Raw genomic sequence first — 57,671 nt, forward strand, 5'->3', positions numbered from 1 at the left:
TACCGGCAGCATTGCGCAATCAGGGATATAAAGAGCATGAAATTGAAACAATTGTAAATTATGCTAAAGGAGCTGCAACCTTAAAAGGTGCACCTCACATTAATTTTGATAGTCTAGCAGCCAAGGGATTCACTCAGGATGAACTGGAAAAAATTGATAAATCACTTCTTGCAGCCTTTGAAATTGGATTTGTATTTAATCAATGGTCATTAGGTGAAGATTGTTTAAAACGTTTAGGTTTTAAACCCGAGCAGTACAATTCTCCTGATTTTAACATGTTACGTGCAATGGGCTTCAACCGTCAGCAAATTGCTGAAGCAAATGAGTTTATTTGCGGAACAATGACTATTGAAGGAGCTCCTTATTTAAAAGAAGAGCATTATGCAATCTTTGATTGTGCGAACAAATGCGGATCCAAAGGTCAGCGTTATATCCATGCAACCGGGCACATTAAAATGATGGCTGCTGCTCAACCATTCTTATCAGGAGCCATATCAAAAACTATTAATCTTCCAAACGAAGCAACGGTTGAAGAAATTAAAGATTGTTACGCATTATCCTGGAAATTAGGACTGAAAGCAAACGCACTTTATCGTGATGGTTGCAAATTATCTCAGCCTCTTTCAACAAAATCTTCAGATTCAAAAGAAGACAAGCTGGATACTGTTGAAGAAGTTCTTGGTGAAGCAGCTAACGTTAAGTTAAGTGATCTTACAGCTGATCAGGTTCTCGAAGCAGCCAGAGCAATATTAGAAAAATCAACTGATACCAAATTTAAACGCCAGCTGTCATCAGTAGTTGAGCGTAAAAATTTACCTTCCAAACGTGGTGGTTTCACTCAGAAGGCAGCAGTTGGCGGTCAAACGGTATTTGTTCGTACAGGAGAATATGAAGACGGCACATTAGGAGAGATCTTTGTGGATATGCACAAAGAAGGTGCTACTTTCCGTTCGCTGATGAACTGTTTTGCTATCGCGATTTCTGTAGGCTTACAATATGGAGTTCCGCTTGAAGAGTTTGTAGATAAGTTCACCTTCACTCGTTTCGAGCCATCTGGCATGGTTTCAGGACACGATAATATCAAAAGCTCAACTTCAATTATTGATTATATCTTCAGGTTATTAGGCTATGAATATCTTAATCGCACAGATCTTGTTCATGTACTAACCGAGCAAAATGCTGTTTTAGGAAATCCCCAGATGGAGGATACAGATACAAATGCACAGGAAAATAATTATTCTGAAGTAACATCGGATAAAGTATCTGGAGATAAAGTATTAAAACCTGTCTTTGACATTTCAGGTGGAGGGCAGTCTGACGCTCCGGCATGTGGTAATTGCGGACACATTATGGTTCGTTCAGGAACCTGTTATAAGTGTCTTAATTGCGGAACGCAAGGAGGTTGTTCTTAAAAACAACCTTTAAAAATTAGCAATAAAAAACCCTTGTCATCTCTGACAAGGGTTTTTATTTTGATCAAAATTCACCACCAATAATCTTTAAGTGGACTTCTAAACTGTTTGTCTGTTACCCAATTATGATTTAGTAACGCTATCAATAGCTTCCTGCTCTTTCAATCCTTCAATATTATTATTCTTCTCAAAATTATCTTTCACTTCCGCGAAGTTCTCAAGAATCTGAGTAATATTATCAATTATTTCAGCAGCGCTGGTATGAATATCAGGAAGAGTTGCTTCTAACTTTTTATTATTCAATTCCATATTATCCACTTCTATCTTTCCAATCTTCTGCAAAACTGCTGTTTGGCTGTTTTTAAGATCTACCAGTTCCCTGGATATTTTTTCCATCAATTCGAATTTTGCAAGTGTGTTCATATTAATAATATTTTTCCAGAAGAGTTCAATTATCCTGCCACAATGATTGCAGTTCTAATAGAATACAATAATGAGGGTTTTACAGAATATTAAAATTTCTAAATCATTACAAGAACTCAATTGTTAAATGCTTCTAAGTTTACCGTAAAATCAGAAATCATGACATACAAATTTTTAGTATTATTGCTAGCCTCAGGGATAGGTTTAGCAAGTTGCTCTTCCAGCAAACAAACGACTACAGTAACAGATTCTTCTGCTATAAATGGAACCGATACAATGGGAACCACCGATACATCTGGCACACGTACAGGTGATACTACCAGGACTGATACTATTAAGCAATAATCCAGGGAAAGCAGAATTATTTTGTCTCACAGAACCTACACAATAAAAGGAGCTATGAGGATAGCCCCTTTTATTGTTTTTGACTATACAGTTTGCATTAATGTGTTGATCTAGAAATCATTACATAAAAAAAACCGGCTCAAGGGAACCGGTTTCATTTTTATTTGACAAGACTAAATATTATAATTTATCTCTTAAAGATTCCAGTAAACGTCCTCCTTTATAATAATAACGTCTCCAGTACGGCTCGTTTAAATTGCTTATCATTACACCCCTGCTGCTGGAAGCATGTGCAAACTTATTATCACCAAGATAGACCCCTACATGAGAAATGGCACTGCTATTAATTTTGAAAAACACCAGATCCCCTTCTTTCAGCTCTTCCTTATTAACAGGATTTACCATACTGAAGATATTCCTCGAATTGTTTCCAATTACTGTATTAAATACTTTATCGTATAACTGATAAGCAAATCCGGAGCAGTCAATCCCACGTTCGGAAGTACCGCCCAAGCGATAAGGAGTTCCTAACCAATCGTAAACAAATTGATAAAGCTTTACGTTAGATGTAGCAGAAACCGCAACACCCATAATTTGCGAGAAATATTCCTTAGCAAGATTGTCCGGATCGGCAGTCGTTTTTTTGGTTTGCGCCTGGGTTGACACAGACATCAACAGAACTAGAATTCCTACTATAAATTTTTTACCCATTTTAAATCGTTTATCAGTTAAACAACAAGACTTATAAACGCCCTCTTACATTAAAATACAATGCCGAGCATTACAAAACTAACCATTTAAATTTCCCGCGCAAGCGTTTTGTATTCTTTTAACAACTTTTACACGCTTTTCGTATAGAAGACTATACAAAAAAGTTTAAACAAGTAATTCTAATGACTAAATACGAACGTGCCAATATTTAGGTTACAATAAAAAAAATTAAAATTTTACATTGACAATGAGGAAGATACGGGTGGAAAACAAAATGCTCTCTTTAAAAGAACTATACTTTTTATAAATAGTTTAATCCCTTTAATTCAGAAGAATTGTAAAAGTATGGCTCGAAGCCTTCATCCAAACAGGAAGAACTTACATCAATGGCACCGAAATTAACATTGCCAAAAATACTTGCAATTGCAGTGTCAGCCGCATCACGACCTGTGGCAATTTTTACTAATCCATTTAAAGGAGCAATCCTGGTTGCGTCGAATATAATCCATTTGCCTCCCAGGAAAGCTTCAAAACATGCATGAAAATCTGGGGGATCAAGTTGGTAGGAGTAACCGGTAAAGTAACGTGCGGGGATAGTTAAGGCTCTGCAGAGTGCAATGCCAAGATGTGCAAAATCCCTGCAAACCCCAGCCTGCTCTGTAACTGTATCGTAAGCGGATGTCTGAGAGTTTGTAGAGCCGCTTAGATATTCCACATTTCTATGGATCCATTCAGTTAGAGCAAGTACCTTTTCGTAAGCATTACTGATGTCACCAAATTTGTTGTTGGCGAGACGGTACAGCTTATCCGACTGGCAGTATCTGCTTGGGTTAAGGTAAGGTAAAATATATGGTTCTAATTGAGATATTGGCACATCTGTTAAAAGTTCATAATCAATGAACTCGTATGATGTATTCACAACAGCACTATAATTAATTACCAGATCACAAGGTTGAGGTATTTCTATACGAAAAAAGCGGCTTTCTCCATGCCCGGAAACAAGCTCTACAGCTTTATTATAGGGAGCAGTTGAGAACTTCTCTTCAAGTACTGTTTGATGAGGCGAACGAAGCGCATGAATATTCAATATTAAAGTACAATCAGAAAAAACATGATACTCCATTTTACTGGCTACTTTAAATCTCATAAGGGCCTAACTGAGTCTACATTTTTAACCGGTAATTTATTAAACGCTGCATCCATCCATTCTTCAGGTATGTTCACCAAAGCATTTTTTAGCTCTTCAGCCCACTGACTCGAGATCTGCTGTAAATCTTTTTCTTCATACCGATGCTCAATCATGCCATAAGTATCCGTTTTATAAAGAACCACATCGATTGGAAAGTCTACATCATTTGCACTTGCCCGTGTAGAGTCAAATGACAAAAAACCAGTTTTCAAAGCCAGCTTCATACTGGAATTACTGTCTAAGGTTCTCTGTAGAATAGGTTTCCCATTTCCACTGTTACCAATGATAACAAATGGCGCCCCCTGATCTAACTCTACCCAATTGCCTTCCGGATATAACAAAAACAGCTTATGCTCCTCATCATCCTTGAGCTGCCCTCCAATTATTGTATTTAAATTAAACTTAAATCCAGACTTTTCAAGGTATGCACGGTCCTCCTCAGCTACTCTTCTTACTTGCTCTCCAAACGCGTTAACAGCTTTATATAGTTTGTTATGCTCAACCCCTTCTTCAACCAGTTCACGAAAATATAAAACCGCCTTATCTCTTACAGAACGCAAACCACTGGTCATAATAAAAAGCGAATAGTTATCTTTTTGCTCAATCAATATTTTCTTTTTGATTGTAGTATCAGTTCCTGAAGTTATCCGGGTATCGGCAATTGCAACCAAACCCTCCTTAACTTTTATCGCTAAACAATATGTCATAATTAAAGCCCTATTAAAGCAAGCAAGGTAACTAATAAAAAAACAGTTTTTAATTTGTATCTAAAAACGTCACAAATAATCCGACTGAAAAACAGTTCCCGTTTAAATAGATTGTTATTTCTAAAGGCTTATAGCCCTTATACCATATCATGGGATTAAATTTACTTTTTTTCTCAAAAAAATGAAACCTTAGTATCGGGAAGCCGTAAAGAGTGACATGAAAAACTTGGACATAAAAGAGAACATCAGTTCAATTAATCAATCTTCTAATTTTCTTTCAAAGAGTCTTACCATTTCAGCTTTGGTTGTTGGTAATTTATTCGTTTGTATTGTTTTTTTATTATTATATCTAGTTATAAGCTAAACCGCAAGTACACTAGTTAGTTTCTATCCTCTGCAAACCCCCTTGACAGACGTCTAAGTCTGCCATATCAAATATTCTTTATTGCCTTCAAATGGGTTCAATATTGAACAAAAACCTAAAATCTTCTAAATTTATCCCAATAAGCTCCTTAAAGCAGGATTAATTTTCAAACTTTAAGATTATATTTGCCAGCAAATTCATTTTTTATACACTAATGAGAGAAATACAGTTCAGAGAAGCCCTTCGTGAGGCATTAAACGAAGAAATGCGCAAAGATGAAAAAATCTTTTTGATGGGTGAAGAAGTTGCTGAATATAATGGCGCTTACAAAGTCAGTCAGGGGATGCTTGAAGAATTTGGTGCAAAACGTGTAATTGACACTCCTATTGCCGAGCTCGGTTTCGCTGGTATTGGTGCAGGGGCTGCCATGAATGGTTTAAAACCGATAATCGAGTTCATGACCTTCAACTTTTCTCTGGTAGCAATAGACCAGGTGATTAACGGTGCTGCTAAAGTACTTTCTATGAGTGGCGGTCAATTTGGTTGCCCTATAGTTTTTCGCGGCCCTACAGGTAATGCAGGTCAATTAGGTGCTCAACATTCACAAAATTTTGAAAACTGGTATGCTAATACTCCCGGCTTAAAAGTGGTGGTTCCTTCCACTCCATACGAAGCAAAAGGATTATTAAAACAATCTATCATAGATCCGGATCCGGTTATTTTCATGGAATCTGAGGTAATGTATGGCGATAAAGGCCCGGTGCCAGAAGAAGAATATTACATTGAGCTTGGAAAAGCACATATTGTAAAAGAAGGAACTGATGTTACCATAGTTACTTTTGGTAAAATGCTTTCACGAGTGGTTAATCCTGCAATAGAAGAATTAACCAAAGAAGGCATTAATGCAGAAGTGATCGATTTGCGTACTGTGCGTCCTATTGATTATGACACTATCATAAATTCCGTTAAAAAGACTAACAGGTTAGTCATTGTTGAGGAAGCATGGCCCCTGGGTTCTATTGCAACTGAAATAACCTTTAAAGTACAAAAAGACGCCTTTGACTATTTGGATGCACCAGTAATTCGTGTAGTATCAGCTGATGTTCCCCTCCCTTATGCTCCAACGTTAATTAAAGAGGCTTTACCAAACGCTGAACGAGTTGTAAGCGCGGTAAAGAATGTCTTATACGCAAAAAAATAGTATTCTGACAATACGCCCTGATCCGATCATATGAAATATTTTAGCTGTTTAATATTCTTCTGCACCTTTATAATTTCTTTTGATGCATTGTCTCAAGACAAGATTTATAAAAAAGGCGGAGAAATAATAGAAGCAAAAATTTCAGAGGTCGGAACTGGAGAAATTAAATACAAAATATTTAAGGATATAGAAGGGCCTGTTTATACAATTGAAAAAGACAGGATAATCAAAGTCGTTTATCAAAGCGGCCGGACAGAAGTTTATCAAACAGGTCTGAAGGATCCTGAACTTTATGCGGATCAGGATAAACGCGCTTTAAAAATTAATTTTTTGTCTCCGCTTCGGGGTTATACTCAATTTAACTACGAAAAAAATTTGCGGCCCGGAAGAAGCTATGAGGCTTCTTTAGGTATTATAGGATTAGGAAAAAGACAGCAATTGTTTGATTATACTGCAGACTTCACTACTTCCGGAAAAACTATTTACCGGGAGCAGGCCGGAGCATTTATAGGAGGTGGTTATAAATTCAGTAAAATGCCTGATTATATTTCTGGCAAAGACCGTTACAGCCATGTAATGCAGGGTTCGTATGTAAAGCCTGAATTACTTTTCGGTGTTTACGGGCAAAACTTTGAAAAGCCGCAATCAAATGGAACAGGTACAACGATTGAAAAGAGCACTGTTGTATTCACGGCCTTAATCATAAATCTTGGAAAACAATGGGTTTTAGGCGACAAACTATTGCTTGACGTTTATGGAGGGTTGGGTTATGCGCTGGATAATCTAAAACGAATCCATTATTCAAACGAAGGCACTGATTATTATGAAGATTATGCTGGTGATCACTTCGGAGTGATTACAGCGGGAAGCAATAGTGGTATAGGTTTTACTGGAGGCCTGAAAATTGGTATCCTATTGAAATAAATTCAGTTTCCAGTTTTAAAATAACAAAGGTCAATCGTAAAGATTGACCTTTGTTATTATCTTAGGTTTCCAGACTGATCTGGCGTTTGATGCTCTCTTCCAGTGAAATAAATGTTTCTGTTCGCTGAATACCATCTACAGCTTGAATGCTGTCGTTTAATACTTCTCTTAAATGATTCGTATCACGACAAATAATTTTTGCAAACATACTGTAAGCTCCGGTACAATAATGAAGTTCAACAATTTCCTTAACTTTTTTTAGCTTTTCGACAGCATCCTTATAAATAGAGCCTTTCTCGAGATAAATCCCGAGGAAAGCGCATACGTCATAACCAATCTTCTGAGCATCAATTAACAGGTTGGAACCTTTGATGATACCCAAATCTTGCATCTTCTTCATTCTGACATGAATAGTACCACCAGAAACTATCAAACGCTTTGCAATCTCGGTATAAGGAATAGTTGCGTCTTCCATAAGCAGTGCCAGAATCTGCATATCCAGATTATCAATTTCTAAATTTGGGCTTCTTTTTTCCATTGAAATTTTAAAAGATATTAATTATGCATCTAAGTAAATAAAAACTTAACAAAAATTAAAATATTTTGTTGGAATATTTGCAACAAATATGCATTTTCTTTTAAATTTGTATCAAGCAATCAAAAACTAATTGCTAAAACACTGTAGGGTGGTGAAACAGGCAGACACACCTCCTTGTCTCGGTGGCGGAGATTCTGGGAAAGCCTTAAAGGGTTCAACCACTCCTTGAAGGTTCGATTCCTTCCCCTACAGCTTCTTTTCGTTTAAATTTAGGTTTATAATTGGTTAGTTAAAGCTCCTGCCCCCTCAGGAGCTTTGTATTTTGGCCAAAAATCTGTTAGCTTTAAAATGGATCAAAATCAAAAGTTGTGGAAAAGAGAAAAACTATCCTCAGAATCCAGGGTCGGGTAAGTAAAGAATCCCTATTCCGTTTTGTTGTAATCCGGGATTGTGCCGACAGTTTTTATCAAACGGCGCTGATCTAACGGCTGACCTCGAAAGCTGTTACAATATAGACCGGAAACATGCAGGACAATGAATCCATAGATACAGCTAAAGATTGGTTCATCTGCAAAATCATAACAATCGGAAGTACTCACGTCTCTCTATTGAATCTTTCAATGCTAATATCGAAGCCTTAAGGGGGCGTAGTAGTGATTAGTAGGAAATTGTTATTTTTTGCTCGTTAGGATGCCAATTTGTAGGCTGATCCCTTAAAGGCCGCATAAGTGAACGCATTAAATGCAAAAAGCTCCTCAGATTATCTCTGAAGAGCTTTTTTGCGGTCTGGACGGGACTCGAACCCGCGACCCCATGCGTGACAGGCATGTATTCTAACCAGCTGAACTACCAAACCATCCCTTTTGGGACTGCAAATATAGTGTCTTTTGTCTATTTGTCAATGAAAAAAGTATTTTATTTATCACAAAAACAAATATTTAAACTAACCTATTGCAGATCTGTCATTTACCTATTTAAAAATTATGTATTTGAACCCTCTTTCATCTTTTCTGCATTTTCAGCGAACTGTAAAGCATCAATAATCTCCTGAATTTCCCCGTCCATAACAGCTGTAAGGTTATATAGAGTTAATCCGATGCGGTGTTCGGTAACACGTCCCTGAGGGTAATTGTATGTCCTGATCTTGGCCGACCTGTCGCCTGTCGAAACCATCGTTTTACGTTTAGCCGCAATATCACCTACATGCTTTTGCAATTCTAAGTCGTAAAGCTTACTACGAAGCATCTCCATGGCCCTGATACGGTTACCAAGTTGCGAACGCTCAATCTGACACACAACTACCATCCCTGAGGGTTTATGAGTTAACTGAACTTTCGTCTCTACCTTATTTACATTCTGCCCACCTGCACCGCCGGAACGGGAGGTTTGCAACTCAACATCAGCCGGATTTAAATAAAAATCCACTTCCTCAGCTTCGGGCAGTACCGCAACTGATGCAGCCGAGGTATGCACTCTGCCCTGTGTTTCGGTATCAGGTACTCTTTGCACACGATGAACGCCGGATTCATACTTCATATGACCGTAAACATCATCACCGCTTACATTTAAAATAACCTCCTTATAACCACCGGCCGTACCTTCGGTTACGTCAACAACCTCAACCTTCCATCCTTTCTTCTCAAAATAGCGCGAATACATCCGGTATAAATCTCCGGCAAACAAAGCGGCTTCATCGCCACCTGTACCGCCGCGAATCTCAACAACAGCATTTTTGGCATCCTGCGGATCTTTGGGAATCAGCATCAGGCGAACCTTTTCTTCCAATTCTTCTTTTTGAGGAATCAGTTCATCAAGCTCCATTTTCGCCATCTCCTTCAACTCCTCATCCTTCTCGGTAGCTAATATTTGTTTATTGCTTTCGATGTTTGAAACAACATTTTTATAGATTTTGTATTCATCCACAATTTTGCCCAAATCTTTATATTCTTTATTTAAAGTGGCAAAACGCTTCATATCGCTAAGCGTAGAAGGATTACTTAATTCCCGCTCTACTTCTTCCCAGCGAAGTTTTATGTCTTCTAATTTTTCTAACATATTTTTATTTTGAAATCAACAGTTGGCTTTCAATGCTCAGAAAGCCCTGCTTTACGCTACAACCTTCCCTCAATCCTCTTGGGGTTTCCGCTGCAATCAGGTTTAAATACAAAAGCATTTGCTGTTATAGGATACAAAAGTACAGTTTTAAGAAATATCTCTTTTACTGTCTTTCAAAAGAATTAAATAATTGCGAAACCTGAGAGACACTTAATTCATCACCAATAACCAAACGATGCTTAAAAACAACATCTTTTCCCTTGATTAAACTAAAATTGAGCTTTTCCTTTCCATTTGTGTACACCTCTGCACCCAGGGGATTAATTGCAAAAAGTCCATACCCTCTGGCCATCCAATATCCCGGATAACCAATATTATCAGGATGGTCCATTATTATCACACTTACAGGTTTAGTATCTATTTTTCCTGAAAGACTTAACCATTTTGATCGCGTCCCAAAAACTCCTTCACCAGCAACACCAGAACTGCTCACATATTTTCCGCTAAGTTTTTTATTACTTATAACAGACTTAATACCTTCCTTCGTATAAACCTTTACAGGCTTCGCTGAGGGATACTCTAATTCCCGCGCTACCCGAATGGCAAACAAGCCCTCTTTATTATCCTTAAATGAAACATCCTGCAAAGCCTTCAACTGAGTTTTGCGGTCAATAATTCTGCAGCTTCCTGCAACTGAAAATTTATAAGTCGAAATTTCTTCAAGCACGGCCTTACCTCCCGGATTATACCAGGTGGAAAGTGTAATCAATTCGCCTTTCCCATTCCCGCCTTTTACTGATTGTATTTTATTGAACTTAATGGTACCATAAGCTTTAGCATTCGTATCAATTTTTGTTGAATTATTCCAATAATCAGCACCATTTACATCTCCAAAATTAAACCATACACCTATCTGATGCGGATGATCGATCTGATCACCTTCTTTTGGGGCAATAGGCCAGCCGCGGGTAACTGCGATATTTCCAGGAGCATATACCGGATAAAGCACCGCCTTTTTTAAACTATCATCATAAAGTAAAGAGGTAAACAAGTCATTCCCTATAAAAACATCAACTTTTTTCGAAGCAGCATCTTGCACAATTTTTATAGCGGGTAAAACCTGCGAGTAACCGGAATTCGACAGTAATGCGACCGATAAAACAACTAGTAACCTTCTAAAAAAAATCATAAGACCTGGATTGGTAATTACACTGTGACCTGATAAGGCGATTTTTCAAAATATTTTAAAGACACTTCACCGGCGTCCATTACAGCATACGAATTAAAATTCAGCCATTCACCCAGGTTTATATAACGGCTATTATCTAATTGTATATCCAGTGGTAAATGCCTGTGTCCAAATATAAAATAATCGTAATGTTCTTTTTGTAACAATTGCTTGCTATAATTGACGAGCCATTCCTGCTGTTCGCCCAAAAATCGTTCAACCTTCTTTTGTGATAAACGGCTCCGGTGCGACCATGCCATGGCTATTCCGATTCCCAGATTCGGATGCAGGCGGGCAAATAGCCACTGACAAAAATCACTTCTGAAAAATTTCTTTAGAACCTTATACTTTGAATCACCAGGGCCCAGTCCATCGCCATGGTGGATATATAATTTTTTACCGTTTCGTTCTACGACCAACTCGTCCGAAATTATTTCAACGCCAATTTCTTTGGTAAGATACCCAAACATCCACATATCGTGATTGCCTTTAAACATGGTTATTTTTACCCCTAAATCAGATAATTCTGCCAATTTTCCTAAAAAGCGAATGAAACCTCTGGGAACAGCCCTTTTATATTCAAACCAGAAATCAAACACATCGCCAACTAAAAAAAGTTCTGCAGCATCGTCTTTTATTGAATCTAACCAACGAACAATGCTTGCTTCCCGTAACCGGCTTATCTCATAATTTGAAACTCCAAGGTGAAAATCAGAAGCAAAGTAAATTTTATCACGTTTGGGCATAGGCGCAAAAGTACGCAAGCTTCATGGAAATTTGTAATTTGTACCAAGCATCAGCGTTTGTAAATTTCATTCCCGGTAAAACAGTTCCTATGAAATTCCTTTATATCCTTATATTTTTACACATTCTTGCATTAAACGAAAATTGCAACCACTATAAAAAAATGAATTACCCTCCTTCTAAAAAAAATAATACCACAGATATTTATTACGGAACACAGGTTGAGGACCCTTATCGCTGGTTAGAAAATGATGTTGCCGAGGATACCAAGGCATGGGTAACTGAACAAAACAAAGTCACGCAAAATTATTTATCACACATCCCTTACAGAAATATAATTAAACGGCATTTAGAAAAGCTGTGGAACTATGAAAAGTATAGCGCACCATTTAAAGAAGGTGATTACATCTATTTTTATAAAAATGACGGGCTTCAAAATCAAGCTGTGCTCTATCGCCAGAAAGAAGCCCAGGAACCTGAAGTGTTCCTGGATCCTAATAAATTTTCCAAAGAAGGAACCACATCTCTGGCGGGAATAGAATTTTCAAAAGATGGGAGCCTGGCTGCGTATCAACTTTCTGAAGGAGGCTCTGACTGGAGAAAAGTTATAGTTCTCAAAACTGATGATAAAACTGTGGTAGGGGATACGCTTATTGACGTAAAATTCTCCGGACTTGCCTGGAAAGGGAATGAAGGCTTCTATTACAGCAGTTACGATAAGCCAAAGGCAGGAAGTCAGCTTTCGGGTCTTACCCAATTTCACAAGTTATATTTCCATAAACTAGGCACTACGCAGAGCGAAGACATACTTATTTTTGGGGGCGAGGCTAAACCACGAAGATATATCGGCGCGTCTTTGACAGAAGATGAAAGGTATTTATCCATCACCGCAGCTAACTCAACAACCGGGAATGAGTTATATATCCAAGATTTAAGCAGCAACGGACCAATTATTACGGTTGTTAATAACTTTGATTCGGAGAGCTACCTAATTGACAACGAGGGAAGCAAGCTTTTCATTTTTACAAATCTGAATGCTCCAAATAATAAAATAATAACTACCCAGGCATCTGAGGCATCACCTGAAAACTGGAAAGATTTAATTAAAGAGATCGAAAATGTATTAAGCGCAAGTACCGGAGGCGGAAAAATCTTCGCTAATTACCTGAAAGATGCCACCTCTCTGGTTATGCAGTACGACATGAACGGAAATCTGGAAAGGACAATCACTCTTCCCGGAGTAGGTACCGCATCGGGCTTCAGCAGTAAAAAAGAGGAAAAAAAATTATATTACAGCTTCACTTCTTATGTATATCCGGTTACTATTTTTAAATATACTATTGAGTCTGGCAATTCAGATGTATATAAAAAATCCGGAGTTCAATTTGATCCCGCACAATTTGAATCAAAGCAAGTGTTTTATAGCTCTAAAGATGGAACTCAAATTCCGATGATCATTACGCATAAAAAAGGCTTAAAACTTGATGGGAAAAACCCAACTCTTTTGTACGGATACGGAGGTTTCAGTGTAAGTCTTACTCCGGCTTTCAGTACTTCTAATATTATTTTACTGGAGCAGGGTGGAATTTATGCCGTACCCAACCTAAGAGGCGGGGGAGAATATGGCGAAAAATGGCACATCGCCGGAACGAAAATGCAAAAGCAGAATGTTTTTGATGATTTCATCGCAGCAGCAGAATACTTAATTACGAATAAGTACACCTCGGAAGATTTTCTGGCAATTTCCGGGGGATCAAACGGGGGGCTTTTAGTAGGTGCTGCGATGACTCAACGTCCTGAGTTATTTAAAGTGGCATTACCGGCTGTAGGGGTTCTGGATATGCTGCGCTATAATAAATTTACTGCCGGCGCGGGCTGGGCCTATGATTATGGTACTGCGGAAGATTCGAAAGAGATGTTTGAATATCTTTTTACATATTCACCGGTACATGCCTTAAAACCCGGAACAAGTTATCCCTCTACAATGATTACAACCGCAGATCATGACGACAGAGTTGTTCCTGCACATTCTTTTAAATTTGCGGCCCGGCTTCAGGAAACTCACCGGGGCAGTAATCCGGTTTTGATCAGAATTGACACCAAAGCGGGTCATGGAGCAGGTAAATCCACCTCCCAGATTATATCAGAACAAGCCGATAAATGGTCATTTTTGTTTTATAATATGGGGCTTCAATTACACGATTTGCAAATTGATTGATCTGCGCTTTGACATTGTATCTAAAAGAATTAAGAAAAAAGGGAGCATAATCAGTTGAATGCCTAAGGACAATAAAAACTATGAACCCATACGAACAGAAACGACGCTGGAAATTTCTTCTGCTTGCCTTCGCAATTATTATAGCAGGTACATCTCTCTGGTATAGTAATTATTTAGTAAAAAACATCGCGGTTGCTGAACGCACACGGGCAGAAGTATGGGCCCTGAGTCAACAGAAAATCATTGAGATATCTGATATTAATGATGACTACATCACCTTTATCTACTCCATAAGAGATAGTTTAGAAGTGCCTGCGATAGTTACCAATGCAAGAGACACCATATTATACTACAGAGGGCTAGACAGTACAAAAACATATTTTGACATCGATACAAGCCGCAAATATGATCCTGGGTACTATAATAAACAGTTACAGGAGATGAAAACTCAGCACACTCCGATTGAGCTCAAACTTGCCAATGGTGAAAAATGGCTTGTATATTATAAAGACTCGCAGCTGTTGATGCAATTAAGGGTCTTCCCCTCCATACAATTAAGCGTCATAGGAATCTTCCTTTTAATCGCTTATATGGTTTTCAGCTCTTCCCGCCGTTCCGAGCAAAACCTGGTTTGGGTAGGTATGGCCAAAGAGACCGCACACCAGCTTGGCACACCCATCTCAGCTTTAATGGCCTGGATTGAATTAATTAAAACTAAGTTCAATGCAGAAGAAGATCCACTGGTTCTTGAGATGGAAAATGATTTAAAGCGCCTTGAAATGGTAGCCGACCGTTTCTCAAAAATCGGATCTAAACCTATATTAGAAAGTCATAATGTTTATCAGGTTATTGAAGAGTATGTTAATTATTTTAAGAAAAGGGCAAGTGATAAAATAACATTCTCTGTTAGCGGTGATGATAGCGTTGACGCATTGATGAATGTCCCTCTTTTTGATTGGGTGCTGGAAAACCTTCTTAAAAACTCTGCAAATGCTATACAGGGAATTGGGACTATAGAAGTTAGTATAACCGAACATCTGGCCAAAGAACAGGTATTTATTGATATAATAGATAGTGGTAAAGGAATTCCGAGGTTAAAGTTTGAAACTATCTTTCAACCAGGATATACAACAAGAAAAAGAGGATGGGGCCTGGGACTTTCATTGAGCAAAAGAATTATTGACAATTATCATAGAGGACAGATCTTTGTAAAAGATTCTGAGCCTGGTAAAGCAACCATCATCCGGATAATTTTAAAAAGCAGCAATAACTATGAAGCGGCCACAACCTGAAGATTATAATTCCTTTTATCAAAATTACATTGATACTGTTAATGATGACGTTGTTTCTGAACTAGCTGATCAGCTTACAAGCTTCCCTGAATTTTTAGGACGAGTTCCTGTTGAGAAAACCGATTATGCTTATGCTCCAGGAAAATGGACACTAAAAGAAGTGCTTGGGCATATAATAGATACAGAGCGAATAATGGCATACCGCCTGCTTCGCTTTTCCAGAAATGATTCTATTCCATTAGCGGGTTTTGAGGAAAATAATTATGTAAAAAATGCACATTTCCGTAAAGAAGACTTCAATACCATGATTGAAGAGTTTAAGGCTGTTCGTAACGCGAATCTGTTTCTCTTCAGATCATTAACAGAAGAGGAGTTAGAACGAAAAGGAGAAGCAAATAATTCAGCACTAAGTGTTCGTGCCCTGCTCTTTATTATGTCTGGACATGTAAAGCACCATCAAAAAGTGATTGAAGAAAGGTATTTGTAAATTCGGAAGGGTTTGATCACAATGTGGGTTTCTACATAAACAGCAGAAGCAAAAAGTAAGCAAGCATAGCAACCCCGCTAACTAAAGTCATCTTACTCATATTTTTAAAGTTGGCTTGGGATTTATCCTTCTGTATCTTGAGTATCCAATTAAAGAACACAAAAAGCACAGGCATAATAAAAGGAAGGAAGGCCCAGAAATACTCTATGCGATGTTGATTTACCCAATATATATACATTAACACAGCCGCCATAAAAAACAAAAAAGCAGCGAATGCGAACGTTCCGTTAATTCCTAGCAACATGCTTAGAGTTTTATCGCCGCGCTGAGCATCCTCTTTATGCTGGTATACCTGAGTCAATGGGTAAGATGCTCCTACCAGGCAAGAACAAATTAATCCTGCAATGAAAATATCAGAATTCCATGCATCAATGAGTAATTGCTCTGAAATGGCAGAATAACTTGTCCAGAATACAAATGCTCCCTGGAAAATAAAAACAATCAGGAAACTGATTACAGGATACTTTTTTAGGCGCACAGCAGGATGACTATATAATTTTGAAAGCAAGCCATATATAAACACAGCGGCAACAAATTCAAAACTTACAAAACACGCCAGTATTATTCCTGTTAAATCCAGAAAGAGAGAAAAAACGTATAAACTTTTATCTGTAGGAGGAGGACTTTCTAAAAGTGCGATACTACCTTCATCTTTATCAAAATAACTATTATACCCGTTACTTGCCGGATAAATTAACAGATGCCAGATAACAAATACTAATAATGCTTTAAATAAATAAATTTCTGAGACCTGACCTACTGCGAATACATAAACCGGTAACAAAAAAAAGGAAAACAGAAACCTTGAATGTTGCAGTGCCGATTTTGTTGGTAGAAAGTTCATTTGAAAGCTTAGTGTTTAAAATTGATTCTTAAATTAGAAAAAATTAATTAATGGGAAGTATTCTTTCAGCTATTGGAACAGCAGTGCCTTCGAATCGTTTTTCCCAAAAGGAAATACTGAATTTTATGATTCAGGCTCATCAGCTAGAACAGATCCCTGCACTTCGCCTCGAAAAGTTATATGAGGTTTCCGGAATTGAATACAGGCATTCTGTGATTAATGATTTTGGCGAAAAGCGTGGAAATTACTCCTTTTTTGGGAATGGTGAGATGATGGAACCCTTTCCAACAACAGAAAAACGAAGCACACTATTCGAGCTATGTGCAAAAAATCTGGCATTAACAGCAATTCAAAATCTTTTAGATAGCACTTCATTCCCACAACAAAAAATAACTCATATAATTACAGTTAGCTGTACAGGCATGTATGCTCCAGGATTAGATATTGACATTATTGATTCATTGAAACTTAATAATACTATCGAAAGAACCTGTATTAATTTCATGGGATGTTATGGTGCATTTAATGCCCTCAAAACTGCCGATTATATTTGCAGGGCTGCCCCAAGCGCAAAGGTGTTAATTGTAGATATCGAACTTTGCACACTTCACTTCCAAAGAGAAAGTACCCTGGAAAACTGGGTAGCTAATTCTTTGTTTGCTGATGGCGCAGCCGCTGTACTAATAGAGGCTGAACAACACCGCTCAACAAATAAAGGATTTCGGCTAAAAACGTTTTTTAATACGCTTGTAACTGAAGCGAAAGATGAAATGGCCTGGAGAATAGGAGATACCGGGTTTCAGATGCATCTTTCTTCGCATATCGCAAAAAATATTGGTAAAAAGATTAAGGACGTTACTGCTTCCTTACTGGAAAAATCTGGTTATGACAGATCGGAGATCTCGCAGTTGGCTATCCATCCCGGAGGGCGGCGCATTCTGGAAGTTTGTGAAGATATGCTGGAACTACCGGAAGAAGCGCTTCAACATTCATATGATGTATTAAAGCAATACGGGAACATGTCTTCAGTTACCATTTTATTTGTTCTGCAGAAATTGTTGAAAGCAACAGAACCGGGGGAAAAAACGATGAGTTTCGCATTTGGCCCGGGATTAACGGTAGAAAGCATGATTTTAGAAACAGTATAATGCCAGACTTTAGTCAGAGAAGTATTGAAGCTGAAATGATGGACGACTTCACTCTTGGTCATGAAGTCATCAATCCAATTATGGATGAGCTGGAAGTAGTGAATAAGCTTCTGGGTGGCTATACTGTCTTTTTTGACTCATTAAAAACATTAAAACTGAGAGATGGCATGACCATTAGCGACTGGGGCTGCGGAGGAGGCGATTCATTACGGGTGCTGGCGGCCTGGGCACGAAGGAGAAATTTCAAACTAAAGTTCATCGGTGTAGATGCAACCGCTACCGCGATAGAATATGCCAAAAACAAAACTGTAAATTATCCAGAAATCAGTTTTATTCATGCTGATGTTTTGTCCTCCGAATTAGAGGAAGGACAATTTGATATTATCATATCAAGTCTGTTTACTCATCATTTTGAAAATGAAAGCTGGATTGAGCTAATCCAAAAAATGCTGGATTGCTCTAATTACGCCGTAATTGTTAATGACCTTCATCGCCATTGGTTTGCATACCATTCAATTGGCGTTCTCACCAGCCTATTCTCAAAATCCCCTATGGTTAAGCATGATTCTAAACTTTCCGTTTTAAGAGGTTTCAGCAAAGAGGAGCTGGTATCTTTACTTTTAAGAGCAGGTGTACAAAAATACTGCTTAAAATGGAAATGGGCCTTCAGATGGCAACTTATACTATATAAATAACATGCGTGATAAAACGGCAAATAAAACAATCCTGATAATCGGGGGCGGCTTATCCGGTTTAACCGCATCGATTTTATTAAAAAGAGCGGGTTTTGGGGTTACGCTTATAGAAAAGAAAACATATCCTTTTCATCGCGTATGCGGGGAGTATTTATCCAATGAAGTTCTGCCTTTCCTTCATTCTCTGGACATTGATTTCTCTAAGCTAAATCCTTCTAGCATAACAAAATTGGCTATAAGTTCTCCTTCAGGAAAACTCTTCAAAACCGATTTAGACTTAGGAGGATTCGGTCTGAGCAGGTATACATTTGATAACTATTTGTATCAGCAAGCTATAAAAGAAGGGGTTGAATTTAAACTTGGATGTAAAGTTACCAAGATAACCTTCATTGCGGACAAATTTGAAATCAAACTCTCAGATAATACCATTCTAAACTCTGATTTAACAATTGCATCCTATGGCAAACAGTCGAACTTGGATAAAAACCGTAAATTCCTGCACAAAAGAAGTCCGTACTTAGGCGTAAAGTATCATATCCATACAGATTTCCCTTCTGATTTAATTCAACTCGATAATTTTGAAGGAGGCTACTGTGGTACAGTTAAAATTGAAGGCGACCGCTACAATCTTTGTTATTTAAGTGAGAATCATCATTTGAAAAAACATGGATCAATTGAAGCGATGGAGGAACATGTTCTTTTTAAAAACCCGTTTTTAAAAGAACGCTTTTTAAATGCTGATTATTTGAATGTAAAACGAGAAGTAATTAACGAAATCTCCTTCGAACAAAAACCACTGGTAGAAAATCATGTACTTTATTGCGGCGATGCCGCAGGGATGATTAGTCCACTATGCGGAAATGGAATGGCTATGGCGATACATGCCGCTAAAATTCTTTCGGAAACAATAACAGAATATTACCCCAACCGTCAAACCCTCGAGCATGCTTACCAGGCCAGATGGAAAAACGCCTTCGATAACCGTCTAAGAATAGGCAGGTTAACCCAAAAATTATTCGGCAAAAATCTGATTTCGGAACTATCGGTTGAATGTCTCAAGAGTTTACCGAAACTTTCTAAATACATCTTAAAAAGGACACATGGCAATCCATTTTAATAGTATAATTGCAGTATGAAACTCCGGGAATTAGTTTTTATAAACGCGGCAGTAGTTGCGATTTCTCTGGCATTTATAAATTTTTACTTTCAGAGGGATTGGTATTATTTCGTACTAACCTTCGGCATTACCCTGCTTGTTTGTTATGCCGTTTTTTACTATGTCATAGAACGATATGTATACAGTAAAATCAAATTAATCTACAAACTTATCCATAACCTTAAGCTGGGAAAGGATTTGAAGGATGCGCTTGGAGAATATGTAAGTAACGATCCCATTAATGATGTTGAGCAGGAAGTCACTGAATGGGCCAGAGATAAAAAAATAGAAATCGAAGCTCTGAAAAATCAGGAGCAATTCAGACGCGAGTTTCTTGCCAATATCTCTCACGAATTTAAAACGCCGCTTTTTGCCATTCAGGGATATATCGAGGCAGTGCAGGAAGATGGAATGGATGATCCTGATCTGGCCAGATCCTTTTTGAACAAAGCGTCAAGAAACATAGACCGCTTAAGCTCGCTGATTAAAGACCTTGATGTAATTTCCAAATTGGAAAATGGAGAGGCACCAATAAATTTCGAAAAATTTGAAATCACTCTTTTAGTGAAAGATGTGATTGAGCAAATGGAACATAAGGCCAAAAGCCATAAAATCGAATTAATTTTTAAGGATAAGTACGATAGTTCAATCTGGGTAAATGCCGACAGAGATAAAATTTGCCAGGTTTTAATCAACCTGATAGATAATTCCATCAAATATGGGAACGAAAATGGTTTTACTGCTATTAAAATTTTCGAACTTCATGATCAGATATTGGTAGAGGTAACAGACAACGGAATTGGAATTGAAGAAAAGAATCTACCCAGACTTTTTGAACGTTTTTACAGAACCGATCAAAGCCGTTCAAGACAAATCGGAGGCTCGGGCCTTGGACTTGCAATAGTAAAACATATCCTCGAAGCTCATGAACAAACGATCACTGTTCGAAGTACAGAGGGCGTGGGTACAACTTTCGCCTTTACGCTTGAAAGGGTAATGCCCGCAATTATATCAGTATAAATGTTAACATTAAATTAACATTAACTTTATACTTTTGTAACCTTCACTAAAAGAAGGAATATGTCATTAAATAACATTTTACAATACTTCGTGCCCAAAGATCGCAAGTTCTTTCCGCTGTTTGAGCAGGGTAGTGCAAATCTTATAGAAATCGCCCAGGCGCTGGTAAATCTTCTAAACACTACCGACGACAGCCTCAAACTAGAGTTAACAAAAAAAATCGAAGATCTGGAACACCGGGGAGATGACATTACCCATCAGATTTTTTTGGAATTAGGTAAAAACTTCATAACTCCTTTCGACCGGGAGGACATTCATTTTCTGGCTGCCGTTATTGATGATATTGCGGATTATATTCACGGTTCTGCTACACGAATACAGCTATATAAGATTCATGACATAACTCCGTCTATGAAAGAATTGGGGGATTTGATTCTTCAGGGATGTCAGGATTTGGATAAAGCCATATTGGAATTAAAGAACTTAAGAAACCTGCGCCTGATTGCCGAATCCTGCGTTCGGATCAACAGTATGGAAAATCAGGCCGATGCCGTTTTTGAAAGGGCAGTGGCCGATTTATTTGAATACGAACAGGATGCAAAGGTTATCATAAAATATAAAGAAGTTTTGTCCATCCTGGAGAAGGCAACAGACAAATGCGAGGATGCCGCAAATGTTCTGGAGTCAATTCTGATTAAACACGCTTAATCAACAAAGCAATGGTTACGACCCTTCTTATTGTAGTAATTGCTCTGGCAATTATTTTCGATTTTATTAATGGTTTTCACGACGCGGCCAATTCGATAGCTACTATAGTTTCTACTAAAGTACTTTCGCCACTAACCGCAGTTATCTGGGCAGCTTTTTTCAATTTCATTGCCTATTTTATATTTCCTCTTCACGTAGCAGATACGATTGCTAAAACCGTTGATGCCACCGCCATCAGCTTAACCGTGGTTGGTGCAGGACTAACAGCCGCAATAGGCTGGAACTTGCTTACATGGTGGCTAGGTATACCATCAAGTTCATCGCATACATTAATAGGAGGCTTCGCCGGTGCAGCAGTTGCCCATGCAGGCTTTGATGTAGTAAGATATTCGAAAGTAATGCCTACAGTTTATTTTATTGTACTTGCGCCGATGATAGGTATGATTATGTCTTATACCATATCGATTATAACCATGCATTTGTGCAAGCGGGCAAATCCCTCCAAGGTCGATAAAATCTTTAGGCGCTTGCAGTTATTATCGGCTGCAGCCTATAGTTTAGGGCACGGAGGTAATGACGCTCAAAAAGTAATGGGTATAATAGGTGCTTCTTTAATTGCTGCTAATGTAATTCCCGGAATGGAGCAGTTACCCATATGGGTTCCTCTCAGCTGCCATGCTGCAATCTCATTGGGAACAATGTTCGGAGGTTGGAAGATCGTAAAAACAATGGGCCAAAAAGTAACCAAGTTATCACCATTCGAAGGATTTTCTGCAGAGAGTGCCGGAGCTTTAACTTTATTCGGAACTGCCGCTTTAGGTATTCCTGTTTCTACAACTCATACCATAACAGGTTCTATCATGGGCGCCGGTATTACTAAAAGAATATCTGCCGTTAGGTGGGGCGTTACCATAAACATTATCTGGGCATGGGTATTAACAATCCCGGTTTCAGCTGTTCTGGCCGCTTTGGTTTACTATCTTTTCAGCTCCTTCTAATATCAGGATAAAAAAAACGGGGTTGATCTTTTATAGTAAAAGCAGCCCCGTTTTTCGTTCCAAGTCCTCGCCGTTCCTTCGCAAACCTGGGCACCTTGTGGGCCTTCCTCTTCAACTTGGTTTGACTTGAGAAAGCAGTGCTATTATTAAGGTTTCCTATTAGCTCCGAAATCTCAATATTAATTCAACCTGAGTTAATTTCACCTGATCACCCGTCTTCATTTCTTTTAATGTCAGCACACCAGATTTTATTTCATCTGTGCCTATTAATAAAACATACGGAATGCGCTTACTATCGGCATAACTCATTTGCTTTTTCAACTTGGCCGAAGAAGGGTAGAGCTCTGCAGCAATTCCCTTGCTGCGTAAATCCTGAAGTATTGGCAAAGCAAAAGTCTCAGACTCCGCATCGAAATTAGTAATCAAAACTTTAGTTGTTTCTGCGGTATCTGCCGGAAAAAGATCCAGCTCTTCAAGCACATCGTAAATTCTATCTGCCCCAAAAGAAATACCTACACCCGTTAAATCTTTCAGACCAAACATACCCGTTAGATCATCGTAGCGCCCACCGCCCCCAATACTACCCATAGCGACTTCGTTGGTTTTTACCTCGAATATTGCTCCGGTATAATAGTTTAGGCCACGAGCGAGGGTGATGTCGAGTTCGAGCCTGGATTTGAGATCCAAGATTTGAGGTTTGAGAAGACCGACATAGGTAAAAATCCGTTCTATCTCCTCTATGCCTTTCAAACCGGTGGCTGAACTTTTAAGAACTTCTTTAAGACTTTGTATTTTATCTTCATTACTGCCGCCGAGAAGAATTACAGGCTCAAGTTTCTCAATATCATTTTGTGTAAAACCTCGTTCGATAAGTTCTTTTGTTACGCCCTCAAATCCAATTTTATCGAGTTTATCAATAGCGACGGTCATGTCAACAATCAATTCGGGCTTGCCGATAATTTCGGCTATGCCAGATAAGATCTTTCTGTTATTTATTTTTATGGTGAAGTCTTTCAGGCCAAGGTTGCTTAAAGCTTCATCATAGATCAAGACAAATTCGGCTTCGTTTATCAAACTGTCCGAACCAACCACATCGGCATCGCATTGGTAAAACTCCCGATATCGCCCTTTTTGAGGACGATCGGCACGCCAAACAGGTTGTATCTGAAAACGCTTAAACGGAAAAGAAATTTCGTTTTGATGCATCACCACGTAACGGGCAAAAGGCACTGTCAAATCGTATCGCAGTGCTTTCTCTGCAATAACTGGCAATAAACTTTTTGAGCTAAACTCAAAGCTATCAGATTTTTGCTTTCTACTTTCAGCATCTTTCCAGTAATCACCTGAATTCAGAATTTTAAAAATCAATTTATCCCCTTCATCACCGTATTTTCCAGTCAATGTATCCAGGTTCTCCATCGTTGGAGTTTGAATTTCCTGATACCCGAACTTTTTGAAAACTGATTTTATTGTATCAAAAATATAATTCCGTTTCACCATTTCTGATGGTGAAAAATCTCGTGTGCCTTTTGGGACTGAGGGTTTAATACTCGCCATGCCGCAAAAGTACAAAATCAAAATATAGCATAGCCTATAGTTTCGAAACCCCGAAAGAGTATGATCTTTTGCATTGCTTAAGTATACAAGCCCAAGACTGCTGTCACAAAGAAGACATGGATTAGCTGTTAAAAGCTCTATTATAATCTGCATCTCATAAAAAGTATACCGAAAACAATTTTCTTTAAATGAGATTTTAAGTGTTATATGAAAGCGATATTTTATCTCTTACTTTCACTCTTGCTGTTTAATGCATGCGATCTTATAGAATATAGCCCCAATCAGGCGTTTGATAGAAATACCCCAAGGGACCTTAACCAAAAACACATTGCCAGGTTAGTCCAAAATAGTGGAGATGATACCATTCGATTTGCTCTTGTTGGTGATAGTCAGCGTGCTTATAAAGATGCAAGCGATTTTGTAGAGACGGCAAACAACAAAAAAGGACTGGACTTTGTGTTATTGGCAGGAGACATTTCTGATTTCGGCCTCCTGAATGAAATGGAATGGATAGATAAAATCTTCTCTAAACTAAACGCACCCTACATTGGAGTTATCGGCAATCATGATATGGTAGCTAATGGAGAGAATGTATTCAAGCGTATGTATGGCAAATTGAATTTTTCTTTCATTTATAAAGGAATAAAATTCGTCTGCCATAATACCAACTCCCGCGAAGTAAATTTTGATGGCAACGTACCTGACATGCCTTGGTTGAAAAGTGAACTTGGCCCATCCGCCGGAGTAGATGCATACATAGCGGTTGCTCATGTCCCCCCTTTTTCAGTAGACTTTGATCCGAGGCTGGAAGCTTCATACGTCAATCTGATAAATTCCTCTCCAAACACCTTAGCCGCGTTGTATGCGCACAATCACAGTGAAGAAGTACGTTATCCAAATGACCAGGCAATTCCTTACTTAGTTACGTATAATATTGGACGACGTCAGTTTTTATTAATAGAGATTATAGAGGGGCGACTTAAATATGAAAGCGTTAAATATTAAATATAGTCTGATGTTTTTCTGTTTTATGCTTTTGTATAATACGGGTAAAGCACAGAAGTTCTCATACCTAAAGCCGCAATATGCTGTCACACAACATGCCGGAAGTATAGGCTATATCAGCATTGGTGCAGGTTACGAACTTTTCAAAGATAATAGCGGAAGTTTAGAACTTCTGTATGGGATGGTGCCAGAGAGTAAAGGGGGGCCGCTGCATATTCTAACCGCCAAATTCGCATATCATCCATTTGAAATCAAGGTGAAAAACAACATTAAATTCTACCCCGCAAATCCTGGCTTATTTTTTTCCTACCATTTAGGCGAACAATTCGATCTGGCATTTGATCAGGATCAGTACGGGAAAAGCTATTATGGATGGTCAACAGCGCTCAGAGGGCATTTTTCACTCAGTAATGAAATAAAAATTAATACCGGAAAAAAGCTAAAATCCCTTTCCCTTTATAGCGAATTCAATGTAAGTGATTTGTATCTGGCGAGCATTTTCTATAGAAATAACCGGGAATGGCTCTCACCATCAGATATTACAAAGTTAGGGATCGGCGTAAAAGTTGGCTTTTAAATCCCTTATAAATACATTAATCTGTTACTTTTGTATCCCTGCAATTTTCGGGGGAGCTTGTTAAATGATAAAGAACCTTTTCACTGTATTTCGCTATTTCGCGTTCTGGCTCTTGTTTTTTTTTCTTGAGCGCCTGCTCTTTATTCTGGCATTTACAGAAAAGGTTAAAGGAACGCCAATTACAGAAATAGGCAAAAGTTTCATAGTCGGTTTATGGATGGATGCGTCGATGGCAGCTTATATTTCTGTCATACCGTTATTGCTTACTTTACTCGTGTGGTTTATTCCGGCAGTAAAAATTCCATCGGGTATACTGCGCTGGTATACAGCTGTATTGATAGTGGTCTTTTCAATCATCTGTGCGTTTAACTTTAATATTTACCGCGAATGGGGTTCAAAAATAAATTATAAAGCTTTAGACTTTGCTTTTAACTCTCCGAATGAGGCTGTTGCCAGTAGTGCTTCATCACCTGTTTTTGCATCGCTTTCAACCCTCCTTCTTCTGATTTTATTAAGTTTATGGCTTTCCAAAAAAATCATCAGGTATCAGAGCCTTCAAAAGGTAAATATTCAACTAAAAATAATTGCATCTGCTTTATTGATCGGTTTTAATTTTCTGGCAATTCGTGGAGGCTGGCAGCTTTCGCCAATGAATGAAAGTATGGCCTATTATTCGAATGTTCCTGTCTTAAATCATGCAACAGTAAATACCGAATGGTCGCTTTTTAGGGACATTTTGAATAATAAATCCACCAAAAATCCTTATCCATATTATACAAAATCTGAGTCCGCTAAAATTGTATCCGAACTTCTTAAAAAGCCTGAAACCTCTGGTACAGAAGTATTAACCAGCAAAAGGCCTAATGTAGTTCTGATTATACTTGAGAGTTTTACTGCAGATGTGGTTGAAAGCCTTGGAGGTGAAAAAGGGGTGTCGCCGCAAATGAAAAAACTTGCTGAGGAAGGAATGCTTTTTGAGAATATCTATGCTTCTGGCGACAGAACCGATAAAGGCGTGGTAGCAATATTAAATGCCTTCCCTTCTCAGGCTATCCGCAGTGTTATGAAATTAAACAGCAAGCAGGAAAAGCTTCCTTCTATGTCTCAGGTTTTTATTAAAAATGGATATTCAACTTCATTTTTTTATGGGGGAGAAAGCGAATTTTTTAATATGAAATCTTACCTGCTAAGTCATAGTTATCAGGAAATAATCGATAAGTCATCCTTCAATAAAAAGGACATGAACTCTAAATGGGGAGCGTTTGACGATTTAGTTTTTAGTAAACTTCTAAGCAAAGCGCGTTCAGCCAAACAGCCTTTTTTCTCTACAGTTTTAACGCTCACCAATCATGAACCATTTGAAGTCCCCGGAACGCCGCATTTTAAAGGAGAAGAGGTGGAAAATAAATTTAGAAGTACCGCGTATTATACCGATTCATGCCTGGGCGCTCTTATAAACAAGGCGAAAAAAGAGCAATGGTACAAAAACACTTTGTTCATTGCATTAGCAGATCACGGGCATAGACTGCCAAAAAATCAATCCGAAATTTATCATCCCAACAGGTTCAGAATTCCGCTTCTATTCTTTGGCGAGGTAATTAAACCCGAATTTAGAGGTAAAAGAATTTCAAAAATTGGCAGCCAGACAGACCTCGCGGCTACCTTATTCAACCAATTGCAAATGCCTTCCGGCGATTTCAAATGGAGCCGTGATATTCTTAACCCCGGAACAAGGGATTTTGCTTTTTTTGATTGGGATAATGGGTTCGGTGTAGCAACATCGGAGCAGGTAATTTCTTTCGATAATACCGGAAAGAACATTGTTTATAAGAATATCCCCAATAACAACAAAAAAGACGCAGCACTGCTATATTATGGTAAAGCCTATATGCAAAGCGTCTTTCAGGATTATCTGGATTATTAAAAGGCCACTATTCCGCTTTTATTCCCTTTAATTGATCGAGAAGTTTCCTGCATCCTTTCTCTATCATTTGATACACAGAATCAAATTGGTCATCTTCATAATAAGGATCAGGCACCTTTTCAGTATTTAACAGAAGCTGAACCTTTTCGCGGTCCTGTTGCCTTCTTGCCAGATTTAAAACATCCTTTTCGTTGGTATGATCCATGACAAAGATTTTGTCAAATCTGTCAAAATCCTCAACTTGGAACTGCCTGCAGCATTGATTCGAAATATCCAACCCATATTTTTTTGCTATCGCTACAGAACGTTTATCAGGAGCCGAACCAATGTGCCAGTCACCCGTTCCCGCAGAGTCTACCTCCCAGTTTAATCCTTGTTCAGCCACAAATTTCTCCATTATACCATGAGCTAAAGGAGATCGGCAAATATTGCCTAAGCAAACCATTAAAATTTTCATATTAATCAGTAAAAATCGCGTTTAACACCCCGGCCAGGCGAACACCGCCTTTCAACAGTTGCCCGTTTAAAGTATTTACATGATCAAAATTATACTTATAACTATATTTAGAATTGATTTCCGCTTCCTTATAAATGATATCGCTCAACTGATAGGATTCAAAAATCCATTTGCAAAGATCATCTCTTTGCCAGGCTCTTAATTGAGCATCGGCTGGATGGTTTATGGAATTAGCGTATTCGGTATAACTTAATTTTTGAAAACCTATTAATTCAGAATCCCAAAGACTATGCAAATCCAATTGCTTATTGAACCATCTTACTTTAATATCATTCCCTCCGGAATCTTCGGCTTTGCCGCAGTGTAAAGGCTGGTGAACATCACCTACAAGATGGATAAGAATACGTAAATACAATTGCTTCTTTTCTAAAGAAATATCCTTTCTCTTCAGTTCTCTGGTAACAAAATTTATTTTAGTGTAAATATTCGTACTGGTATCTTTTTTAAGAAGGGTACTTAACTGTGAAAATGTTAATCCCTGTGCAAAATTAACATAATGCCATTTTCCAAGGTATCCGAAGGACCTGTCAGATTTTATAAAATCCATCCAATTAGCTGACATGGGTACAGATTCATTTTCAAGAATTTTTCTGATTTCCCTTTTAGTGTCACTTGTTAGATAGCTTTCGGCAATCTGTCCGATTATCCGATGTCCCAAAACACCCCATGCCTTAGTATGCGAAGGAACAAGCAAAATCACAAAGAGAAATACAACAGTTTTAAAAAGGTTGGCCATCCTGTTTTAAAGAGGTTTTGGATTACATTCTACTTTTTCGATTAACTTCATCGTAAGGGGAATATGCTGTTGTAACCCTTGCAACTCCAGTCTGTCGACGGCTCGCTTTTTAATAAGAAAAGTTGGTAGATATTGTCCAATGCGGTAGCAGCCAGAAAGCTTTTGCTTATAATTACTTTTAGTAAAAGTGCTTATAATATACAGCGTATCATTTCTAACGATATAATTTCCCTTAGCGTATTCTTTCCAGACTCCATCGTTGAAACAACTATCCGGATAGTAGTTCGCTTTAGCATGCGTTTCTAACGTCACATAAACCGAATCGCAGGTAAATCTGAATTTATGAAGAGTGTATTGCAACAAGCTGTCTTTATAAGGAACCGGAACTTCTTCCCACGCTCCCTGGATAAAATCGATTCCGCGCCCCTGATAATTCGGGTTGAACTTGCAGGCAGAGAACAGAATGCCGCCAACAAATAATAGAAAAGAAACAAGCAAGAAAGAAGATTTTTGCATAATTCAGAAAAAATCCCTCTCCAAAAGAGAGGGATCAAGGTGAGATCTATTTCAGTCCGCCAATCATATCTTCCGGGCGTACCCATTGATCAAATTGTTCGTTTGTAAGTAATCCTAATTCCAGAGCAGCTTCCCGCAAAGAGGTTCCCTCTTTATGGGCCTTCTTAGCAATTTTGGCAGCATTTTCGTACCCAATATGTGGGTTGAGTGCTGTAACCAGCATCAGGGAATTCTCAACATGCTTTTTTATACCTGCATAATTTGGCTCAATGCCAATTGCACAATGATCGTTAAACGACACACAGGCATCACCAATTAGTCGTGCAGATTGAAGAAAGTTAACAGCGATTACAGGTTTAAAAACATTTAATTCGAAATGTCCGTTTGAAGCCCCGATCGATAAAGCAACATCATTTCCCATTACTTGTGCCGCTACCATGGTGATGGCTTCATTTTGAGTAGGATTTACTTTACCAGGCATGATCGATGAGCCTGGCTCATTTTCAGGAATATTAATTTCCCCGATTCCAGAACGAGGACCTGAAGCTAAAAGGCGGATGTCATTGCCAATTTTCATCAGAGAAACCGCAATCTGCTTTAATGCCCCATGCGATTCTACTAAAGCATCGTGTGCAGCAAGGGCTTCAAATTTATTGTCTGCTGTTCTGAAAGGCAAGCCGGTAAATTTAGCAATGTAATCTGCCACTGTAACATCATATCCTTTTGGAGTATTTATACCTGTACCAACGGCTGTTCCGCCCAGTGCCAGTTCTGACAGGTGATCTAATGTATTTCTTAATGCTTTTAAACCATGATCCAACTGAGAAACATACCCTGAAAACTCCTGTCCAAGAGTTAAAGGTGTAGCATCCATTAAATGCGTACGGCCAATCTTAACGACGCTTTTAAACTCCTCAGATTTTGATTTTAAAGTATCTCTTAATTTTTCAACCCCCGGAATCGTAACTTCCATTACCATTTTATATGCTGCAATGTGCATAGCAGTTGGGTAGGTATCGTTTGACGATTGAGATTTATTTACATCATCATTTGGGTGAATAAAGGTTTTACCCTCACCCAGTTTATTACCCTGTAAAACATGAGATCTGTTGGCAATAACCTCATTTACATTCATGTTAGACTGGGTTCCTGAACCTGTTTGCCAAATTACAAGGGGAAATTCCGATTCAAGCTTCCCTTCTAATATTTCATCACACACCTTTGCGATTAAATCTCTCTTCTCTGCGTCAAGAACATTACAGTCGGTATTTGTATAGGCCGCAGCTTTTTTAAGATAGGCAAAAGCTTCAATTATTTCTTTTGGCATAGAAGCCTCTGGACCAATTTTGAAGTTATTTCTTGAGCGTTCTGTTTGTGCTCCCCAATATTTTTCTGCGGGAACTTCAACATCTCCCATAGTATCACGTTCTATTCTGAAAGTCATGATTTTTATTTTTTTTATTAATGCCGCAAATTTAGATTTTTTAAGCGAAAAATTGCCACAAAGACACGATGGCCTTAAGAAAGATTAAAACTTACCGTGTTGTGTCTTAAGCTTTCTGCCTTTCGGCGAAGAGGTTTAATAGATTGTTTAAAACTCTTTCGGCTTGCTTTTGTAATAATTTCTAATTTCCGCCTTTTTATTAGTGTACTTAAATATGTTTATGGTCAGGTATTTTTATATAGTTCAACTACTCACAATCTCAATCTTTTTAACTTCCTGTTCCTCAAGCGAAAAAACTCCGGTAAGGACTGTTGAGGAGGATAAATCTGACAGCCTGGCGATGATTTATGATCCCAAAAATGCTGACAAAAAAATAGATGCGTTTATGAAAAACCTGCATCGCACCAGAGGATTTAACGGTAATGTTTTAGTTGCAAAGAAAGGAAAGATCATTTATCAGAATGCTATTGGATGGGCAGATTATCTGCGCAGAGATAGCTTACAGATAGATTATCAGTTTGAACTGGCATCTGTATCGAAACCAATGACAGCAACCGCTGTATTGATGCTTGTTGATCGGGGTAAAATTAAACTTGAACAAACAGTTAAAGATTTCTATCCCAACTTCCCATACGAAGGAATAACTATAAAAATGTTGCTTACGCATCGTTCGGGAATAATGAACTATGTATATTTCATTGATGATATCTGGCGAAAAGAGCATAAAGATCAGCGAAAAGGACTAACCAACCAGGAGGTAATGAGGATTATTTCAGAGCGAAAACCTGCTCCTTACACCAGCCCGAACAGAAAATTCCATTATAACAATTCCAATTTTATGGTATTGGCTGCTATTGTTGAAAAAGTGTCAGGCAAAAGATTCTCTCAATTTATGAAAGAAAACATATTTGAACCAGCCGGAATGAAACATACGGCCGTTTATTCAAAGGCTGAGTACGATAAAATTCCGGTAAAGGTAGTTGGCCACGATAGAGGAACATGGAGATATTCTGTCGTTCAAAACTTTTTAGATGGCCCTGTAGGAGATAAAGGAATCTATAGTACAGTTCGTGATCTGTATTTATTCGACAGAGCGCTAAGGAAAGGTAAACTGGTGAGCAAAGCGCTTCTCGACTCAGCATATACGGGGCATAACGATTTAACCAGGGGGCATTTTAATTACGGTTATGGATGGCGCGTATTCAATGGAAATGGCCACCATGTAGCATACCATACAGGCTGGTGGCATGGTTTCCGCCATATATACCTCAGGGATTTAACTGGAGATATAACAATTGTCCTCTTAAGCAATCTTACTAACGGGAGTCTGCTGCAACTTGATGAACTATTTAAATTAACAGGTATGCCGGTAGTTAGAAAATCTGCTTACACAGGAAATGGAGACACAACTGATGATTAATAAGTCCTGCTTTTAAGTTGGATTCATTTGATAAAAGTTCCCTATTATTCTTAATTTTGCGATAGCGTAGAAAAATATTTAGTTTTAGTTAAAATTGAATGATTTGTGTAACTAATATTGTATTTTGTTTTCTGATATAATACTTTGGGCCCATATCAGTTTAGCATTTCCTTTAGTATGATAGCTGTTGAAAAAGAATGAGTAAAGTTTTTATTATCGATGATGATCCTATTCACCAGCGTATAGCTCAGATTATGATCACTAAACATCAACTATACGATGAGTTTGTGAGTTATACAGAAGCAGCTAAGGCGATAGAAGCCCTGGAAAATAATTATAAGAATCCAGAACTTTTACCCGACGTAATTTTACTCGATTTAAATATGCCGGTTATGGACGGCTGGGATTTTTTAGAGAGATTTGATAAAATAAAAGACATGTTTACTAAAGAAATAAGAATCTTTATTGTAAGCTCCTCAGTTGACGAAAAAGACATTTCAAGATCGCAATCCTATTCTACGGTAAAAGGGTTTATATCCAAACCTTTAAATCCCGAAATTATTAGAAAAACTACCTAAACCTTTTGGTAAAAGCTCTGTTTCTATCGTTGGAGATAATCACAAAATCATGTTTGATAAATTATTGCAGGTTCAGCAAAAAGCTGAAGAAGTCAAAAAAAGATTAGAGACTGTTATTGTAACAGGAGAGGCGGAAGGCGGAAAAATCAAAGTTAGCGCTAACGGAAATAAAATAATAACTTCTATAGAAATTGATCAACCCTTGCTCTCATCCGCAGATAAAGAAGAACTAGAGGAACTGCTAATAGTCGCCACTAATAAAGCGCTTGAACAGGCAGAGAATGCACACCAGGCCGAAATGCAGGCGATGAGCCAGGATATGCTCGGTGGCCTGGGAAACCTGTTCAATAAATAGACCTGAATCTTATTAAAACCCTTTATCTGAAGATAAACATTGTTATTGAACTCTATGTATCTTTACAACGCGGGTTTTATATCCTAAAACCGTTATTTAAGGCATCTTTTTTTTCATATTTCAAACAAAAGGCATCTTAATCATCAATTTGCTAAAAAACAAAAGCAAAGGATGTTCTTTTTATTAGTATTTATGGTTAGATTTGCCATCCAAAAAGCACATTATCACGAATGAGTTCAGTAGAAATTACTAAAGATACTTATCTGCATTGGTACGAATCCATGCTGCTGATGCGTAAGTTTGAAGAGAAAGCAGGTCAGCTTTACGGGCAGCAAAAAATCAGAGGATTTTGTCATTTATATATTGGTCAGGAAGCGGTCCTTGCAGGAGCAATGTCTGTATTAGGCCCTGACGATTCTATGATAACAACCTACCGGGATCATGCCCATGCATTAGCCAGAGGGATGTCGGCCAATGAAATAATGGCCGAGCTCTACGGAAAAGCAACCGGCTGTTCTAAAGGTAAAGGTGGTTCAATGCACATGTTTAGCAATGAGAAAAGATTCTTCGGCGGACATGGTATTGTAGGTGCCCAAATTCCATTAGGGGCAGGTATCGCATTTGCTGAACAGTATTTGGGAACCAAAAATGTTAATGTTTGTTACATGGGCGATGGCGCAGTCCGTCAGGGTGCTTTAAATGAAACATTTAACATGGCAATGCTTTGGAAGCTGCCAGTAGTTTTTATTTGCGAAAATAATGGATACGCCATGGGAACTTCTGTAGCCAGAACAACCAATATGGTCGACATTTATAAAATAGGTCTGGGTTTTGATATGCCTTGTGCACCGGTTGACGGAATGGATCCGGTTGCGGTTCATAACGCCATGGATGAAGCGGTACAACGCGCACGAAATGGTGAAGGACCAACTTTTCTGGAAATGCGTACCTATCGCTATAAAGGACACTCAATGTCTGATCCGGCTAAATATCGCACAAAAGACGAATTGGAAGGATATAAAGCAAAGGATCCAATCATCACTGTAAAAAAAGCTCTTGTTGATAACAAATGGGCTGATGATAAATGGTTCGATGAAATTGATGCCAAAATCAAGGCAATAGTAGAAGAATCTGTAAAATTTGCAGAAGAATCTCCATATCCTGAGGCTAATGAATTGTACAAAGATGTTTATGTACAGGAAGATTATCCTTTTATAACTAGCTAATTAATTGTTCGAAAACAATAATCTGAAAATATATAATGGCTGAAGTTGTTCGAATGCCGAAGATGAGCGATACCATGACTGAAGGGGTTATCGCCAAATGGCACAAAAAAGTTGGCGATAAGGTAAATACCGGTGATTTAGTTGCTGAAGTAGAAACCGACAAAGCCACAATGGACTTTGAATCTTTCCAGGAAGGGACTTTATTATACATAGGTGCCGAGGAAGGCTCTGCTGCACCAGTGGATTCAATCATTGCAGTTTTGGGTGCCGAAGGTGAGGATTATAAATCTTTACTTGAAGGCGGCAGTTCAGCTCGGGAAACTGCGAAAGCAGACAATGAATCAGCTCCACCAGCAGAATCTGAGGCCTCTTCGAAGGATGAAGGCCCTTCTATAGATCCGGAATCAATAGGAGCTACGGTTATCCGCATGCCTCTTTTAAGTGATACTATGACTGAAGGTGTTATTGCAGAATGGCACAAAAAAGTTGGTGATACTATAAAAAGTGATGATACGCTGGCCGATGTTGAAACCGATAAGGCAACCATGGAAGTTACAGCTTATGCTGAAGGAACTTTACTATACATTGGTGTAGAAAAAGGTCAGGCGGCAAAAGTGAATGATATCATTGCGATTGTTGGTAAGGAAGGTACAGATGTTCAACCTCTATTAAAAGGCGGGTCAAAACCATCGGCTTCATCTGGTGATAAAAAACCAGAACAAGCTTCTTCTGCAGAACCTGCAAAAACTGAAATATCTCCTGAAGCTAAGTCTTCTGATTCAGATTCACGTATTAAGGCTTCGCCTCTTGCAAAGAAAATTGCTCAGGAAAAGGGAATTGATTTATCTCAGGTTAAAGGAAGTGCGGAAGGTGGTCGTATCATAAAGAAAGACGTTGAAGAATTTACGCCTTCAGCAAAATCAGCTCCACAAGCGGCTGCTCCTCAAGCTGCTGCACCTGCATCCAAAACAGAATCAAAGATTACTATTCCCCAGTACATTGGCGAAGAGAAGTATACAGAAAGACCTGTTACCCAAATGCGTAAGGCTATTGCCCGCTCATTGTCCGACAGTTTGTTCACAGCTCCTCATATCTTTGTAACCATGAGTATTGACATGGACAGCGCTATTGCTGCCCGTGCAAAAATCAATGAGTATGCTCCTGTTAAGATTTCATTCAACGATTTAGTAGTAAAAGCTACAGCAATCGCACTGAAACAACACCCTGCAATTAACTCATCTTGGTTAGGCGATAAAATCCGCACTAATGAGCATGTTAATATCGGAGTTGCTGTAGCGGTTGATGAAGGCCTGGTTGTACCTGTTATCAAGTTTGCTGACGGTAAATCGCTATCACACATCTCTTTAGAAGTTAAAGACTTTGCAGGAAAAGCAAAATCTAAAAAACTTTTACCAACGGATATGCAGGGTTCAACCTTCACTATATCTAACTTAGGAATGTTTGGTGTAGATGAATTTACTGCGATCATTAACCCACCAAACGCTGCTATTTTAGCGGTTAGTGGAATTCAACAAGTGCCGGTTGTTAAAAATGGTGCAATTGTTCCGGGAAACATCATGAAAGTTACTTTAAGTGGCGACCATCGTGTAGTAGACGGTGCTGTTGTTGCGGCATTCCTTCAAACACTAAAAGCGCTGTTAGAAGAGCCTGTTAGATTATTAGTTTAACATTATTTATAATTTTTAAAAAAGCCGTCTCAAAAGCAATTTTGAAGACGGCTTTTTTGTTCAGGCCATTTCGTCTCAACGCAGACGACGACAGCTCCCTTCCTTCCTGACAGCAAAACTTCTTTCCTTCCCTCCACAATCATACTAACTGGCCATATTGAAGAGTTATTGATAGTTACTAAAATTCGGTATATTGAAATAAAATATAAACCGGTGAATTTCAGCAACTACCTGTCTTTTTACCTCTGCCGTATTTCAACTGTTTTAGCATTTCTTTGCCTGAATGAAGGCTCCTTTGGCCAAAATTTTTCCTTTATAAATGAACGAAAAAGGGAGATTACGTCATTTAAATTAATTAACAATCTAATTATTGTACCCGTATACATTAACGGAAAAGGACCTTATAACTTTATTCTCGATACAGGTGTAGGAATTTTTCTTATTTCAGACCCAAGTCTTATGGCAACACTCGACACCAGCCGGACAAGAACTATTAAAATCCATGGTATAGGCGAGGGTAATGAAATGACTGCCATCATTCAGCCGAGAGCCACTATAGAATTAGGAAATTTTATAAAAGGAGAATTTCCCGTCGCCATACTTAAAGAAGATCCTTTTAATTTATCATCCTATGTAGGTATGCCGGTACATGGTTTAATAGGTTATGAATTATTCAGCAGTTTTATAGTCCGTATTAATTATTCATCAAAAACAATCACATATTACAAACATGAAACGGCTTATATTCCACGAAAAGGGACCAAAGTACCGATCTCTATCGAAGACAGAAAGCCATATATTGAATCGGAATTAAAACTCCCCGACGGAAAAAAAGAAACTGTTAAATTAATTATTGATACTGGTGCAGGACATCCCTTGTCGCTTGAAACAAACAATGGAATCCCTTATGATGTTCCAGAAATCAATATCCCCGCCAATCTGGGTGTTGGCTTATCCGGTATGATAAGTGGATACATTAGTCGCATTCCAAATATGACTGTGGGAAAGTTTCAGTTATCTAATATTATTTGTGCATTCCCCGATTACAGTAATGTAGCTGCTAAAATCTATTCTGTAAGCAGAAACGGCAATTTAGGAAACACGATATTAAAGCGATTTAACGTCGTTTTCGATTACCATAGAAAAGTAATGTATCTAAAGCCTAACTATTTGTTTAAGGAGCCCTTTGAGCATGATATGAGTGGAATAGAGATTGCCGCTAGCGGACCCAACTTTGAATATATGATAATAACCCGGGTGGAAAGAGGATCTGCAGCGGAACGAACAGGGCTCCATGCCGGCGACAGAATTATAAGCATAAATTTTAAGAAAGCGGAAGAATTAGGAATAGAAGAGATCAACGGCCTTTTCCGCTCAAAAGACGGCAGGTCTGTGGTTATGCAAGTCCAGCCTAATAATTCAAAAGAATCCCACATTTTTATTTTAACCCTAAAAAGAAGAATATAATGTTCTTATTAAGTTTTTATGTTTCCGTCTAAATCTACGGCAACTGAATAAGGTTGTAAATACGCATCAAAAAGTATAGCTAGTTCCCGTCTTGAAATTACCCTTTTCAGATCAAAGCTTCCATTCATTCGGAGTGATGTTTTCCAGCCCTTCTCAGCCTCTTTGTTAAGCTCCTCACCTCTTGAACCTACAAACTTAATAAGACTCAGTGCATCATTAAGAGTAAGTTTATCAGTTTTATTATCCAGGAACCAGATCTGACTACGTGAGTACAGCTCCCTTAAGGGTTGTTTTAATTCTTCGGTACTTACAGGGGCCTGGGGCATAAAAAGCAGTTTTCCATTTTCTTCTTTTCCTTTTAAAATGCCTGTTACTCCAATGTGCTGAAAAGCTATCATTGAGGAATCCGACTCATGAATGTCATCAAACTTAATAATACGTGAATTATAGGTCAGTAGCTCAGTTTGAATCACCCGAACATTTAATTTATTGGTAGTAGTTTTAAAAAATGAACAATAAGCAGCAATTGCACCAGCAGCCTGTCCGCTTAAGATATTTAATGATTCTCCCGCAGGGGCAGCCAGCACAAGATTTTCAATATCCGGGACAACCAATGAAGAAAGGTAAACCGGCTTAAAATAAAGTTTATCACCTGAAGTGACAGCTACACTGGTTCTATACTTTTTATCAGAATATATCACAGGAGCTTGAGTTGAAATAGTTTTTTTATTGATTACAAGCCCTGCCATTTTTGCTACCGTTTGACCCGGAGTAGCATCTAAAAGGATATCAGCTTTTATCTCTTTGTGAACCAATGTTATGTCCCATCCCTTGCCGGATTTTTTAATCTTAGTTATTGAGGCATTTGGAAGAACTGTTAAATTTTTGATTGTATCTGTCCAGCTTTTAAAAACCTGAGCTGTAAACTCGGGACTAAGCGTATGGTTATCTTTAAGAGGTGATTTTTGAAGAGAATCTACTCGTTTGATAAAATCTGCATAGATTCCTGCTTTAAGCGATCTGTCAACCGGTGATAAAACAATGGCATCAAACTTTTTCGCATCAATTAGTAAGGTTTTTACTCCTGATTTTGCTGATTGAATCGCGGCTGCATATGCTCCGGAATTTGCTCCAACAACAACGACGGAGGTTTTTATGGTTTGTGAAAAACCTGTTAAACTAAAAAGGAGGCAAATGAACACTATAAGATTTCTACTCATCTAAATTGTATGTTAATAATCAAATATATCTTCTGAAACGGTAAACATTACTATTAATTTCTTTTATTATTATAAATGGATTTTAACATTCAAATTACGCATCAATTTTAACATTCGAACACTTATCAATGGATATAGAAAAATTACGATTTCCAATAGGTAAATATGTGGCACCCAGAGAAATTACAGATTTTGTGTTACAACAATGGATACACGAAATTTCTATGTTGCCGTCGGAATTACGAAATGCAACGCGAAATCTTGGCGAAGATCAGTTAAATAGCCACTACAGGCCTGGCGGCTGGACCTTGAAACAGGTTATTCATCATTTAGCCGACAGTCATATGAATTCTTATATAAGGTTTAAATTGGCCTATACTGAAGAGAATCCTACAATACGACCCTATTATGAAGAACGATGGGCTGAATGTGAAGAAGCAAAAAATGCTGACATAGAGGTTTCATTACGCCTTTTGGAGGCTTTACATAACAGATGGGTTTTATTTATGAAGTCTATGGGATCCGAAAGCTGGAACAAAACGTTTTATCATCCGGGAAATAAGCAAACAATGGTATTAAGAGAGGTTGCAGGGTTATATGCCTGGCACGGGAAACATCATTTAAATCATATTTTAATGACGTCCTCCACGAAAACTGATACAAGTTTAGGATAAATAAAAAAACCCGCTCATGAAATATGAACGGGTTCTTGAAATTATTTGTTTAAAATTTATTGAGCATTTTGACGTGCTTCATTTTTAAGAGTTTCGTTTGCTACAATAACAATCTCTACCCTACGATTTTGTGCTTTACCACTTGCAGTTGAATTATCAGCAATTGGCTCAGTTTCACCTTTACCAACAGTAGTTAACCTGCTACCAGCAACTCCCTGAGCAGAAGCATAAGATTTTACTGATGCAGCTCTACGCTCTGAAAGGCTATAATTATACGAATCGGAACCATCCGCATCAGTATGTCCGATAACCATGATATTTGTTTCAGGGTTATTTTTCATTGTAGCAGCCAAGTTTTGGATGTTAGTCCTGGCATTTTCTTTTAAATCGGATTTATCGACATCAAACAAAATTCCTGAATCAAATTTAACGATCAGACCTTCTCCGGCATCAATAACTTCAGCACCAGGTACAGTTCTTCTGATTTCTTCTGCTTGTCTATCCATTTTACGGCCGATATAAGCTCCGGCTACACCGCCAATTGCACCACCTATTACTGCTCCAACAGCAGTATTACCAGCCTTTTTTCCAATAATTGCACCGATAGTACCACCAGTTGCGGAGCCTATAACCGCACCTTTCTGAGTTTTGGTCATTTGACTGCAACCTACAGTTACCATTGATGCTGTTGCTAAAGCTATACAGTACGTAGCAATTTTAATCTTCATTGGTTTCATAATTCTAAATTTTTTGTGTGTGTTTAATTATTTTCAAATTTAATGCCATATTCTACAATCTCAGCAGGAATTCCAAGTTTTTTTGGCCTTTATTTATAGACTCCCGGATTGGCAATTGGTTTAAAATAATTAACGTTAATATTCAATACAATAGTTTTTTTTGCAAAATTGTTTTAAAGACATGGGGTTTTCCCGCCGTCGACAGGAAGATTTATTCCATTTATATAACCTGCCGCCGGGCTTGCCAGAAATGCAATAGCCGCCGCCACATCTTCCGGCGTGCCTATTCTTCCTGCAGGTATTTCAGCAATCAAATCTTTTTCAACCTGTTCTAAAGTTTTCCCTTCTTTATCAGCCCGGCTTTTAATCAGTGACTGCAATCTCCCAGTCATAGCCGTACTGGGCAGAACATTATTTACAGTAATCCCGTAAGGCGCTAATTCAATAGAAATAGTTTTTGCCCAGTTTGCAACGGCGGCTCTAATTGTATTAGAAACTCCCAGTCCCTTTAAAGGTACTTTTACAGAAGTTGAAATAACATTGATAATTCTTCCCCAATTTGCCTCTTTCATACCAGGCACTACAGCCTGGGCCAATATCTGATTACAGATAATATGCTGAGAGAACGCAGCTACATACTCTTCAGGATCAGCATCAATTGCTTGCCCCGCCATAGGGCCACCGGTATTATTTATCAGAATATCTATGGTATGATTTTTTAAATAATTTTGTAACTCCGCTTTTAAGCGTTCAGGTTGAGTAAAGTCAGCTACGATATAATGGTGCGATTCGGTATCATCAGCGGGCAGATGATTAATAATATCCTGAAGCTTATATTCATTTCTTGCTACAAGGGTTATGCTGGCTCCCAAAAGAGAAAGTTCCAGGGCCGCTGCCCTGCCAATTCCTTGCGTACTCCCGCAAACTAAAGCCCGTTTTCCGGTTAAATCTATGTTCATGTGCTTAACGGTTTATTGCATAACAGAAAAATACTCTTCAAGTTCTGAGAGAGTGCTTTTACTGGTTTGAATATCTTTAATAATTCTGCCTTTTTCCAAAAGCAAAATTCGTTGAGATACTTCGGTTACGTGATTCAAATCGTGACTGGAGATAATTGTAGTAATCTGCTTTTCGTCGGTAATACTTCTAATAATACTCTTTAACCTGATTTGTGTACTGGGATCTATATTCGCAAAGGGCTCATCTAAAAACAGGATTTCCGGATTTTGAAGCAAACAGGCAATAACCCCAACTTTACACTGATTGCCTTTAGAAAGATCTCGAATGTATTTTTTCCTGTCTAGAATTTCGCCGTTAAAAAAATCGGTATACTTTTCAAGCTCAGAATCTATATGGGCTTTACCAAAGCCATGTAACGATCCGATGAAATAGAAATATTCTTCGGGAGTTAAATATTCTATCAGGAAGCCTTCATCCAGAAATGATGCCGTATAATTTTTCCAGGTCTCTCCTCTGGCAACATTTTCTCCTTTCAGAAGTATTTCGCCCTTGTCTGTTCTGATCAGGTCGAGTATTAACCGAAAAAGCGTAGTTTTTCCTGCGCCATTATTTCCTACTAAACCAATGGTTTCACCTTTATTAATCAGCAGTTCAGGGATATCCACCGCGACGACACCGTTATACGTTTTAGTAAGATCTTTAATTTCTATCATAGGTAATCAACATTAGTGATTTCTAAATCCTTCCGCAATTGTATAACGTTTACGTTTAAAACTTTCCGTCAATTTATTTATCCAGAACTGCCTGGCTAAAATAAAACCCAGACCGATAAACCCTAAGGCTAAAATTCCGGCAATTGGATTAAAAAAGCTACTAATCAGTAAATAAATTATTACAGGAGTTACGAAGAGAGGAATACCGATTATAAATTGCGAGGCGCCAACTCCTTCCCAATTAAATGAAGAGCCTTTTGAAAGATCAATATATTTATAATTCCTGTTGGCAAAAGCCAGGACAATTACGCTGCTCACCCCTATATTCCATAAGTAGAGCATGCAGTTCGTTAATAAAATTTTCCAGCCAAAATACCCGTAAGGGGTGGTAACAAGCAAGGCTAATGTTGCGAATAAGGTAAACAGAACAAATTTCGATTTATAAAAATCCTCAGCGGATATTTTCTGAGCTAGTATTCCATCAAAATGTGCGCTCTGCCAGCTAAACATAAACTGCCCGTAATTTATTATGAAAATTCCGGTCATCATCATGCCTGCAACAATCATTATAGTTTCGTCTGGCTGGCGATTTCGATAAAACATAAGTCCATAGAACATAAAAATACAACTCATAATAAGGGTTGATTTGGGCCTTTTATTTCTAAGTATCAGCTTTATTTCCAATGCTGCCAGGTCTCCTGCAATTCCAAAACGCTTTAGGAAAGGAATATCCGTAACCGAATTTTGGCCCGAACGTTCTCTCTGCAGCTCATCGAGATATAAATTACTTTTTAAAAAATTATCATTAATAAAATACATTGATGCGCCGAGCGCTACAGGAAACAGGGCCAGAAACGGGAGATGTAGAATTGAGTTAAAGACCTCTCTGGAAACCCTGGAAATTGAAATATAATCAGAATAAAAATCTAAAAGAATAATACCAGCCAGGGTACAGAAAAATGCAAGGATGAACCACGCGTTCATATTCACTTTCCGTTTTAGCCATATGCTAAAAAAATGATTGAAAAGAGTCAGACCGGCAATAGAAATGAGCGTCCCCAAAAATTCCAGCACTCTCCCTTCAAACAATAGCACTTTCATTAAAAAAGGAACGGTCAATAGAAATGGCGACAAATTAAATCCCGACCATAAAGAAGTAATAGATAAATAATTAACAATCTGGTTTCTGCTTATTGGTAAGTTTAAGTATGGCTTAACACTTAAAGTGGGCAATTCCTGAAGTTGAAAACGCATCAATAAATCGAACAGGAAATAATAAAGCAGCAATCCATTAAAGGCATCCATCATACTCCTTTCGGGGAATACCTTATCAAGAATTTTATCCAGAAAAAATGAAGCTATTAGAAGATTAGCAAAAAGGTAAAGCATGGTTAAGGCCAGTAAAATACTAACTATAATACTTTTACCTGTATTTTTTGAGCGCCAGAATGCTAGCCATTGGTGCTGTAAAAAAGCTTTATTCATGGTGCTGAATATAAGGATTTGACAGCAGTTTAATATTTATACTTCCCCTTCCACAAAGTCTTCAACCTTTCTCTTAATTTCTGCTCCGCGGCATTATTTCCTGGCTGATATAAGGTGCTTCCTTTTAACGAATCAGGAAAATACTCCTGCTCCTCAAAGTTCCCTTCAAAAGAATGAGAATATTTGTAATCCTTACCATAACCAATATTTTTCATCAGCTTGGTTGGTGCATTACGGATATGTAGCGGAACTGGCAAATCTCCGGTTCGTGCAACCAGTTCCTGAGCCTTATTGATAGCGTCATAACTGGCATTACTTTTTGGTGAAGAGGCCAGATAGGTAACAGTTTGAGATAAAATTATCCGGGATTCAGGCCAGCCGATTACATTAACAGCCTGGAAACAATTATTCGCTAAGAGCAGAGCATTGGGGTTAGCATTTCCCACATCTTCTGAGGCAAGAATTAATAGCCTCCGGGCTATAAAAAGCGGGTCTTCACCACCTGCAATCATCCTGGCGAGCCAGTAAACTGCAGCATTGGGATCGCTGCCACGGATAGATTTTATGAATGCGGAAATAATATCGTAATGATTCTCACCAGCTTTATCATACAAGGCCATGTTCTGCTGAACATTTTCTAATACCAGCTGATTGGTTATGGTCAGCTTATCCGTTCCGACAGCATTTACCACAAGTTCCAGAACATTTAATAATCTCCGGGCATCGCCACCGGAAAGACGGAACAATGCTTCGTATTCATTTATTTCAATTTGCTTACGCGATAAATAATCGTCTTTGATTAAGGCCCGATTTATTAGATGGGTTAAATCTTCCTCCGTTAAAGGTTTAAGGATATAAACCTGGCATCGCGATAGCAAAGCGGAAATAACCTCGAAAGAAGGATTTTCTGTGGTTGCCCCTATCAAGGTTACCAAACCACGTTCAACCGCTCCCAAAAGAGAATCTTGCTGAGATTTAGAGAAGCGATGTATTTCATCTATAAATAGAACGGGAAGATTTTCGTTAGTATGTTTAAGAGCAGTTGCTTTATCAATAACTTCCCTTATATCTTTAACACCCGAATTAATAGCACTTAAGCTAAAAAATGGTCGGTCGAGCTGCCTCGAGATAATATACGCCAAAGTAGTTTTACCAACTCCAGGCGGGCCCCATAAAATCAGCGAAGGCAGATTACCACTTTCGATGGCTTTCCGAAGTATTGCGTTTTGGCCGACTAAATGTTGCTGTCCAACATAATCATCTAAAGTTGCCGGGCGCATTCGTTCTGCTAATGGAGCAAGGGTTGCCATAGATTTTAAATTGTTTTATCTGCCTGGCTTCAGGAAAATTTAACGCAAAGCAGTCAAGATTAAGCGCAAAGACCACCAAGAACATGAGCAGTGCATACCCTCCGAGTTCTTTGCGTGAAACCCTACCCTTTTTTCACTTCCTTTGCCCAGGCATCCTTTAGGGTAACGGTTCTGTTGAAAACAAGTTTTTCGGAACTAGATTCTTTATCCAGCGTAAAATATCCTTTTCTTAAAAATTGATATCCTCTTCCCATTTCGGCATTATTCAGGTCTTGTTCGATATAAGCGTTCGGAATAACCTGCAGACTATCAGTATTAATATATTCTTTAAAATCGCGCTCTTCATTTCCGGGATCTTCTACGCGGAAAAGTCTGTCGTATAATCTTACCTCTGCATTAGCGGCATGTTTAACACTTACCCAATGAATAGTTCCCTTTACATTGATTCCGGAGGTATCTTCTCCAGATTTAGACTCTGGGAAATATGAACAATGTACCTCTGTAACATTTCCGAATTCGTCTTTAACAAAATCCTCACATTTGACAATGTAGGCATGCTTCAAACGGACCATTAAGCCAGGCCCTAAGCGGAAGTATTTCTTCGCAGGATTCTCCATGAAATCATCGCGTTCAATCCACAACTCTTTACCAAAAGGAATTTCTCTTATCCCTTCTCCACCTTCAACTTCGGGATTATTCTCGCCGTAAAGAATTTCGTCTTTACCCTCGGGATAATTGGTAATTACCAGCTTTATCGGGTCCAGAACTCCCATTCTTCTCCATGCAGTTTTATTTAAATCCTCACGAACACAGAATTCAAGCAAACTGATATCAATAATATTTTCTCGTTTTGCAACGCCTATTCTTTCGCAAAAGTCTCTGATAGAGAAAGCTGTAAAACCACGACGGCGTAGACCACTAATGGTTGTCATCCTTGGATCGTCCCAGCCATTAACAAAGCCTTCGTTAACCAGCTGAAGCAATTTACGTTTACTGGTAACGGTATAAGTCAGGTTTAAGCGGGCGAACTCATATTGTTTCGATGGAAAAATTTCGAGTTCATTGATAAACCAATCGTATAACTCGCGGTGACTTACAAATTCGAGAGTGCACAATGAATGTGTTATGCCTTCAATAGAATCTGATTGCCCATGTGCAAAGTCGTACATAGGGTAAATGCACCAATTATCACCGGTGCGGTGATGATGTGCATGACGGATTCTATACATAAGAGGATCGCGCAGGTGCATATTGGGTGACGACATATCAATTTTCGCCCTAAGCACTTTTTCCCCATCCTTGTATTTGCCCTCTTTCATCTCGGCAAACAGTTTCAAATTTTCTTCAATGCTTCTTGATCGGTAAGGAGAGGCCGTTCCGGGTTCGGTAGGAGTACCCTTTTGTTCAGCAATTTCTTCGGGTGTACCGTCATCAATATATGCAAGACCCTTTTTTATTAGCTTAACAGCGAATTCATACATCTGCTCAAAATAATCAGATGCGAATAATTCATTCTGCCATTCGAAACCTAACCACTTAACATCTTCCTTTATGCTGTCTACGTATTCGGTATCTTCGGTTTCGGGATTAGTATCGTCAAAGCGTAAATTAGTTTGACCATTATATTTTTGAGCAAGACCAAAGTTTAAACAAATAGATTTAGCATGTCCGATGTGCAGATAACCATTCGGCTCGGGAGGAAAACGGGTGTGAACCCGGCCCTGATGCTTTCCATTTTTTATATCTTCTTCAATTATCTCTTCGATAAAATTTAATGATCTTTCTTCGCTCATATATAAAATAAAGGTTACAAAAGTAGCAAAATTCAATGCCCCGCAGTAAAGTATCTTTCAAGGATTTATAAAAAACTTCTTACTACTTTTATAAGCATGAAATCGCTAAACAGACCTGTAAGAGTTTTGATTGCAAAAGTAGGTCTGGACGGACATGATCGCGGTGCAAAAGTTATTGCCACATCCTTACGGGATGCAGGTATGGAAGTTATTTATACTGGTTTACGTCAAACTCCTGAAATGGTGGTACATAGTGCTTTACAGGAAGATGTGGATGCAATTGGAATCTCTATCCTCTCGGGAGCGCATATGACTGTTTTTCCAAAAATAATTCAGCTAATGAAAGAAATGGAACTTAATGATGTTCTATTGACAGGAGGTGGAATTATTCCGGCTAAAGATCAGACCATCCTCCATGATCTGGGTGTGGGTAAGCTTTTTCCGCCGGGAACTCCTACCAGAGAAATAGCCGCATATATTAAAGATTGGGCTTCTGAGAATAGAAATTTCTAAATCTTTATTACCTTCCAAAAACTTTGTTATTAAAACTCTATGTATCAGAATCTCTTAACCTCTCTTGAAAATAAAATTCTTACAATCACAATTAATCGCGAAAGCAAACTAAACGCGTTAAATAAAGACACCTTAAACGAATTGCACCTGGCGTTTTCAGCTGCTTTTAAAAACAGTAAAGTAAGCGGAATTATCTTAACCGGAGCAGGAACCAGAGCGTTTGTTGCCGGTGCAGATATTAAAGAATTAAGTGACCTGGATGAAGTAGGAGGCTTAAATCTTGCAACCGAGAGTCAATCAAAAGTTTTTAATTTGATTGAACAGGGCCAGAAGCCAGTAATAGCAGCAATCAACGGATTTGCATTGGGAGGCGGCCTAGAACTGGCTATGGCGTGTCATATCCGAATTGCATCCGAAAGCGCAAAACTTGGATTGCCCGAGGTTTCCTTAGGGCTTATTCCAGGCTATGGCGGAACGCAACGTTTACCGCGATTAGTAGGGAAAGCAAAAGCGCTCGAACTAATTTTAACCGGAGACATGATCGAAGCGGAAATAGCCTATAAGTTCGGTCTGGTGAATCATGTGGTTCCAGCCGAGTACGTGATTAATACAGCCACCGTGCTGCTTCAGAAAATCTTAAGCCGGTCTCCTCTTGCTGTTGCAGCGGCTATCAGAGCAGTTAATGCAGGCTATAATCAAAATGGATTTAACACCGAAATCCAGGAATTTGCAAATTGCTTTGGAACAAAGGATTTTAAAGAAGGCACTTCGGCTTTCACTGAAAAAAGAGCCGCCAAGTTCTGATTCTTTGTATCTTAATTAAATATTGAATCACTGGCATAGTTGTAGAATTTTTTTCCCAATAAAAAAAATTAACGTTACATTTATCAAAAAAAGGCATTAAAATGAAAAGAATTTTAATCGTTGATGATGAGATCAATATAGGTTTGTTATTATCAAAGTTCTTGATTCGTAATGGCTTTGAAGTATCTACGGCAACAAGTGGGAGCGTGGCTATGGAGCTATTAGCAAAGACCCCTTTCAACCTTGTTTTATGCGATTTCAGGCTGGAAGACACCGATGGCCGGGAGATGCTTCGAAAAATAAAGGCCGCCTATCCGGCCACCGGAGTTATTATCATTACCGGCTACTCAGATATTAAATTAGCGGTAGAGTTAATTAAAATGGGAGCGTACGATTATATCACCAAGCCTCTTTATCCTGATGAGATTTTAAACACTATTAACAAAGCACTGGAAACCCAGGAGGTACTTTCTAAAAGCTTTCCTGAGACACAATCAGAAATCGCCGTAAAGAAAGAAAAAGCTATACCAGGTGATTTACCCGATGAGTTCATATCCGGTGATAGCCTTGCCTCTAAAGAATTACTTAGACAAATTGAGATAATTGCACCTACCAACTATAGCGTAATTCTAACAGGAGAAAGCGGCACAGGAAAAGAATCTGCAGCGAAAGCCATTCATATGAAGAGTAATCGGCGGGATAAGCCATTCATCGCAATGGATTGCGGATCACTGACTAAAGAACTTGCCGGAAGCGAATTTTTCGGCCATGAAAAAGGCTCTTTTACAGGTGCATTATATACAAAAATCGGCCACTTTGAAATGGCTAACGGCGGCACCCTTCTTTTAGATGAAGTTGGAAATCTTTCGTATGATATACAGGCAGCATTACTGAGAACTGTCCAGGAAAGAAAGGTTAAACGTATAGGCAGCACCAAAGAAATAGATCTTGACGTGAGAATCATTGCAGCAACCAATGAAAACCTTGCTGATGCAATACAAAAGGGACGATTCAGAGAGGATTTATATCACCGTTTTAATGAGTTCAGCATTCACATTCCGCCTCTGAGAAATCGGGATAAAGACATTTTATTATTTGCGCAGAGCTTTTTAGATATGGCAAATAAAGAATTAAACCGGAATGTAGAAGGCTTTTCTGAGGAAGTTATTGATTGCATCCTGACCTATAACTGGCCGGGTAACGTACGGGAGCTAAAAAATGTAATCCGTCGTGCAACACTGCTTACAGAGGCAAATCCTATCCAGCTTAAAGCCCTTCCATTAGAAATTTCAACTTTTGCCAAGGTATCAGCAATCGAAACAGCTGTCGGAACCTTTCAGGCAAAAGAAAATAACAGGGATCTTAAAAATGCGGCTCACGAAGCAGAATATGAAACCATTATAAAGGTTTTGAAAGAAGTGAACTTTAATAAAACTAAAGCTGCAAAAATTCTTAACATCGACCGGAAGACCTTATATAATAAAATGAAGGCAATAAACCTTGAATAATAAAAGGTATCGTGATAAGCCGTTTGCTTTTAGACAGAAATTTTAAAAACAGATTCAATTTACCGCCACAATTTATCTGGTTGGTTCTATGCATTTGCATAATTCCTGCGTTTTTCGTGATTCATCAACTAAACGTTGAAAACACAGAAGAAACTTTTGCCGCAGGCGCCTGGTCTGCTCAATATCTCCTTTATAACATCTGGCTAATTTTTGGGATATCAGCAGCCATAATAACCTGTGCTCTATCATATGTAGATTTTGTTGTAAAAAAAGACATTTCTACGCCAATAGTTGGCGGCGTATTCATTTGCGTTGCCATGTATGAAATAATCTTCCTTCTTTCGGATAATAATTTCACGAGAATTTCATCTAATGCGGCCGGAGACACCTATTTCAGCTGGTTTGTAAGCCGTTTGCTGCACTCAATACTCTTAACGTGCAGCATCTGGTATTTTATTTCCATCGAAAAAAAAAATATCCGAAGCCTGGACCAGAAAAAAAAGTCTCTGTCAGCCCTGCTGGTAATTTTTATGCTTATTTTATCGGCAGCTATAGCATTTACTTATTACTACCAACGAGCCGGCATACTGGATTATCCCGAAAGTTTCATTACCCACCCATATGAATTTGTTGTTCTGGCTATCTACCTGATTCAGGCTTTTTGGTTTCTTCCTCGTTTCCTTATAAGATTTCCTTCACTTTTTACAAGGATGATGGTCTTGAGTATAATTCCTGCAGCGTTTGCTCAACTGTTTATGGCTATCTATCATCAGCCATATGATAGTTATTTTAATGCCGCTTACTTTTTACGTTTTATAAATTATCTGATACCTCTACTGGGCATTAGTATGAATTATATTGACACCAGCAGAAAGGAAAAAAACATAATAAGCAGATTAGATAATGAGATTCGGGAACGTATTCAAATTCAAAAAGATCTCGAACGCAGGGAAGAATTATTAGCCAACGCCGAAAAGATTGCTCATTTGGGAAGTTGGGAATTCGATACCCTAACAGGTTCAGTAAAATGGAGCGACGAAGCATACAATATCTTCGGGTACGACCCTGACACAGTCTCACCCTCTTTACAACTCCAGGAGCAATTGATCTCCCCGCAGTATCGTGAAATGGTGAAACGCGAATTATCATCGGCTATCAGGAATAACAGCTCATATTCTATTGAATACCAAATTCAAAATGAAAACGGTGAATTAAAATATGTATTAGCCCAGGGTAATTATGTAGCTCAGGAAAAAAAACTAATAAGTACACTGCTTGATATAACCAGTCTTCATGAGGCATCTCTTAAACTAACTCAAAGCGAAGCATTATTACGCGAAGCAGAAGCTATTTCTCATAACGGAAGCTGGGAATGGTTTATAGATAGCAATGATTTTTTCTGGTCAGATGAGTTATTCAGAATACATGGGCTGCTTCCCAACCATAATAAAATTGGTTTGGAATATTATAAATCCATCATCCATCCGGAGGATACGTCTGATTTCTTTGAAACATTAAATCATTCTAAACTAACCCATGAATCCTTTTCGGTGGGATACCGTATTATCAGACCAAATGGAGAAATCCGGCACTTACTGCTAACGGGTAAATACAAGGGTGCAAACTTAGAAAATTCTTATCAGGTTGTTGGTAATACTCAAGACATTACGGAATTAAAGAACACATCCTTACAACTCGATAAAAGCGAAAGTATTTACAGAACAATTGCAAAAAATGTTCCGGACAGCGCTGTATTTTTATTTGACAAAAAGATGGAGTTGTTGCTTTTGGAGGGGCCAGCCATTTTAAATATAGACAAAGAAAATATTCTGTCTAAAGGTGCAAGTTTAGAGAGCATGTTTAAAAATGACTATCCACGTGCTCTGGAATGCTATAAATTGGCCCTTGATGGAAAGGATTGCCGTTATGATAAAATACTGAACGGCAAAACTTTTAAAATTACTTACAATCCTGTTTACAGCACATTTTCCAAGGAAATCTTCGGAGTAATGATAGTGATGCATGACATTACTGACATTAAAAAGGCACAGCAAAACCTGGAGATCAAGGTTACAGAGTTAAACCGATCAAACAGCGAGCTGGAACAATTCGCTTATGTGGCTTCACACGACTTACAGGAACCTTTAAGAAAAATACGCGCTTTTGGAGACAGGCTTCAACATAAATTCAGCAAGCAGTTACCGGCAGATGGCATAGACTATATCAACCGGATGCAAAATGCATCTGAACGAATGCAGATTTTAATAGAAGATCTGCTAACCTTTTCGAGGTTAAGTACGTTTAACGAAGAGTTTAAAAAGATTAACCTTTACCACACCTTAAATGGTGTTATTTCGGATTTGGAAATTCCTATTGAAAAGAAAAAAGCAAGGATAGAAATTACAGGTGAACAGACGATCAAAGCTATTCCTTCTCAGATCCGTCAGTTATTTCAAAATTTAATAAGCAATTCCTTAAAATTTACAAAAGAGAATTCTATACCGGAAATTAAAATAATTATTGAGCAAGTTAAAGGAGAAAATTTTTCGTTGGAAGCATTGCCGCTTAATCCTGAAAAGGATTATTGTAAAATTCAATTGAGCGATAATGGCATTGGCTTCAGTAATGAATATGCCGGTAAAATCTTTACCTTATTTCAGCGTTTGCATACCAGAAATGAGTATGAAGGTACCGGAATAGGTTTAGCGGTATGCAAAAAGATAGTGGGGAACCATGCGGGGCACATAGAAGCTAAGGGATCGGAAGGAAAAGGTGCCGAGTTCAATATTTTTTTACCACTTGATATTGATAAATGAGGAAGAAAAAGCTTATCCTGATAGCAGAGGACGATGCAGATGATCGATTAATGATTAATGAGGCATTTATGGAAAATAATATGCCTGCAGGAATTGTATTTTTTGAAAATGGAGCAGAGCTTCTGGATTATCTGTACAGCTTTGATGACAGTTTTGAAAGGATCCTTCCCGACTTGATCTTATTGGATTTAAATATGCCCAAAATGGATGGGAAAACAGTTCTCTCAAAACTTAAACTGCACAATGCATATAAGGAAATCCCGGTAATTATTTTAACCACGTCCAGGTCAAGAGAAGAGGAGGCGCATGTACTTAATATGGGAGCTTCGGGTTTTTTCACGAAACCATCTTCATTTACAGAATTAGTAAATATTACAGCATCAATTGCTTCTAAATGGATATCAACAAATTAAGTCTATGATTAAAATACTTTTGATAGACGATGATGAAGATGATTTTATCCTTACAAAGGATTTATTAAATGAGCATCCAAATAGCCAAAACTATACTTTAACCTGGTGCAACAACTATTCTGAAGCATTAGATGCCATGCTTAAGGGGACTTTTGATATCTACCTGTTAGACTATCAATTAGGAATAAGCTCAGGACTTGATCTTTTAAGTGAAGCGGTAAAAGCTAACTGCACAGAACCCATAATCCTTCTTACCGGTAAAGGCGATTCGAGAATAGATTTTGAAGCAATGCAACTTGGCGCTGCTGATTATCTCGTGAAAGGCACTCTGACTAAAGAAACACTTGAACGCAGCATCCGGTATGCAATTGCACGTAACAACACCACACAGCGATTAAATAGCAGCGAAAATAAATTCCACATACTTTTTTCGCGTTCGAATGACCCCATACTTATTACGAATGCGAGTGGTCAGGTTATTGACGCCAATCCGGCAGCTCTTAGCTTCTTTGAAGCCAGTTTGAAAGAACTGCTCCAGGTTAATACTGCAACTTTATATAAGAACAGACAGGATAAAACAGCCTACATTTCTGCAATGAATGCCAATGGCTCAATTTCTGACTTACATCTGGAAATTGAAACACCAAATGGAAAGACAAAATCCTGCAGAATTTCCTCTTTCTTACAACTATCGCAGAATGCAGGTGAGGGATTTAGTACATTCATTTACACGATCCTCCATTTGGAAAAACCCTCAGGTTCTTAAAATTCATTTTTTGTTCTGCAGGCTTCATGAATGAGAAGGAACTTAAGAGCATTTAAATGTTTTTAGAGTTCATAACTTTTTCTGTAAATTCCTGTTAAAGCATTTAGCATTAACAAGATTATAACATATGCTTAAACACACGCACCATCACCATGGCATTCTTTAATTACAAGCAACGTAATAATATCGTTTTAATAATACTTATTATACTTGGTTGCGGCATTTTATACTCACTCCGATACATAGCGGGCACATTATTAAGTACAGTGGTTATGTACACTATTTTCAGACCGGTATATCTTCGGATCATCGAAAAATATAAGTTAAAAAAAGCGGCTGCGAGTATCATAATTATCAGCAGTTCTTTTCTAATAATCGTTCTCCCGATCATTACCCTTTGTTTAATGGTGATGAATAAAATTAACGAGTTCCGGCAGGATCCACTCCGGGTTAAGTATATTGTATCAAGGCTCGATGCATTCTTTTTTAAAACATTTAATCAACCAGACCTGGTAGAAAACACCATGGATAAGGCAGGTGAATATGCAAGCGCCCTGTTCCCGTCTATTTTAGGAGGTGCAGCATCACTGCTCCTTGGTATATCTGTAATGTATTTCCTGTTATACTTTATGTTCAGGCATTATCAGAAATTTGAAGCCGGCTTGATACGATACTCGCCTTTCAGAGAGCAAAACGCCTTTAAATTCGCAGATGAATTAAAAAACACGACCTACTCAAATGTCTTAGGACAGGGTCTTATCGCTGTAGTTCAGGGAGCCCTGGTAACTTTGGGCTTTTTTATATTTGGAATTCCTGACGCACTTTTCTGGGGGGTAATATCTACTTTCTTATCCTTTTTGCCTCTTGTTGGAGCTGCACTTGTTTTTCTGCCCGCCGGTATATTAGAACTTGCAAACGGAAACGATACTGCAGGCTGGGGAATTTTAATATGGGGCTTCGTACTTGTGACGAATATTGATAACGTCATCCGATTCCTGATAGCTAAAAGAGTTGGAAATATTCATCCAATAATAACTATAATTGGGGTAGTTGTTGGAATACCTGCTTTTGGTATAATGGGATTAGTCTACGGCCCCTTATTATTATCCTACTTTATATTAACAGTAAGAATTTATGAAACCAGTAAATTGGCAACCGAGCGCCTTGAACAAATCCGTGCGGCAGAAGAAGAATAAATTTATTGAAACAGTTTCTGTTCTTCTTTTGTATTAATACAATCGAAATAAGAATAAAAAACACCTTAAAATAATCCTTTAAACCATGAATGACAATACAAAAGTTTTAGCCGCAGTATTAGCTGGATTAGCTGCCGGGGCAGCATTAGGAATTCTTTTCGCACCGGAAAGAGGTTCGGATACCAGAGATAAATTAAATGATGCCTTAAAAAACCTTGGCGATTCTATAAAAGATCGTGCAGCAGAAGAAATTGACAACCTCGCTAACTTTAAAGAAAGCGTTGTTGATAAAATCAAGACTCAATTTAGTAAAGAGGATTTTGATTCGCCCGCTCAGGGAAAATCTTCGGTTACTGATCAACTTTAATCCAGAGGTCCTGGAGAAATCCAGGATCTAATTACATGAATATTATGCCAGAAACTCAAACTAAAGAACAAAAAGTAACTCCGGATTTACTTACCTTAATAAAGGAGTATATATCAACCCGGGTTGAACTTACCAGATTAACCGTAATAGAACGACTCACAGTTGTAACAGCAAACTTAATTACTGATTCTTTCGTATTAATTATGGGGGTTCTTACCTTCCTGTTCGCATCTGTAACACTCGCACTCTATTTAGGCGAAGAGTTTGGTTCGTATGCGCTGGGCTTTGGCATAGTAGCCCTAATTTATTTTGCGCTTGCCCTTATAATGTATTTTATAAAAGATAAGCTGGTCGAAAAATACCTGCATGATTTTATGGTGAAGCGGATATTTAATAAAAAGAAATAATGGAAAAGTCATTTAGCAGTCTGGCAGAATTACGTGCTGAAATTGACTTTCTGAAAGTCAAACAGTTTAAGGATGAGGAAGCTATAAAAGAAAAATTTAACAGCCCAGCGGCAATTTTCAGCAGCATAGCCGGTCTGTTTAAAACTGATACCGGCAGAAAGTCTTTTATGCAGGATTTAGTGCAGCAGGATTTTATTACCAATCTTTCCAGGGTTATTTTACCTATTTTTTTAAACGGGGTATTGTTTAAGAAATCGGGTTTCATAACAAAAACACTCATCACTTTCTTATCGCAGAAAGCGGCGAAACAAGTAAACTCAGATAAAATATCGGGCCTTGTGGATAAGCTTAAAGGTATATTTCAACGTACCAATGGAAGTTTACGGAAATCTCCGGCAGTAAGAGATTACGGCATTCCTCCAGATAGTGAAACCTATTAAAAACGCGGGTTTTTAACCGGCTTTTTTAATAGGTTCCTGCGATAGGAAATCTTCATAAGCTAATTCAATACCTTGCTGAAGCTGCACTTTATGCTTCCAGCCGGCAGCATGAAGTTTAGATACGTCCATTAATTTTCTCGGAGTTCCGTCTGGCTTAGAGGAATCAAATTCTAATTCACCCTCGAATCCAATAATTCTCTTAATTAAAAGAGCCAGATCTTTTATACTAATATCTTCCCCTGTACCAATGTTAACGAGACTTGGTTCGTTATAAGTTTCCATCAGGTAAAAGCAGGCGTCGGCCAAATCATCAGCAAATAAAAACTCTCTGAAAGGACTTCCTGTTCCCCAAATCACTACCTTATCTCTTCCCTCAAGTTTAGCTTCGTGAAATTTACGTATCAATGCAGGCAAAACATGTGAATTTTCAGGATGGTAATTATCATTATAGCCATATAAGTTTGTAGGCATTACAGATATAAAGTTACAGCCGTATTGCGCACGATATGCATCACACATCTTAATGCCAGCAATTTTAGCAATTGCATATGGCTCATTAGTTTCTTCAAGTAAACCTGTAAGTAAATACTCTTCTTTAAGGGGTTGAGGAGCAAGTTTTGGATAAATACAACTTGAGCCTAAGAACATCAGTTTTTTAACTCCGTTCAGGTATGAATTATGAATGATATTATTCTGAATCATCAAATTTTCATACAAGAAATCAGCACGGTAAGTATTGTTTGCAACAATACCCCCAACTTTCGCAGCCGCCAGGAACACATAGTCTGGTTTTTCTGACTCAAAAAACTCATTAACGTCCTGCTGATTCCGTAAATCCAGCTCTTTGGAGCCGCGGGTTATAATATTAGTAAACCCTTCTTGATCAAGTTTTCTATGTATTGCAGAGCCCACCATTCCACGGTGACCGGCGATGTAAATTTTAGCGTTTTTTTCCACGTAAGTTTTGCTGTTGCTGCAAAGATAAAACTTTATTTTTGCGACGTATTGTAATTATGGGTAAAGATAAATTAAGAAGGTTTGCTGAAATTGCCACCTTTGCCAATGTTAAACAACTTGATGAAGGAAAGGTTCTAAAGGGAACATGGTCTCCTTCGCAATTTCACAATAATAATCCTGTTATATTAGAATTAGCATGCGGAAAAGGTGAATATACTGTAAATCTTGCTAAATTATTTCCTGAAAAGAATTTTATAGGAATAGATTATAAAGGCAATAGAATATGGCGGGGAGCCAAAACTGCGATAGAGGAAAATATCAATAACGTTGCTTTTTTGCGAATTCAAATAGAAAATTTACTTGATTATTTCGCTGAAGGTGAAATTTCAGAGATCTGGATCACTTTTCCTGACCCTCAACCGCAGGATAGTCGCGAAAAGAAGCGTTTGACTTTTCCTAAATTTCTTGAAAAATATAAATCTATTCTGGTTCAGAACGGCGTCGTTCATTTAAAAACAGATAATGATCAGCTTCATGCTTATACTTTCGACAAGATTAACGAACTGGGTTTAAAACTCAAGGTTAACACCGAAGATTTGTATAATTCAGATTTAGTTAACGATGTTCTTTCGATAAAAACATATTACGAAAAAAAGTATCTTGCTAAGGATAAGAACATAAACTATGTTCAATTCTCTTTTGATTAATGGACAAGGACACATTCTTTGATCGGGTATACGAAGTTGCAAGGCTTATTCCTTTAGGACGAGTGACTTCTTACGGTGCCATTGCTGAATATCTCGGCACTAAAGGATCCTCAAGAATGGTCGGATATGCTATGAATGCTTCTTCGACAGCAAAACCACCTGTTCCGGCACATCGGGTGGTGAACAGGTTTGGAATGTTAAGTGGAAAGAGTCACTTCCCCTCGCCCGGTTTAATGGAGGAAATGTTAAAAAGTGAAGGGATTGAAGTGGAAGACGATATAATTAAAGACTTTGGAAATTTGTTTTGGGATCCCAATAAGGAATTAACACTATAAAAATGGCTGAAACTGTCAACATAACGCGTTGTTCGTGGTGCGGCACCGACCCGCTTTACGTAAAATATCATGA

The 57,671-nt window shown here is 38.3% G+C and carries 58 protein-coding genes and 2 tRNA genes (2 of these 60 running past the window's edge); 37 read left to right on the forward strand and 23 right to left on the reverse strand.

Annotation, left to right across the window (positions count from 1 at the left end; all coding sequences use genetic code 11):
• A protein-coding gene (locus tag WG906_RS11310; protein ID WP_339992725.1) for a vitamin B12-dependent ribonucleotide reductase crosses the window boundary here: on the forward strand, positions 1-1,412 show its 3' end. It extends 1,894 nt beyond the left edge of the window; only the last 1,412 of its 3,306 coding nucleotides appear in the window; its start codon lies beyond the left edge, outside the window; it ends in the stop codon at positions 1,410-1,412.
• Between the two features lie 123 nt (positions 1,413-1,535).
• Here the strand turns inward: WG906_RS11310 and WG906_RS11315 are convergent, their stop codons facing one another.
• Complete coding sequence (locus WG906_RS11315) at positions 1,536-1,835, reverse strand: hypothetical protein (RefSeq protein ID WP_339992726.1); 300 nt, start codon at positions 1,833-1,835, stop codon at positions 1,536-1,538.
• Between the two features lie 159 nt (positions 1,836-1,994).
• Here WG906_RS11315 and WG906_RS11320 point away from each other — a divergent pair, with 159 nt between their 5' ends.
• Positions 1,995-2,180 (forward strand): hypothetical protein, encoded by a 186-nt coding sequence (locus tag WG906_RS11320; protein ID WP_339992727.1) that lies wholly within the window; start codon positions 1,995-1,997, stop codon positions 2,178-2,180.
• 180 nt (positions 2,181-2,360) lie between these two features.
• On the opposite strand, the gene WG906_RS11325 is transcribed toward WG906_RS11320, so the two are convergent.
• From WG906_RS11325 to WG906_RS11335, 3 genes are all read right to left on the reverse strand, one after another.
• Positions 2,361-2,891, reverse strand: a complete 531-nt coding sequence (locus WG906_RS11325; RefSeq protein ID WP_339992728.1) for a C40 family peptidase — start codon at positions 2,889-2,891, stop codon at positions 2,361-2,363.
• 301 nt (positions 2,892-3,192) lie between these two features.
• Entirely contained in the window at positions 3,193-4,038 is an 846-nt protein-coding gene (locus WG906_RS11330; protein WP_339992729.1) for a transglutaminase-like domain-containing protein, read from the reverse strand.
• Positions 4,035-4,787, reverse strand: coding sequence for a proteasome-type protease (locus WG906_RS11335; RefSeq protein ID WP_339992730.1), 753 nt, complete (start codon positions 4,785-4,787; stop codon positions 4,035-4,037). Before WG906_RS11335 ends, WG906_RS11330 begins: the two co-directional genes overlap by 4 nt.
• Positions 4,788-5,365: 578 nt before the next feature.
• On the opposite strand from WG906_RS11335, the gene WG906_RS11340 reads away from it, so the two are divergent.
• Together WG906_RS11340 and WG906_RS11345 are read left to right on the forward strand one after the other, a co-directional pair.
• On the forward strand, positions 5,366-6,352 hold the full coding sequence (locus tag WG906_RS11340; protein ID WP_339992732.1) for a pyruvate dehydrogenase complex E1 component subunit beta: 987 nt from the start codon (positions 5,366-5,368) through the stop codon (positions 6,350-6,352).
• A gap of 87 nt (positions 6,353-6,439) precedes the next feature.
• Positions 6,440-7,276, forward strand: coding sequence for a hypothetical protein (locus WG906_RS11345; RefSeq protein WP_339992733.1), 837 nt, complete (start codon positions 6,440-6,442; stop codon positions 7,274-7,276).
• Positions 7,277-7,337: 61 nt separating this feature from the next.
• Here the strand turns inward: WG906_RS11345 and WG906_RS11350 are convergent, their stop codons facing one another.
• A complete protein-coding gene (locus tag WG906_RS11350) occupies positions 7,338-7,814 on the reverse strand; it encodes an Lrp/AsnC ligand binding domain-containing protein (protein ID WP_339992734.1) in 477 nt (158 codons plus the stop codon).
• A gap of 142 nt (positions 7,815-7,956) precedes the next feature.
• Here WG906_RS11350 and WG906_RS11355 point away from each other — a divergent pair.
• Positions 7,957-8,066 (forward strand) — tRNA-Asp (locus tag WG906_RS11355).
• 530 nt (positions 8,067-8,596) lie between these two features.
• Here WG906_RS11355 and WG906_RS11360 read toward each other — a convergent pair.
• The 4 genes from WG906_RS11360 to WG906_RS11375 form a co-directional block, all read right to left on the reverse strand.
• Positions 8,597-8,670: transfer RNA gene (locus WG906_RS11360), tRNA-Asp, on the reverse strand.
• A gap of 125 nt (positions 8,671-8,795) precedes the next feature.
• Positions 8,796-9,869, reverse strand: a complete 1,074-nt coding sequence (prfA, locus tag WG906_RS11365) for a peptide chain release factor 1 (protein WP_339992736.1) — start codon at positions 9,867-9,869, stop codon at positions 8,796-8,798.
• 163 nt (positions 9,870-10,032) lie between these two features.
• A complete protein-coding gene (locus WG906_RS11370; protein WP_339992737.1) occupies positions 10,033-11,058 on the reverse strand; it encodes a DUF6807 domain-containing protein in 1,026 nt (341 codons plus the stop codon).
• A 17-nt stretch (positions 11,059-11,075) separates the two neighbouring features.
• Positions 11,076-11,843 (reverse strand): UDP-2,3-diacylglucosamine diphosphatase, encoded by a 768-nt coding sequence (locus WG906_RS11375; protein WP_339992921.1) that lies wholly within the window; start codon positions 11,841-11,843, stop codon positions 11,076-11,078.
• A 161-nt stretch (positions 11,844-12,004) separates the two neighbouring features.
• Between WG906_RS11375 and WG906_RS11380 the strand changes: the two genes are divergently transcribed.
• The 3 genes from WG906_RS11380 to WG906_RS11390 all read left to right on the forward strand — a co-directional run bounded on the left by WG906_RS11380 (position 12,005) and on the right by WG906_RS11390 (position 15,838).
• On the forward strand, positions 12,005-14,059 hold the full coding sequence (locus WG906_RS11380) for a prolyl oligopeptidase family serine peptidase (protein WP_339992738.1): 2,055 nt from the start codon (positions 12,005-12,007) through the stop codon (positions 14,057-14,059).
• Between the two features lie 80 nt (positions 14,060-14,139).
• Positions 14,140-15,351, forward strand: a complete 1,212-nt coding sequence (locus tag WG906_RS11385) for a sensor histidine kinase (protein ID WP_339992739.1) — start codon at positions 14,140-14,142, stop codon at positions 15,349-15,351.
• Entirely contained in the window at positions 15,332-15,838 is a 507-nt protein-coding gene (locus WG906_RS11390) for a DinB family protein (protein ID WP_339992741.1), read from the forward strand. Before WG906_RS11385 ends, WG906_RS11390 begins: the two co-directional genes overlap by 20 nt.
• A 31-nt stretch (positions 15,839-15,869) precedes the next feature.
• Here WG906_RS11390 and WG906_RS11395 read toward each other — a convergent pair whose 3' ends face one another.
• A complete protein-coding gene (locus WG906_RS11395; RefSeq protein ID WP_339992742.1) occupies positions 15,870-16,742 on the reverse strand; it encodes a UbiA family prenyltransferase in 873 nt (290 codons plus the stop codon).
• A gap of 50 nt (positions 16,743-16,792) precedes the next feature.
• On the opposite strand from WG906_RS11395, the gene WG906_RS11400 reads away from it, so the two are divergent.
• The 6 genes from WG906_RS11400 to WG906_RS11425 are packed head-to-tail and all read left to right on the forward strand — an operon-like array spanning position 16,793 to position 22,467.
• A complete protein-coding gene (locus WG906_RS11400) occupies positions 16,793-17,890 on the forward strand; it encodes a type III polyketide synthase (protein ID WP_339992743.1) in 1,098 nt (365 codons plus the stop codon).
• The gene (locus tag WG906_RS11405) at positions 17,890-18,585 is read left to right on the forward strand and encodes a methyltransferase domain-containing protein (protein WP_339992744.1); all 696 of its coding nucleotides are present in this window, start codon (positions 17,890-17,892) and stop codon (positions 18,583-18,585) included. Before WG906_RS11400 ends, WG906_RS11405 begins: the two co-directional genes overlap by 1 nt.
• 1 nt (position 18,586) lies before the next feature.
• Positions 18,587-19,702, forward strand: a complete 1,116-nt coding sequence (locus WG906_RS11410) for an NAD(P)/FAD-dependent oxidoreductase (RefSeq protein WP_339992745.1) — start codon at positions 18,587-18,589, stop codon at positions 19,700-19,702.
• 15 nt (positions 19,703-19,717) lie between these two features.
• Positions 19,718-20,761, forward strand: a complete 1,044-nt coding sequence (locus WG906_RS11415) for a sensor histidine kinase (protein ID WP_339992746.1) — start codon at positions 19,718-19,720, stop codon at positions 20,759-20,761.
• Positions 20,762-20,821: 60 nt separating this feature from the next.
• The gene (locus tag WG906_RS11420; RefSeq protein ID WP_339992747.1) at positions 20,822-21,469 is read left to right on the forward strand and encodes a DUF47 domain-containing protein; all 648 of its coding nucleotides are present in this window, start codon (positions 20,822-20,824) and stop codon (positions 21,467-21,469) included.
• 11 nt (positions 21,470-21,480) lie between these two features.
• The gene (locus WG906_RS11425; protein ID WP_339992749.1) at positions 21,481-22,467 is read left to right on the forward strand and encodes an inorganic phosphate transporter; all 987 of its coding nucleotides are present in this window, start codon (positions 21,481-21,483) and stop codon (positions 22,465-22,467) included.
• 159 nt (positions 22,468-22,626) lie between these two features.
• Here WG906_RS11425 and hisS read toward each other — a convergent pair whose 3' ends face one another.
• On the reverse strand, positions 22,627-24,024 hold the full coding sequence (hisS, locus tag WG906_RS11430) for a histidine--tRNA ligase (RefSeq protein WP_339992750.1): 1,398 nt from the start codon (positions 24,022-24,024) through the stop codon (positions 22,627-22,629).
• A gap of 207 nt (positions 24,025-24,231) precedes the next feature.
• On the opposite strand from hisS, the gene WG906_RS11435 reads away from it, so the two are divergent.
• From WG906_RS11435 to WG906_RS11445, 3 genes are all read left to right on the forward strand, one after another.
• Entirely contained in the window at positions 24,232-25,029 is a 798-nt protein-coding gene (locus tag WG906_RS11435; protein ID WP_339992751.1) for a metallophosphoesterase family protein, read from the forward strand.
• Positions 25,010-25,606 (forward strand): hypothetical protein, encoded by a 597-nt coding sequence (locus WG906_RS11440; RefSeq protein WP_339992752.1) that lies wholly within the window; start codon positions 25,010-25,012, stop codon positions 25,604-25,606. The genes WG906_RS11435 and WG906_RS11440 overlap by 20 nt, the downstream gene beginning before the upstream one ends.
• Before the next feature lie 64 nt (positions 25,607-25,670).
• Positions 25,671-27,530 carry an LTA synthase family protein gene (locus WG906_RS11445; protein WP_339992754.1) on the forward strand — a complete coding sequence of 620 codons (1,860 nt, stop codon included), beginning with the start codon at positions 25,671-25,673 and terminating at the stop codon, positions 27,528-27,530.
• Positions 27,531-27,537: 7 nt separating this feature from the next.
• Here the strand turns inward: WG906_RS11445 and WG906_RS11450 are convergent, their stop codons facing one another.
• The 4 genes from WG906_RS11450 to fumC are packed head-to-tail and all read right to left on the reverse strand — an operon-like array spanning position 27,538 to position 30,743.
• The gene (locus WG906_RS11450; RefSeq protein ID WP_339992755.1) at positions 27,538-27,987 is read right to left on the reverse strand and encodes a low molecular weight protein-tyrosine-phosphatase; all 450 of its coding nucleotides are present in this window, start codon (positions 27,985-27,987) and stop codon (positions 27,538-27,540) included.
• 1 nt (position 27,988) lies between these two features.
• Complete coding sequence (locus WG906_RS11455; RefSeq protein ID WP_339992756.1) at positions 27,989-28,783, reverse strand: S1/P1 nuclease; 795 nt, start codon at positions 28,781-28,783, stop codon at positions 27,989-27,991.
• A 6-nt stretch (positions 28,784-28,789) separates the two neighbouring features.
• The gene (locus tag WG906_RS11460; RefSeq protein WP_339992757.1) at positions 28,790-29,299 is read right to left on the reverse strand and encodes a fumarate hydratase; all 510 of its coding nucleotides are present in this window, start codon (positions 29,297-29,299) and stop codon (positions 28,790-28,792) included.
• Between the two features lie 46 nt (positions 29,300-29,345).
• Positions 29,346-30,743 (reverse strand): class II fumarate hydratase, encoded by a 1,398-nt coding sequence (fumC, locus tag WG906_RS11465; protein WP_339992758.1) that lies wholly within the window; start codon positions 30,741-30,743, stop codon positions 29,346-29,348.
• Positions 30,744-30,963: 220 nt separating this feature from the next.
• Between fumC and WG906_RS11470 the strand changes: the two genes are divergently transcribed.
• From WG906_RS11470 to WG906_RS11495, 6 genes are all read left to right on the forward strand, one after another.
• Positions 30,964-32,163 carry a serine hydrolase domain-containing protein gene (locus WG906_RS11470; RefSeq protein ID WP_339992759.1) on the forward strand — a complete coding sequence of 400 codons (1,200 nt, stop codon included), beginning with the start codon at positions 30,964-30,966 and terminating at the stop codon, positions 32,161-32,163.
• 197 nt (positions 32,164-32,360) lie between these two features.
• Positions 32,361-32,741: a response regulator gene (locus WG906_RS11475; protein ID WP_339992760.1), complete on the forward strand. Its 381-nt coding sequence runs from the start codon at positions 32,361-32,363 to the stop codon at positions 32,739-32,741.
• 49 nt (positions 32,742-32,790) lie between these two features.
• Complete coding sequence (locus WG906_RS11480) at positions 32,791-33,096, forward strand: YbaB/EbfC family nucleoid-associated protein (RefSeq protein WP_339992761.1); 306 nt, start codon at positions 32,791-32,793, stop codon at positions 33,094-33,096.
• 230 nt (positions 33,097-33,326) lie between these two features.
• Positions 33,327-34,322 carry a pyruvate dehydrogenase (acetyl-transferring) E1 component subunit alpha gene (gene pdhA, locus WG906_RS11485; RefSeq protein ID WP_339992762.1) on the forward strand — a complete coding sequence of 332 codons (996 nt, stop codon included), beginning with the start codon at positions 33,327-33,329 and terminating at the stop codon, positions 34,320-34,322.
• A 35-nt stretch (positions 34,323-34,357) separates the two neighbouring features.
• Positions 34,358-36,010 carry a dihydrolipoyl dehydrogenase family protein gene (locus WG906_RS11490; protein ID WP_339992763.1) on the forward strand — a complete coding sequence of 551 codons (1,653 nt, stop codon included), beginning with the start codon at positions 34,358-34,360 and terminating at the stop codon, positions 36,008-36,010.
• A gap of 213 nt (positions 36,011-36,223) precedes the next feature.
• Positions 36,224-37,477, forward strand: a complete 1,254-nt coding sequence (locus WG906_RS11495) for an aspartyl protease family protein (protein WP_339992923.1) — start codon at positions 36,224-36,226, stop codon at positions 37,475-37,477.
• An 8-nt stretch (positions 37,478-37,485) separates the two neighbouring features.
• Here the strand turns inward: WG906_RS11495 and WG906_RS11500 are convergent, their stop codons facing one another.
• Positions 37,486-38,697 (reverse strand): FAD-dependent oxidoreductase, encoded by a 1,212-nt coding sequence (locus tag WG906_RS11500; RefSeq protein ID WP_339992764.1) that lies wholly within the window; start codon positions 38,695-38,697, stop codon positions 37,486-37,488.
• Positions 38,698-38,825: 128 nt separating this feature from the next.
• On the opposite strand from WG906_RS11500, the gene WG906_RS11505 reads away from it, so the two are divergent.
• Complete coding sequence (locus WG906_RS11505; RefSeq protein ID WP_339992765.1) at positions 38,826-39,371, forward strand: YfiT family bacillithiol transferase; 546 nt, start codon at positions 38,826-38,828, stop codon at positions 39,369-39,371.
• 56 nt (positions 39,372-39,427) lie between these two features.
• On the opposite strand, the gene WG906_RS11510 is transcribed toward WG906_RS11505, so the two are convergent.
• From WG906_RS11510 to WG906_RS11535, 6 genes are all read right to left on the reverse strand, one after another.
• Positions 39,428-40,108, reverse strand: coding sequence for a YiaD family glycine zipper/OmpA-like lipoprotein (locus WG906_RS11510; protein WP_431844477.1), 681 nt, complete (start codon positions 40,106-40,108; stop codon positions 39,428-39,430).
• 173 nt (positions 40,109-40,281) lie between these two features.
• Positions 40,282-41,067 carry an SDR family oxidoreductase gene (locus tag WG906_RS11515; RefSeq protein WP_339992767.1) on the reverse strand — a complete coding sequence of 262 codons (786 nt, stop codon included), beginning with the start codon at positions 41,065-41,067 and terminating at the stop codon, positions 40,282-40,284.
• 12 nt (positions 41,068-41,079) lie between these two features.
• Positions 41,080-41,781: an ABC transporter ATP-binding protein gene (locus WG906_RS11520; protein WP_339992768.1), complete on the reverse strand. Its 702-nt coding sequence runs from the start codon at positions 41,779-41,781 to the stop codon at positions 41,080-41,082.
• A 12-nt stretch (positions 41,782-41,793) separates the two neighbouring features.
• Positions 41,794-43,266, reverse strand: coding sequence for a DUF5687 family protein (locus WG906_RS11525; protein WP_339992769.1), 1,473 nt, complete (start codon positions 43,264-43,266; stop codon positions 41,794-41,796).
• A 29-nt stretch (positions 43,267-43,295) separates the two neighbouring features.
• Complete coding sequence (locus tag WG906_RS11530) at positions 43,296-44,576, reverse strand: replication-associated recombination protein A (protein ID WP_339992771.1); 1,281 nt, start codon at positions 44,574-44,576, stop codon at positions 43,296-43,298.
• Between the two features lie 122 nt (positions 44,577-44,698).
• Entirely contained in the window at positions 44,699-46,369 is a 1,671-nt protein-coding gene (locus WG906_RS11535; RefSeq protein ID WP_339992772.1) for a glutamine--tRNA ligase/YqeY domain fusion protein, read from the reverse strand.
• Positions 46,370-46,465: 96 nt separating this feature from the next.
• On the opposite strand from WG906_RS11535, the gene WG906_RS11540 reads away from it, so the two are divergent.
• The 10 genes from WG906_RS11540 to WG906_RS11585 all read left to right on the forward strand — a co-directional run bounded on the left by WG906_RS11540 (position 46,466) and on the right by WG906_RS11585 (position 55,599).
• The gene (locus WG906_RS11540; RefSeq protein WP_339992773.1) at positions 46,466-46,882 is read left to right on the forward strand and encodes a cobalamin B12-binding domain-containing protein; all 417 of its coding nucleotides are present in this window, start codon (positions 46,466-46,468) and stop codon (positions 46,880-46,882) included.
• 39 nt (positions 46,883-46,921) lie between these two features.
• Positions 46,922-47,686 carry an enoyl-CoA hydratase/isomerase family protein gene (locus WG906_RS11545; RefSeq protein WP_339992774.1) on the forward strand — a complete coding sequence of 255 codons (765 nt, stop codon included), beginning with the start codon at positions 46,922-46,924 and terminating at the stop codon, positions 47,684-47,686.
• A 101-nt stretch (positions 47,687-47,787) separates the two neighbouring features.
• Entirely contained in the window at positions 47,788-49,194 is a 1,407-nt protein-coding gene (locus WG906_RS11550) for a sigma-54-dependent transcriptional regulator (RefSeq protein ID WP_339992775.1), read from the forward strand.
• Positions 49,195-49,310: 116 nt separating this feature from the next.
• Positions 49,311-52,010, forward strand: a complete 2,700-nt coding sequence (locus WG906_RS11555; RefSeq protein WP_339992776.1) for a PAS domain-containing protein — start codon at positions 49,311-49,313, stop codon at positions 52,008-52,010.
• Positions 52,007-52,423 (forward strand): response regulator, encoded by a 417-nt coding sequence (locus tag WG906_RS11560; RefSeq protein ID WP_339992777.1) that lies wholly within the window; start codon positions 52,007-52,009, stop codon positions 52,421-52,423. The genes WG906_RS11555 and WG906_RS11560 overlap by 4 nt, the downstream gene beginning before the upstream one ends.
• Positions 52,424-52,427: 4 nt before the next feature.
• Positions 52,428-53,189: a response regulator gene (locus WG906_RS11565; RefSeq protein ID WP_339992778.1), complete on the forward strand. Its 762-nt coding sequence runs from the start codon at positions 52,428-52,430 to the stop codon at positions 53,187-53,189.
• A gap of 152 nt (positions 53,190-53,341) precedes the next feature.
• Positions 53,342-54,385: an AI-2E family transporter gene (locus WG906_RS11570; protein WP_339992779.1), complete on the forward strand. Its 1,044-nt coding sequence runs from the start codon at positions 53,342-53,344 to the stop codon at positions 54,383-54,385.
• A gap of 85 nt (positions 54,386-54,470) precedes the next feature.
• Positions 54,471-54,752: a YtxH domain-containing protein gene (locus tag WG906_RS11575; RefSeq protein WP_339992780.1), complete on the forward strand. Its 282-nt coding sequence runs from the start codon at positions 54,471-54,473 to the stop codon at positions 54,750-54,752.
• 44 nt (positions 54,753-54,796) lie between these two features.
• Positions 54,797-55,159 carry a phage holin family protein gene (locus WG906_RS11580; RefSeq protein ID WP_339992781.1) on the forward strand — a complete coding sequence of 121 codons (363 nt, stop codon included), beginning with the start codon at positions 54,797-54,799 and terminating at the stop codon, positions 55,157-55,159.
• On the forward strand, positions 55,159-55,599 hold the full coding sequence (locus WG906_RS11585) for a hypothetical protein (RefSeq protein WP_339992782.1): 441 nt from the start codon (positions 55,159-55,161) through the stop codon (positions 55,597-55,599). The genes WG906_RS11580 and WG906_RS11585 overlap by 1 nt, the downstream gene beginning before the upstream one ends.
• Positions 55,600-55,611: 12 nt before the next feature.
• Here the strand turns inward: WG906_RS11585 and fcl are convergent, their stop codons facing one another.
• Positions 55,612-56,556 (reverse strand): GDP-L-fucose synthase, encoded by a 945-nt coding sequence (gene fcl, locus WG906_RS11590; RefSeq protein ID WP_339992783.1) that lies wholly within the window; start codon positions 56,554-56,556, stop codon positions 55,612-55,614.
• Positions 56,557-56,612: 56 nt separating this feature from the next.
• On the opposite strand from fcl, the gene trmB reads away from it, so the two are divergent.
• The 3 genes in view from trmB to WG906_RS11605 are tightly spaced (at most 2 nt apart) and all read left to right on the forward strand, a layout consistent with a single transcriptional unit that may run on beyond the window.
• On the forward strand, positions 56,613-57,263 hold the full coding sequence (gene trmB / locus WG906_RS11595) for a tRNA (guanosine(46)-N7)-methyltransferase TrmB (protein ID WP_339992924.1): 651 nt from the start codon (positions 56,613-56,615) through the stop codon (positions 57,261-57,263).
• On the forward strand, positions 57,263-57,598 hold the full coding sequence (locus tag WG906_RS11600) for an MGMT family protein (RefSeq protein ID WP_339992784.1): 336 nt from the start codon (positions 57,263-57,265) through the stop codon (positions 57,596-57,598). Before trmB ends, WG906_RS11600 begins: the two co-directional genes overlap by 1 nt.
• 2 nt (positions 57,599-57,600) lie before the next feature.
• A protein-coding gene (locus tag WG906_RS11605) for a DNA-3-methyladenine glycosylase I (protein ID WP_339992785.1) crosses the window boundary here: on the forward strand, positions 57,601-57,671 show its start. Its footprint extends 499 nt past the window's final position; 71 of the gene's 570 nt are visible here — the first part of the coding sequence; the start codon lies at positions 57,601-57,603; its stop codon lies off the right edge, out of view.

This window comes from Pedobacter superstes (assembly GCF_037622515.1).
In the GTDB taxonomy this organism is placed as follows: domain Bacteria; phylum Bacteroidota; class Bacteroidia; order Sphingobacteriales; family Sphingobacteriaceae; genus Paradesertivirga; species Paradesertivirga superstes.

Excerpts from the sequence above, each read along its gene's own strand:
- WG906_RS11525 (WP_339992769.1), bottom strand. The coding sequence starts at position 43,266 with ATGAATAAAGCTTTTTTACAGCACCAATGGCTAGCATTCTGGCGCTCA.
- WG906_RS11370 (WP_339992737.1), bottom strand. The coding sequence starts at position 11,058 with ATGATTTTTTTTAGAAGGTTACTAGTTGTTTTATCGGTCGCATTACTG.
- WG906_RS11535 (WP_339992772.1), bottom strand. The coding sequence starts at position 46,369 with ATGAGCGAAGAAAGATCATTAAATTTTATCGAAGAGATAATTGAAGAA.
- WG906_RS11435 (WP_339992751.1), top strand. The coding sequence starts at position 24,232 with ATGAAAGCGATATTTTATCTCTTACTTTCACTCTTGCTGTTTAATGCA.
- WG906_RS11460 (WP_339992757.1), bottom strand. The coding sequence starts at position 29,299 with ATGCAAAAATCTTCTTTCTTGCTTGTTTCTTTTCTATTATTTGTTGGC.
- WG906_RS11445 (WP_339992754.1), top strand. The coding sequence starts at position 25,671 with ATGATAAAGAACCTTTTCACTGTATTTCGCTATTTCGCGTTCTGGCTC.
- trmB (WP_339992924.1), top strand. The coding sequence starts at position 56,613 with ATGGGTAAAGATAAATTAAGAAGGTTTGCTGAAATTGCCACCTTTGCC.
- WG906_RS11450 (WP_339992755.1), bottom strand. The coding sequence starts at position 27,987 with ATGAAAATTTTAATGGTTTGCTTAGGCAATATTTGCCGATCTCCTTTA.
- WG906_RS11505 (WP_339992765.1), top strand. The coding sequence starts at position 38,826 with ATGGATATAGAAAAATTACGATTTCCAATAGGTAAATATGTGGCACCC.
- WG906_RS11550 (WP_339992775.1), top strand. The coding sequence starts at position 47,788 with ATGAAAAGAATTTTAATCGTTGATGATGAGATCAATATAGGTTTGTTA.
- WG906_RS11455 (WP_339992756.1), bottom strand. The coding sequence starts at position 28,783 with ATGGCCAACCTTTTTAAAACTGTTGTATTTCTCTTTGTGATTTTGCTT.
- WG906_RS11500 (WP_339992764.1), bottom strand. The coding sequence starts at position 38,697 with ATGAGTAGAAATCTTATAGTGTTCATTTGCCTCCTTTTTAGTTTAACA.
- WG906_RS11520 (WP_339992768.1), bottom strand. The coding sequence starts at position 41,781 with ATGATAGAAATTAAAGATCTTACTAAAACGTATAACGGTGTCGTCGCG.
- WG906_RS11315 (WP_339992726.1), bottom strand. The coding sequence starts at position 1,835 with ATGAACACACTTGCAAAATTCGAATTGATGGAAAAAATATCCAGGGAA.
- WG906_RS11570 (WP_339992779.1), top strand. The coding sequence starts at position 53,342 with ATGGCATTCTTTAATTACAAGCAACGTAATAATATCGTTTTAATAATA.
- WG906_RS11335 (WP_339992730.1), bottom strand. The coding sequence starts at position 4,787 with ATGACATATTGTTTAGCGATAAAAGTTAAGGAGGGTTTGGTTGCAATT.
- WG906_RS11580 (WP_339992781.1), top strand. The coding sequence starts at position 54,797 with ATGCCAGAAACTCAAACTAAAGAACAAAAAGTAACTCCGGATTTACTT.
- WG906_RS11350 (WP_339992734.1), bottom strand. The coding sequence starts at position 7,814 with ATGGAAAAAAGAAGCCCAAATTTAGAAATTGATAATCTGGATATGCAG.
- WG906_RS11395 (WP_339992742.1), bottom strand. The coding sequence starts at position 16,742 with ATGAACTTTCTACCAACAAAATCGGCACTGCAACATTCAAGGTTTCTG.
- WG906_RS11380 (WP_339992738.1), top strand. The coding sequence starts at position 12,005 with ATGAATTACCCTCCTTCTAAAAAAAATAATACCACAGATATTTATTAC.
- WG906_RS11600 (WP_339992784.1), top strand. The coding sequence starts at position 57,263 with ATGGACAAGGACACATTCTTTGATCGGGTATACGAAGTTGCAAGGCTT.
- fumC (WP_339992758.1), bottom strand. The coding sequence starts at position 30,743 with ATGACTTTCAGAATAGAACGTGATACTATGGGAGATGTTGAAGTTCCC.
- pdhA (WP_339992762.1), top strand. The coding sequence starts at position 33,327 with ATGAGTTCAGTAGAAATTACTAAAGATACTTATCTGCATTGGTACGAA.
- WG906_RS11470 (WP_339992759.1), top strand. The coding sequence starts at position 30,964 with ATGGTCAGGTATTTTTATATAGTTCAACTACTCACAATCTCAATCTTT.
- WG906_RS11530 (WP_339992771.1), bottom strand. The coding sequence starts at position 44,576 with ATGGCAACCCTTGCTCCATTAGCAGAACGAATGCGCCCGGCAACTTTA.
- WG906_RS11545 (WP_339992774.1), top strand. The coding sequence starts at position 46,922 with ATGTATCAGAATCTCTTAACCTCTCTTGAAAATAAAATTCTTACAATC.
- WG906_RS11320 (WP_339992727.1), top strand. The coding sequence starts at position 1,995 with ATGACATACAAATTTTTAGTATTATTGCTAGCCTCAGGGATAGGTTTA.
- WG906_RS11340 (WP_339992732.1), top strand. The coding sequence starts at position 5,366 with ATGAGAGAAATACAGTTCAGAGAAGCCCTTCGTGAGGCATTAAACGAA.
- WG906_RS11325 (WP_339992728.1), bottom strand. The coding sequence starts at position 2,891 with ATGGGTAAAAAATTTATAGTAGGAATTCTAGTTCTGTTGATGTCTGTG.
- WG906_RS11405 (WP_339992744.1), top strand. The coding sequence starts at position 17,890 with ATGCCAGACTTTAGTCAGAGAAGTATTGAAGCTGAAATGATGGACGAC.
- WG906_RS11425 (WP_339992749.1), top strand. The coding sequence starts at position 21,481 with ATGGTTACGACCCTTCTTATTGTAGTAATTGCTCTGGCAATTATTTTC.
- WG906_RS11385 (WP_339992739.1), top strand. The coding sequence starts at position 14,140 with ATGAACCCATACGAACAGAAACGACGCTGGAAATTTCTTCTGCTTGCC.
- WG906_RS11330 (WP_339992729.1), bottom strand. The coding sequence starts at position 4,038 with ATGAGATTTAAAGTAGCCAGTAAAATGGAGTATCATGTTTTTTCTGAT.
- WG906_RS11375 (WP_339992921.1), bottom strand. The coding sequence starts at position 11,843 with ATGCCCAAACGTGATAAAATTTACTTTGCTTCTGATTTTCACCTTGGA.
- WG906_RS11565 (WP_339992778.1), top strand. The coding sequence starts at position 52,428 with ATGATTAAAATACTTTTGATAGACGATGATGAAGATGATTTTATCCTT.
- WG906_RS11390 (WP_339992741.1), top strand. The coding sequence starts at position 15,332 with ATGAAGCGGCCACAACCTGAAGATTATAATTCCTTTTATCAAAATTAC.
- WG906_RS11560 (WP_339992777.1), top strand. The coding sequence starts at position 52,007 with ATGAGGAAGAAAAAGCTTATCCTGATAGCAGAGGACGATGCAGATGAT.
- WG906_RS11420 (WP_339992747.1), top strand. The coding sequence starts at position 20,822 with ATGTCATTAAATAACATTTTACAATACTTCGTGCCCAAAGATCGCAAG.
- WG906_RS11510 (WP_431844477.1), bottom strand. The coding sequence starts at position 40,108 with ATGAAACCAATGAAGATTAAAATTGCTACGTACTGTATAGCTTTAGCA.
- WG906_RS11440 (WP_339992752.1), top strand. The coding sequence starts at position 25,010 with ATGAAAGCGTTAAATATTAAATATAGTCTGATGTTTTTCTGTTTTATG.
- WG906_RS11415 (WP_339992746.1), top strand. The coding sequence starts at position 19,718 with ATGAAACTCCGGGAATTAGTTTTTATAAACGCGGCAGTAGTTGCGATT.
- WG906_RS11410 (WP_339992745.1), top strand. The coding sequence starts at position 18,587 with ATGCGTGATAAAACGGCAAATAAAACAATCCTGATAATCGGGGGCGGC.
- prfA (WP_339992736.1), bottom strand. The coding sequence starts at position 9,869 with ATGTTAGAAAAATTAGAAGACATAAAACTTCGCTGGGAAGAAGTAGAG.
- WG906_RS11490 (WP_339992763.1), top strand. The coding sequence starts at position 34,358 with ATGGCTGAAGTTGTTCGAATGCCGAAGATGAGCGATACCATGACTGAA.
- WG906_RS11540 (WP_339992773.1), top strand. The coding sequence starts at position 46,466 with ATGAAATCGCTAAACAGACCTGTAAGAGTTTTGATTGCAAAAGTAGGT.
- WG906_RS11480 (WP_339992761.1), top strand. The coding sequence starts at position 32,791 with ATGTTTGATAAATTATTGCAGGTTCAGCAAAAAGCTGAAGAAGTCAAA.
- hisS (WP_339992750.1), bottom strand. The coding sequence starts at position 24,024 with ATGGCGAGTATTAAACCCTCAGTCCCAAAAGGCACACGAGATTTTTCA.
- WG906_RS11585 (WP_339992782.1), top strand. The coding sequence starts at position 55,159 with ATGGAAAAGTCATTTAGCAGTCTGGCAGAATTACGTGCTGAAATTGAC.
- WG906_RS11400 (WP_339992743.1), top strand. The coding sequence starts at position 16,793 with ATGGGAAGTATTCTTTCAGCTATTGGAACAGCAGTGCCTTCGAATCGT.
- WG906_RS11475 (WP_339992760.1), top strand. The coding sequence starts at position 32,361 with ATGAGTAAAGTTTTTATTATCGATGATGATCCTATTCACCAGCGTATA.
- WG906_RS11515 (WP_339992767.1), bottom strand. The coding sequence starts at position 41,067 with ATGAACATAGATTTAACCGGAAAACGGGCTTTAGTTTGCGGGAGTACG.
- WG906_RS11575 (WP_339992780.1), top strand. The coding sequence starts at position 54,471 with ATGAATGACAATACAAAAGTTTTAGCCGCAGTATTAGCTGGATTAGCT.